We start from the raw sequence: 57,671 nt of genomic DNA on the forward strand, positions 1-57,671 counted from the left end.
CAGGGCAGGAACCCGGAACAATGTTGAACATACGAGGTTGGTTCTTCTCCCATGCACATGGCGATCATGTATATTTGGTTTATCCTTTTGTAACAAGATATCATGAGGTATTGAAAGTCGAGAGTGTCTTGTTCAATTTCCCTTCTTATCAAACGATGAGATCGGGTTATGATTCAAGTACTTTCCTTATGAAAGAAACTTTTAATAAATATTATCCTGATTGCAAATACGCCAAATTGCACACCGGAGAGGTTTTCTCGCTTCAAGGACTTAAATTCGAAGTTTTGTTTACTCATGAAGATGCTGTTAATACCATGGGAAAGACGACGATCGGAGACTTCAACAGTACTTCAACTTTACTAAAAGTTACGATAGATGGTAAAACATTTATGCTTCTTGGAGATAATACCTCTGAGGCCGCTTCGAATGTGTTGAAAATGTATACATCGGCGGTATTGAAGAGTGATTGCGTACAAACGGGACACCATATGTATAATGATTTGACTAATTTATATAAAGTAATTGCTGCTCCGTTGGCCTTCATTAGTAATTCGGAAGCAAATATGAAAGGAAATGAGGCTAAATTGGCCGGGGTTACCAATGCGGCCGATAATGTGAAAGTGTTGTATTCCGACCCATTTACTTCGAAAATAACGGTGGAGAATGGTGAATTTGTAACGGAAAATATTCCGAGCTATCGTACTTATTTCAAAACCGTTGAACTTCCCGACTTAGATAAAGGTACAACAGTAGGAGGAAATAAAGCGGATATAGACATGGTATTGACTCAAATCTCGTTATTGGATCAGGTAATAGACAAATCTATTACCGGTACAGATGGAAAGAGTACTAATGAACCATGTTCTCGTATTTTAGATGGTTCTACGACAACTAAATATTGTACGGGAAATATTCCTGCAACCGTTGCGTGGACTATGAAGCAACCGGTACTTTTGAAATGGTATGTCATTTATACAGCCAATGATAATGCTACCTATAAAGGTAGGAATCCTAAAAATTGGGTATTGTGTGGATCAAATGATGGAGAATCTTGGGAAACGATTGACTATGTGGAAAATGGCGGATTAAAGGACGAAAATTTCGTTGGAACTGCATTTGCGGTTTCCAATCCGAAACCATATCAATATTATGCATTCAAAACGTTTGAAACAGGAGGTGCGACAACTCTTCAATATTCTGAAATAGGATTGTATGGAGAAGACGACATTCAGGGTATTTCTTTACCTGTGTCAGAGAATGAGTTACCGGTTGTTATAAAAATTGAAGGAAATAATCAGATTTCGATCAATTATGAGGGAGAGATCGATCAGAGTACGCGATTGTCGGTTTATAATGTAACCGGTCAAAAGGTAGTAGATCAATTCATCTCAACATCAAAAACTTTTGTTTCGCTACCTACTGGTGCAAATATATTGAAGGTATTCAATTCGAAAGGCTGTATGACGAAGAAGATAGTATTGAATTAGACTTCGGTTTTAACACAATGAACGTTACTGTTTAATAGGTATATATTAATAATTTATGAGATAGTTGCCGGAACTGCAGCCGGCAACTATCTTTATTTTGAAGCTGTATTTTTGGTTGGAGAAAACAGAGAGGGACAGGACCGGAGAAAAAGACGGTATAAACTTCAGAGGCGTTTTGGCCTTATCTGGAGATTCTATAATTACGTTGGTGGATTATATTGTGTATGAAAAAATATTTTTAAGAATATTGGCGATTATATAGAAAGGGGGAGGATAAGGTTGTGAATGTAGTATGAATTAGAAAATAAAAAAAGGCTTACAGTTAACTGTAAGCCTTTTTTTTATTTTAAAGTGGTCCCACTTGGGCTTGAACCAAGGACCCCCTGATTATGAGTCAGATGCTCTAACCAACTGAGCTATAGGACCGGCTTGAGAATTCTCAAAAGCGATGCAATATTACTGCTTTTTTCCGAATTGACAAAATAAAATTCTATATTTTATACATAAACTCATAGGAGATTTTTTTAAGCAATTGTGATTCAGGCAAAATCTACTTTAGTGTATAGCCGGTTTCTGATAAGGACAATTACCAAATACGAGAGTTGGGGGTAACCTATGGGTAAAGTAATTATTTTGTATTATCTTTGTTAGCCCAATTCTGTAATGAAAAATGATAATCATCGACCATCCGGATATGATCCCGGCTAAATCTCTTGTTGCCGGGATCGGTTTTTTTGACGGAGTACATCTCGGTCATCGTTATCTTATCGATAATATACGTAAAACAGCTCGGGAAAAAGGGCTGTCTTCGGCTGTTATTACATTTCGCCGCCATCCCCGTGAAGTTTTGGATAAGAGCTATTCTCTACAGCTAGTTTCTACTTTTGAAGAAAGGATACGGCATTTGTCTGCTACGGGTGTAGATTATTGTATTGTGCTCGATTTCACTTTGGAAATTTCTCGTTTTTCTGCTCGTAATTTTCTTGAGCTATTGGTGAAACACTATGGTGTTGCCATTTTGTATGTCGGGTATGATCATCGTTTCGGACATAACCGTAGCGAAGATTTTTACGATTATGTGCGCTATGGAAAAGAGCTGGATATAGAAATATTAAGGGCTGATGTTTATTCACCTGACGGAATGCATGTAAGCTCTTCCGAAATACGACGTTTGTTGGCATTGGGAAGGGTCGATGAAGTCGGACGTTTACTTACCTATCATTATACTTTACGAGGCCGTGTCGTAGAAGGCCATCGATTAGGTAGAAAAATAGGGTTTCCTACGGCTAATTTACAAATAGAGGATTCTTGCAAAGTAATTCCGGCCAATGGCGTATATGCTGTATGGGTAGTTACGGACGAAAACAGGCGTTATATGGGTATGTTAAATATTGGAACTCGGCCGACTGTAGATAATAGCAATCAACGGAGTATAGAAGTAAATTTGTTCGATTTCTCGGGAAATCTGTATGGGAGTGGACTCGAAATAGAATTTGTTTCGTTCATCCGGCCAGAAAGACGTATGAGAGGTATTGATGAATTAAAAGATCAATTACAAAAAGATAAGGAGTACACCCGTGGTATACTCCTTAACTGAATAGAATATATTTTCTATTTTAATTTATCTTCTTTTTTCTTGATAGGGATCTCGCGGTTCATGCTTTGTTCGAGAGAGATTAGAGTTTCGGTCGCTACTACGCCGTGAATTTCTTGTATTTTATTGTTTAATAGCTCCATCAGGTGTTCGTTATCACGGGCATAAAGTTTACATAACATAGTGTAGGGACCGGTTGTAAAATGACATTCCACTACTTCGGGTATTTTTTCGAGTTCGGGTACGACATCTTTGTACATCGAACCTTTTTCCAGTTTTACGCCGATGTAAGTGCAGGTGCGGTATCCCAAAGATTTAGGGTTAACATGATAGCCTGAGCCGACAATTACGTTCATATCGATCATGCGTTGTATACGTTGATGTATCGCTGCCCGAGAAACACCGCATTGTACAGCAACGTCTTTAGACGGAATGCGGGCATTACGCATAATTATTTCTAATATTTGTCTGTCGAGATTATCTATTTTTTCCATAATTGTATATCGTGTTGTTAGTCATTTTGCCAACAAAAATAAGAATATTTTTTGAAGAATGCACTTTTATAGAGTGTAATTCGACAAAAAGACACGAAAAGTCGGTTAAAAGCTCAAAAAACAGCAGTTGGAAATACTGTATATTTATACTTTTTATTCTTTATCTTCTCGATTGGGACAGATAACGTCGATAATTTCTATTTCAAATTTCAAAGCCGAATTAGGTCCGATATCACTTCCTGCACCTCTTTCTCCATAAGCCAGTTCGGAAGGAACATATAATATATATTTTCCCCCTTTGCTCATGAGCTGTAGGCCTTCGCTCCAGCCTTTGATTACATCCGTAACCCCAAAAATTGCGGGTTCGTTCCGGCTATATGAACTATCGAATTGTTTCCCACCGGCTAATGACCCGATATAGTTTACTTTTACTTTGCAGTCGGGGGTAATTTTTACACCGTCACCTTCACGTAAAACTTTATATAATAATCCCGATGCGGTTTTATATATGCCGGGCTCTTGCTCTTTTTTAGCCAGAAATCGTTTGCCAGCTTCGAGGTTTTCCTTGGCCTCTTTCATTTTTCGAGCTTCTGCTTTTTGGTTCATCCGCTTTCGTTGTTCTTGGCCGAATTGGTCTATTTTTGTTTCGGCGTCATTTTTCGAAATTAGTGTTTCTTTTCCGAGCAAAGCAGCATATAGAGCGGGTAAAAACATATTTTTGTTTACAACGATACTATCTTTGTCCATTTTTTCGAACTGTTGCTTCATGGCAAAACCCATTTGCAGTCCCAATTCGTAAGAAAAACGGGTAGAATCGGTATAAAAGGTTTTGTCGATTCCTTTTATAAGATCATTAACTTCTATTTTTTTATCTTGCCTTTTTAACATATTGGAGATATCGTGCCCGTTAACAACGCCAAAAGTATAAGCCAGAGAGTCGGCTTCTGTTTTTAATTCTACTTTTTGTATTTTAGGTTGTTTGGCTTTTCTTTTTTTTGCCGTTGCGGGAAGAATTACCAGCAAACAGCAGATTATAGTAATTAGGTGTTTCATTGTTGTTATGTATTAATTAAGTAATTGGTTTTAAATCGGAAATTAAGAAACAGGCGGAGATTAAAAAAATAATCACCGCCTGTAACCGAGACTATATCGGTCTAAGTTTTTCTTTCTGTAAATATTATTTAGAAGGTTCGACTTCGAGCAGGTCGATATCGAATACCAGTACCGAGTTCATTGGAATAGAACCTGCCTGGCGTACACCGTAGCCCAGTTCGGCAGGGATGTAAACAGTATAGCTCGAACCCGGGGTCATCATCATAAGAGCTTCTCTGAATCCGGGAACAACTTGAGCGACATTCATGCTGGTTTTTTTGTTTGCATCGAATTCTTTACCGTCGATCAAAGTACCTTTGTAATTTACTTTAACATTGCTGGTTGCGGTCGGTTTTTCACCTTTTCCTTCTTTATTTACTTTATAAAGTAACCCTGACGCAGTTTTTTTAACTCCTTTTTCTTTTGCTTTTTCGGCTAAAAATTTTTCGCCGTCGGCTTTATTCTTTTTAGCTTCGGGAGTATTAGCCAGTTTTTCCTGTTCGGCTTTCATTTGTTTTTCTTGGAAAGCTTTCATAAAAGTTTGGTAAACTTCCTCTGCTTTTTGTCTCGATAAGAGAGTTGAATCACCTTTGAGAGAAGCAGACAAAGCTTGCATGAAGATTTTTTTATTCATTACCAAATCGCGTTCTGACATGCTTTGGAATTGATTTTTCATGTTGATGCCGATTTGCATTCCCAATTCGTAAGACATTTTGGTCGTGTCTGAGTTTACTGCAGTAGAAATACCGTTGATCAATTGATCTACATCGATTTTTTTAGGATAACTTTTGATACCGGTAGCCATATCCTGACCGTTAAGTACGCCATAAGCGTAACTTACACTGTCGATATCTGTTTTTAAGCTACTACCGCTTTTGCTGTCGCAAGAAGTGAGTCCAAAAACTACTGCACCGGCAGTAAGTACTGAAAATAAGATTGATTTTTTCATTTTAATAAAATGTTGTATAAAGATTATTTTACAATATCCAGTAATTCGACTTCGAATACGAGGGCTGAGTTCGGAGCGATAGCGTCACCGGCACCTCTTTCTCCGTAAGCGAGTTCCGAAGGTATATATAATTTCCATTTAGAGCCTACAGGCATCATTTGTAGAGCTTCTACCCAACCCGGTATAACTTGATTTACTCCGAAAACAGCTGGTTCGCCCCGCTGTACCGAACTGTCGAATACCTGGCCGTTGGTAAGTGTACCGTGGTAATGGCATTTTACTTTATCGGTAGCTTTCGGTTTTTCGCCATTTCCTTCTTTCATGATTTCATATTGCAACCCGCTGGGGAGTGTCACAACGTTTTCACGTTTTTTATTTTCATCGAGAAATTTCTTCCCTTCGGCTGCATTTTTCTCAGTAATTTCTTTTTGCATCTGGGTAAAGAATTCGTTAATTACCTGCTTGGCTTCGTCATAGGTCATTTCCGGTTTTTCGTTTTCATATACGGCTTTAACTCCTTTTGCAAAGTCTGAAACATCGATTTTGGAGATACCCGAACTTTTAAAGTTATTACCCATACTCAGGCCTAATGCATAGCTTAATTTGTCCATAGTAGATTTTAATTTTATAAAAGGTAAATATAAAACTTTACCCGATTGCGATCGTTTGATGCAACTATCGGGCGAAGATAGAGTTTTTATTGTATAGTTCTTTAATTTTCTATTAAAAAAAAACCTAAATTTGTGCTAATCCCTCGTGGGAAAAATCTTTAAGACCAAACGTTTTTGAAGGGTATTTTGTTCTTTTCGCAAAAGATTTTAGAATTTGTTCTGTCGATATAATAACTTAAAATATTTGAAATATGAAAAAACTTGTTGTGCTTACAGGGGCAGGTATGAGTGCCGAAAGCGGACTTTCTACTTTTAGGAGCAGTGACGGGTTATGGGAAAATCATCGGGTAGAGGATGTTGCTACGCCTGAAGGGTGGGAGCGTGATCCTGAAGCTGTTCTCGATTTTTATAATATGTTGCGCCGTAAGCTGATAACGGCTAACCCTAATGAAGGTCATTGTGGTTTGGCTACCCTTGAGAGAGAGTATGAGGTGCGTATTATAACACAGAATGTAGATAATCTTCATGAACGGGCCGGCAGCGGCCATGTTTTACACTTGCATGGTGAATTGATGAAATCCCGTTCTTCAGGTGATGAAAATCTGATTTATGATATTCCGGTTAACAATCCCGATATTAAAATTGGGGATAAGTGTGCTAAAGGGTATCAACTGAGACCTCATATCGTTTGGTTCGGGGAGGCCGTTCCTATGATCGAAAAAGCGATCGACTGGGTTGCTGAAGCCGATATATTTGTTGTAATCGGAACTTCTTTGAATGTATATCCTGCTGCGGGTCTGTTGCATTATGTGCGTCGGGGGGTACCGGTGTATCTTATCGATCCGAACGAGGTGCATGCACCGGGAAATATTACACGGGTCATTCGTAAGGGGGCGACTGAAGGGGTTAAAGAGTTGACCGCATTGCTGAAACAATCTCATTCCTGATTATGTATAATCAAGAATAAAAAAAGGCGCAATAGATAAAAGTTGTATTGCGCCTTTTTTTATCTATATTTGGGGATATGATTAATTTATTTTACGTTTTTCTTTTACCGCTTCGATAACATTGATAATATAATCGCCCAGTTTTTCACATTCCGATATAATATCCATAAAATGAGTTCCCGACTGGTACTCATATTTTTTAGAATTTATATTTTCGATATTGGCTGTGCGTAACTGATTCCTGAAGTTGTTAATTTCCATTTCTTTATTATAGGCTTTGTTGAAATCGGCCTCGGTAACATCGTTACGTGTAAGAATAGAGATCATATTTTCGAGAGCTTCCGATACGAGCCGCATCATAACGTCGATATCGGCAATGATGCCTTCGGTAAATTCGGTTTTTGACTCTTGTTTACGTTGTAAAGTACGCGCCAAGTGGAAACAGGAGTCGCCGATGCTTTCAATTTCCGACGTCATCGTCAGCATGGCGCTTACCTGTAATTTACCGTCGTAACTTAAGCGTCCATCGGCTACATTATTCAGGTATGCGGCGATCTCGAGATCCATCCGGTCGCTTATTTTTTCATATTTCTCGATACGGCTGAATATCTTCGAGTAACTTTCGCTTCCTTCTTTCTCGTGTATCAGATCTCTAACCATTCCAAACATGCGGTTGGTACGTTCGGCAAAAACTCCAATCTCTTTTTTAACTTGTAGAAGCGAAAGTTCGGAGGTCGATAAGAGGCCGCCCGATATAAACTTGAGTTGGAATTCTTCGTCGTCTTGATGTTTTACCTTTATCACTCGTGTGACAATATAAACATAAAAGTTTACAAACCATATCATGATGAGCACGTTGGCGATATTAAATACGGTGTGGAAAAGTGACAATGCATACGATACCGTTACCTGCATTCCCTGGTACTGGCTTCTTAAAGCAGCTTCGGCCCCGGTAAGGTGGGCGTTATCGTTCGATATTTTATTAATAACATCCGGTCCCTGTTGTTGTATAAAGTTTATCAAGTCGGAAGGTGAGCCTCCGGTAAGTTCCCCGACCAAATATGCGATAAACCGGGTAAAAGGAAAAAATAATAATAATACCCAGCATACGCCGAAGATATTGAACATAAAGTGAGCGAAAGCTGCTCTTTTGGCCGAAACGTTTCCAGAGATGGCGGCAAGATTGGCCGTTATGGTCGTACCTATATTTTCTCCTAAAACCATTGCCGCGGCTATATCGAAAGAAATCCAGCCTTTACTGCACATGATCAGGGTAATGGCCATGGTAGCACTCGAGGATTGTACGATAATTGTAATTATCGACCCAATGAGCAGGAACAGCAATACAGAAAGAAATCCCATATTGGTATATTCCGATAAGAAGGCGAGTATTTCGGGATTACTTTGCAGATCGGGAACCGAATTCTTTAAAAAGTCGAGACCCATGAATAGAAATGCAAAACCGATTATAAATTCTCCCCATGAGCGTCGGCGGCTGTTGCCTGAAAAAATGAACGGAATGGCTAATCCGATAAGCGGGATAGCGAAAAGACTTATGTTTACTTTAAATCCGAAAATCGAAATAATCCATGCGGTAACGGTAGTTCCTACATTGGCGCCCATAATAACCGATATGGATTGTACGAGAGAGAGAAGTCCGGCGTTTACGAAACTCACCACCATGACAGTGGTAGCCGATGAGGATTGAATGAGTGCGGTAATCAGTACTCCGGTAAGTACCCCGGTAAATCGGTTGGTGGTCATTGCCGTGAGAATGCTTCTTAACCGGTCTCCCGCTACTTTTTGTAGCCCTTCGCTCATGACTTTCATACCGTATAAGAATAAACCCAGAGAGCCGATGAGGGTCAAAAAGTCGAAAAAAGTGTACTCCATTACATTTAGTTTATTGGTTTTGTTGTTTTATATGAGACTTCTTGGTATATTAGCGTAAAATCTGTTACCGAACTAATTTTGATGCAAAAATATAAAAAAATGAAACATGCGCAATGTTACAACGATATGAAAATATATTCGGTAATGATATTAAGAATGCTTATAGTTTAGTTTATAAATGGAGACAAGAAAAGATATAGATAAAAATATAGAAATAATAAGTCAGGACCTCGGTCATCGGGTTAAGGTAAAAGAGGGAAGCTCTTTAAAGGAGATATATCAACAGTTGGGGATACGGCTATCTTACCCAATATTATGTGCCCGGGTTAATAACAAAACGGAAGAACTCGACTACAGAGTATATAATCCTAAGCAAATAGAATTTATAGATATTACGCACCCTTCGGGCATGAGAGCTTATGTGCGTTCGCTTTGTTTTGTGCTATACAAAGCAATAGAGGATATAATGCCCGGCACACGGCTGCGTATCGAACATTCGGTGTCGAAGGGATATTATTGCGGCTTGGGGGATCGTATCGAGATTACACCCGAAATGGTTTCAGCCATTAAAAAAAGGATGTCGGAAATTGTAGATGCCGATTATGCTTTTGAGCGAATCGAATGTCCTACTGCAGATGCTCTAAAGCTCTTCAAAGAACATAATATGCCCGATAAGGTGGCGCTTCTGGAATCTTCTCGTACGCTATACACGATATATTATAAACTCGATAATCTTATCGATTATTATTATAGCTGTTTGGTACCGTCTACCGGATATCTGAAAGTATTCGATCTGATTAAATACAATGGTGGTTTGTTGTTGTTACCACCTTCCGAAACCGATCCTTCTCGAGTGGCGGAAGTGGTGAGGCAGGAGAAAATGCTCGAGGCTTTTAAGGAATATGTAAATTTCAACCATATCGTCGGATTGAGTAATGTGGGAAATCTAAATCAGGCGATTAAACTGCGTAAAGCGACCGATTTGATAAAAGTTTCCGAAGCGTTGCATGAGAAAAAAATTGCAGGTATTGCCGATGAGATATATGAGCGTAATAAGAACGGAGGGGCAAGAGTGATTCTTATTTCAGGGCCCTCTTCTTCGGGTAAAACAACATTCTCTAAGAGACTTTCGATACAGTTAATGACCAATTTACTTGTACCGGTTACGATTTCTCTCGATAATTATTTTGTTAATCGGGATCAGACCCCTCTCGATGATGATGGAGAATATGATTATGAGTCGTTATATGCCCTCGATCTGAAACAGTTTAATCACGATATAGAACGTTTACTTGCCGGAGAGGAGGTAGATTTACCTACTTATAATTTTGAAACCGGTCGTCGCATGTATCGGGGAAACAAATTACAGTTGAAATCTTCTAATGTACTTATTCTTGAAGGGATACATGCGTTGAATCCTGAGTTGACCCCACAGATTGACGATATGTATAAGTATAAGATATATGTTTCTGCGTTGACTTCTATTTCGATCGATGACCACAATTGGGTACCAACGGGTGATAATCGGCTCTTAAGACGTATTATAAGGGATTATAAATACAGGGGATATACTGCTCAAAATAGTATTGCTCGCTGGCCGAGTGTGAGGCGAGGGGAAGAAAAGTGGATATTTCCTTATCAGGAAAATGCCGATGCGATGTTTAATTCATCTTTATTATTTGAATTATCTGTATTGAAACGACATGCTGTACCATTGTTAAATGCGGTTCCGAGAGATTGTTCAGAATACGGAGAAGCCAACCGGTTATTAAAATTTCTCGATTTCTTTTTACCGCTTACCGAACATGAAATTCCTCCGACATCATTGCTCAGGGAGTTTTTGGGAGGAAGTAGTTTCAAATACTGATTGTAATATCTTTAAAACATACGAAATTATGAAAATAAAACAATTGCTCTTTGATTTCGGAGAGGTATTGGTAAATCTGAGCCGAGAGAAATCGGTTAATGCGTTTCAGGCTTTGGGAGCGGAAATCGCGGATGACATAGTTCCTGCGTCCTGGTCGTTCGGAGGGGTATTCGGTGATCTGGAGACAGGTCGTATCGACGAACGTAAATTTTATGACGAATTAAACCGGTGCTTGAGAATAAATGCGTCCGACGAGCAGCTTCGTGATGCTTGGAATGCTTTGTTACAGGATATTCCGCTTTATAAATTGCAATTGTTGAGGGAACTGAGGAAAGATTTTCGGGTATATATGGCTAGCAATACGAATCGTTTACATATCGATTATACCCGCGATCGTCTTTTCAGAGATGAAGGCGGTACAATCGATGATTATTTTGATAAGTTATATCTTTCATATGAAATGGGAGTTTCCAAGCCCGAAGCTGCTTTTTTCGAATATATTATAAAAGATGCCGGGATAAAACCCGAAGAAACTTTGTATTTCGATGACAGTCCGGCTAATATAGAGGCTGCTTGGCGTATGGGTTTCAGAGTATGTCCTGTTTCTCCACTCGATGATCTCGATAAATTGGTAGAGACTTGTCTGCATACCAATCGTAAGTAATACTTTATAGATAATGTTTAAAAGTCCCGATCTTTTTCTTCTGAAAAGTCTATCGGGGCTTTTATTCTTAAGGGTGAGGCGGAGATGACTAAAAAGATCAGTCGTTTTTTTTGATATATAGGGGAGATTCTAAAAATAGATAAGCAGAAAGGTGATATCCTATTTAAAGGGGGTAAAATACAGATATAAAAAAAAGCGTCAACCACTTGACGCTTTTTATCCAGTTGCGGGAGCCAGACTCGAACTGACGACCTTTGGGTTATGAGCCCAACGAGCTACCACTGCTCCATCCCGCGATGTTTGTGGATGCAAAAGTACAACAAATTATTGTGTTTGCAAGAGATATAATGTTAAATATGTAAAATCTTAGATGCTATTCAAAGTAGAACGATAAAACGACCATCTGAGAAGATATTTTATTATAGGCTTGCGTATATTTGTAATCGAGAGGATCTTGCAAGTCTTTTCGGTTGCGTTGCAGTACATTGCTTAATCCGAAACAAAATTTCAGCTCGGGAATAAGTTTGAAAAAAGGAAGATAAATATCACAACCCAATCCGATCTCGAGATAGGTATCGTAGGTTTTTAGTTGTAATAGTTCGTTTTTCTTTTTGGCCAGATCGAGAGTCGGACTTACTCCGGCAGTAATATAGGGTCTGTAATTATTTAACCGTTTCGAACTGAATTTAATATGCACGGGAAAGGCGAGATAATTGGATTTTATGTCATTATTTACTGTTTCTCCGGTATTGTTGTTCCGTATTTCTACTGTTTTATTCCCGAAATACATAGTAGGAGTGAATCTCATGCTCAAATATGGGTTTATGTATAAATCTGAAACGAGACCTACATTGAATCCCGGAGAGAAAGAGGGTATTTCGCTATAGAAACTATCCCCGTCGACAGTTACATTACCCGAATGGGAAAACCGAAGATCTTGTACATGAGTACCTACCGAAAAACCGAAATGCAGCCTCCGCTGATCGATGAACGGGGTAGTCTGCACTTTATTTTTTTGTGCAGATAACGGAGTTATCGTCAGTAGTAAAAAGAAAAATATACAGAGGTGTCTTAGCATATGTCTTTTTTCAGAATGTATTTAGATAAACGGTAAATCGGGTGGCTTATTGTTTGTAAAGATAATATTTTGAATGGCATTTTCCGGTATGTTTGATTTTTATCGATGCTTTTAAGCGCAATAACGTTTCGGAAAAAAAACATCTCTTTTTTTGATAGGAATGATAAAACTATTATTTTTGCAGAACACATAATTAGTACTAATTCTTAAATTAAACTTTAAAACAATGGCTTACGTAATTAGTGATGATTGTATTGCTTGTGGAACTTGTATCAGCGAGTGTCCGGTAGAAGCTATCTCTGAAGGAGATAAATACAGTATCGATCCTGATACTTGTGTTGATTGTGGTACCTGTGCTGGTGTTTGCCCGACAGAAGCAATTCACCCGGCTTGATCCAGAGCATACGATCTGCAAAAATAAGAAACCCGCTTATAGTTTTACTGTAAGCGGGTTTCTTGTTTTATCGAACCATAGATTTATAAATTATCGATTGTATACGTGGTCTTATATTGAGAGTCATAAGTGCAGAATTCCACCGGTGTGCATAAACACGGTTACTTAAGAAAATATATAACAGGTCATTCTCCGGATCTACCCAAAACGCGGTTCCGGTAAATCCGGTGTGCCCATATACCGATGCTGGGGCCTCTTCACATGTAGGACTTGAATTGGGTTTATCGATATCAGGTTTATCAAATCCTAATCCACGACGGCTCCGGTTGCTATTGGTTTTGGTAAAGACTTCTACTGTATGTTCCGATACGTATTGTTCGTTGCCATATTCTCCTTTATTCAACCACATTTGTAGCAATTTGGCCAGGTCGTTTGCATTGGAGAATAAACCGGCGTTACCGCTTACTCCTCCTGTAAAGGCTGCTAACTCATCATGCGGATACCCGATGAGAATTTGATGTCGAAGGAACTCGTCATTTTCGGTCGGGGCGATATCGTTCTTAGAGACGGACTCGAGCGGATGGTACATTGTATGGTAGGCGCCCAAAGGCCGGTATACATTCTTTTCAAGAAATTTATCGATGGGTTGACCCGTTATATTTTCAACTGCTTTTTGTAATAAAATAAAATTAAGACAGCTATATTTATAATTTCTATTTTCTGATGGCACGATATGGGTTATTCTATTGAAAATTGTATCGGGTAATGAGGATACCGTATAAAGATGTTCGGCAATTTTAAGTGAAAAAGTATTGGAAAGTGTGTCGGAAAACAAGTCTTTCCGTAATTTGGCATTTTTATTAGCGTAAAATCGGTTATCGATTTGTATACGATAATTTGCATCTCGTTTCCCTTTAAATAAAGGTCCGGTAAAGGTAGCACTATCTATAACAATAGGATATATGGGTATTATAGGAGGCAATCCTGTCTCATGAAAAAGAGCATCTTTTACCGTGATTTGTTTCATTTCTTTATTTTTGTTGAGCTGGGGTATATAACGGGACAATTTTTGATTAAGTCCTATTTTATGGTCATTATATAATTCCATTACAGCCGGTATGGTCGCTGCCGCTTTGGTAAGAGATGCAATGTCGTATAGATCGGTGTTGGTTACAGGATGAGTGCCTGCATAGTCGAAAGCTCCGAAAGAGCGATTGTAGATTACTTTGCCCTTATGTGCCACTAATATCTGGCATCCGGGGAAAGCCTTGTTCTCGATACCTTCTTTTACAATGGCGTCTATTTGCGAAAGGGTACGACTATTCATTCCGACTTCTTCAGGAATGGTATAACCGAGACGTGACGGTTGTTTTTTTATACCGTTTCCAGCAGTATAAAGATTCTTTACCGTGACCGGTATTTTGCCTCGTGCTCCGTAACCTCCGAAAAGTACTTGTGCGGCGTATTCCTGTGTCAGATCGTTATTTTCATAAGCCAGCACTACGGCACTGGCGTTTTTTATAAGTCGACTGTACGTTTTCATCTGATATGGAGAGATGAAAAATACCAAAATAGGTTTTTTGCCTTTACATAGATTTTCTGCAATTTGGGCATCTGCGACTTTGTTCGAAAAAATTCCGACGATAAGGGTATTGCAATCGGCTAATTGGTTCGAATTTCCTTGTTGTTTACTTTTGGAGGTGGAAAACACTGTCGTTTTTGCAGAAATCTCGGTATAATTGCCGATCATGTTCTGCCAACTTTCGGCTTTTTGCTGACCGACGGAAATTATACCGATTTTTCGTTGATCTAGTTTTTTCAAGGGCAGCATATTGGTCGAGTCGCTCAAAACTGTAATCGACGATTCTATTAACTGACGTTTTAGTCGTTCGGTTTGAGGAGTATTCAAATCCTGTTCCAGATTGGTCAGTGAAATGTATTGCGGTTTGTTCAGACCTAATATATATTTATATCTTAATATCTTCAAGCATTTTTCTTCGATGAGTTTGTGAGGAATTTTTTCGTCGGAAATGGCTTTTAGTAACTCTTTGAATTTAGTTTCTGGAGCAAGAGGTTTTACAAACATATCGTTTCCTGCCAGTAACGCTTTAGTAATGAGTCCGGGAATATCCGATGCTCCTTTCATCTCTAATCCGTCTGTGAATACGAGTCCCTTGAATTTCATTTTTTGCTGAAGCAATGTGTCGGTAATAGAGGGGGATAATGAAGCCGGTAGGTTGGTGTAGGGATCGAGAGCTGGAACATGTAAATGACCGATCATCATACCTGATAAGCCGGCGTTGATGTAACGGCGGAAAGGAAGTAATTCGAATTTTTCGAGATGTTCAAGACTATGATTTACGGTAGGTAATGTTTTATGAGAATCTTCTGATGTATCACCGTGACCCGGAAAATGCTTTGCTACCGAAAGAACCCCTTCACTCTCTATTCCTCGTGCATAGGCGATGCCCTTTTGGGCTACGGCTTCGGGCACTTCTCCAAAAGACCGGCGTCCGATGACCGGATTGTTTTCGTTACTATTGACATCCAGTACCGGTGCGAAATTTACATGTATGCCCATACGTCTGCACTGCCTTCCCACCTCTTTCCCATAGGCATAAATAAGGCTATCATTTGTGATAGCCCCTAATGTCATGTTAATCGGAAATCGAGGTGCGTCGGTAAGCCGCATCGAAAGTCCCCATTCTCCGTCGAGTGTGATCATTAAAGGAATCGAAGCTAAAGATTGACTGTAATTGGTAAGTTCGACCTGGTTTTTTACCGTACCTTTAGTAAAAAGTATACCGCCTATTTTGAGATCTTGTACGTATTTGCGGATCAGTTCTTTATTTCTTGCCGAAAGATTTACATCCACACCTAATACGAATAATTGGCCTACGCGTTCATTGAAAGACATCGAATCGAAAACCGAATCGACCCATTGATTCATCTTTTCCCGATCTATTTGGGAGAACATATTCGGTTCTTTAGTCTGAGGTAGTGTAAAACTGCATAAAAGTAGGTAAATAAATATTATGTGAATATATTTGGGCATATTATAGAGTTTCCTTATGTTATTCGATTATAAAACGATTATCGAGGGTGGCGTTCAAAACTTTCCCCTCTTTTTGCAGTTCTTTAACGTATGACAGCATTACATCTCGGAGCCGTATGTGTGAATCGATGCGTTCTACTGCATTTTTGAAAGCATCCATTCCGTCATTCCCATTTGCCAGGTAATCGATCGTACCTACCGTATAAATGCGATCTTCTTCTATCGGTTTTCCACCTATCCTCAGACTTTTTATCTGGTAATCGGGCGTAACGACTAACGCTACCTCTTTGCTGATTCCTTCCCCTTTGCGGGAAGCGATCGATTCGAAGAGCGTTTTTACGTCTTTTCCTTTGATTTTTAACAGACTCAGTGAATTATCAAAAGGGAAAATACTGAAAATTTCTCCTACTGTGATATCTCCTTTACTAAGTGAAGTGCGTATTCCTCCCATATTCATAATGGCGAAGTCGCAGCTGGTATGATTTAGTTCCCCGACTTTTCTTTTTAGTAAGTCGGCTGTGAAATTAGAAAGTCGACTTTGAGGACGTTTAATGTCCATAAATACGGCCGATTTTCCAATTACTTGTCCGGTGATACTATCTACTTTTTGCTTGTAGAGATTTACTTCGTTAATAAAACTTGTGTCTGTCGTTTCTCTTTGAGAGATATCCATCGGGACGGTATAACCCTCTTCACTGACAATTTCGTAATGAGGCTGTCGGCACGAGAATAGAGCGAAGAACAGTAGAGAAATATATAAATAAGGGTGCATTTTCATAATTGTTGGATATTTATTTTTTTAAGATCAGTTTCATAATTCCGATGTTTAATCCGCTTTTTCCGGTTTGTCCGATAAGAACGTCTTTCCCATTTTTATTTTTTATTTTTATGGCTTCAGGAAGGAGAGTATGGCTATGTCCTCCCACAATTACGTCTATATCGGTACTGGATGCTGCAAGTATTTTGTCTCCGGGATTGTCTTCGAGCCCCAAATGAGAGAGAATTACGACGATATCTACCCCTTTTTCTTTCAGTTCCTTGGCTAAATGATTAGCTGTTTCGATGGGATCGTGATAAACGGCTCCTTTATAATTTCTTTCGTCAATGAGACCTTTAGGGTCGGTCAAAAGTCCGATAAAACCTATTTCTATTCCATCTATTTCTTTGATAATATAAGGCTTTATTCGGTCTTTTAAAGCTGTGTGGCTGAAATCGTAGTTTGCATTTATAACGTCGAACTGTGCCGGAATCAACATTTCGGCTAATGCATTTATTCCGTTATCGAATTCGTGGTTTCCCAATGTTGCGATTTCATAGCCCATTCGGTTCATTAAATCTATTTCGGCTTTGCCTTTAAAAAAGTTGAAATAGGGAGTTCCCTGCACATAGTCGCCGGCATCTACCAGTATAACGTTTTTTTCTGCGATTCGTACACTGTCGATAAATGCTTTTCGTCTGAGTACTCCTCCCATATCTGCATTTTTAGAAGCCGTTTTAGGAATTGCCTCTATCTGGCTGTGAGTATCGTTCGTATGGATAATGACCAGCGTTTTTTCTTGGGCACCGAGCGAGAAACCGGAAATCAGTAAAATCAGTAAAAGAAAAAATCGTTTAGTTGTTTTCATAATTGAGATGTGTGTCTGTTATGCGAAAATAACAAAACTTTATCGGAAAGACTTGTACCGGCATATTATTAACTTTTATTTACCGAGAATAGAATCGGTGTAAAGTATGCCGGCATGAATAAAAATAAAAATAAAGTTATTTTCTGTTTGGTTTTCTGATAAATAAGTTGTTACTTTGTGCCGCTTTTCGTAATCTCTGGCAGGATTTTGTAACCTGTTACATTACGTTTCATTATAAACATTTTAAATAGCTATTAAAAATGGATTTTATTAAGATTGCAGAAGAAGCATTCGCTACCGGTAAGCAGCATCCCAGCTTTAAAAGCGGCGATACGATTACAGTAGCATACCGTATTAAGGAGGGTAACAAAGAGCGTATTCAGCAGTATCGCGGTGTTGTGATCCGTATCTCCGGTCACGGTGACAAAAAGCGTTTTACAGTTCGTAAGATGTCTGATAACGTAGGTGTAGAAAGAATTTTCCCGATCGAATCTCCGTTTATCGACAGCATTACTGTAAATAAAATCGGTAAAGTACGTCGTGCAAAATTGTATTATTTACGCGGACTTACCGGTAAGAAAGCCAGAATCAAAGAAAAAAGAATATAATATTCTTTTCAAAGGCTATATAAGAACCGCTGCAAATATTTTTGCAGCGGTTTTTATATAATATAATCGAATTATTTTTTTTGTATATCTTCTCGATTTCCTTCTTTTTTTACCGAAATAGGATTGCCGTAATATTCGATGTCTCCACTACCCGAAATACGGGCTTTTAGTTGGTCTTGCGCATAGCAAGAAATATCTCCCGATCCTAATATGACAGCTTCGGTTTTGCCCGAAATAAGCTGTTTGGCATTTATATCTCCCGACCCTTTTACCTGTAAAAATGCAGTAGCCGCTTTGCCCTCCAGGCTGATATTTCCCGATCCTGATAATGAAGCGGTCATCTGGCGGCAATTTACATTTTTAAGTTCGATGTCTCCACTTCCTTTTAAAAATGCGTTTACAATATCGCATTGTACCGATTTTCCTTCGATGTCCCCTGAGCCGGAAAGTTCAAGATCGAGGGTTTGTGCTCTGAAAATTGTTTTCAAAACGATTTTAGCACTCCCTTTGAGCCTGGCTGTACTCAAAGCCGGGCTTGAAACAATGACTTTCAGCCGGTTCTCTCCTCGTATAACGAGATCATTCTCTTTATATTTAACACGAAGTATTTTATTGTCTACAGATATAGCTACTAAATCGATCATATTGTCCGACCCGAAAATCGAGATGCGGGTTTTTCCGTCGGTGCTTTGAGTATACTCGATATCGGGACCGCCAATCGACTCTATTGCATCGAATACTTTTGGGTTGTTTACCGTATACGTTACGTATTTTTTATTGGGAACGATTGTCCGGGCATTTAATAACGTGCTTACTGATATAAGAAACACGATAAAAAGAAGCGTTTTCGATGTCTTCATTTGGTTTTATTTTTTGAGTATTACTAAGATAATCAATATAATTTATATTCGGTAATAATTTAAAGATATTGATGAATATATTTTTACTCTATCGATTAGAATGGTATAAAACTTCGTTTTTTTTGTACCTTTGCATGCGGTAAACAATACAGATTGTAAATTTTTAAAATTATACATAATGAACAAGAAAGCATTTCTGTTGATTCTCGACGGTTGGGGTCTGGGCGACCACAAAAAAGACGATGTAATTTTTAATACTCCTACCCCTTATTGGGATTATTTGTTGGAAACTTATCCTCATTCTCAGTTGCAGGCTTCGGGTGAAAATGTTGGGTTGCCTGATGGCCAAATGGGTAATTCGGAAGTAGGACACTTGAATATTGGAGCCGGTCGGGTAGTGTATCAAGATTTGGTAAAAATTAATCGTGCGTGTGCCGATGATTCTGTTCTGAAAAATCCCGAGATTGTAGATGCTTTTACCTATGCGAAAGAGAGTGGTAAAAAGGTACATTTTATGGGGCTTGTATCAGACGGTGGTGTTCACAGTTCTCTCGATCATTTGTTTAAACTTTGCGATATATCGAAAGCATACGGGATAGATAAGACTTATGTTCACTGTTTTATGGATGGTCGTGATACCGATCCTAAAAGCGGTAAAGGTTTTATCGAAGCTTTAGAAAAACATATGGATGTTTCAACCGGTAAAATAGCTTCTATTATCGGACGCTATTATGCGATGGATCGTGATAAACGGTGGGAACGTGTAAAAGAAGCGTATGATTTGCTGGTAAAAGGAGTAGGAACTCCTGCAACCGATATGGTAAAAGCAATGCAGGATTCTTATGATGCCGGAATAACCGATGAATTTGTAAAACCCATTGTACATGTTGATGCCGATGGTAAACCGGTTGCAGTTATCGAGGAAGGCGATGTCGTAATTTTCTTTAATTACCGTAACGACCGAGCTAAAGAACTCACGATCGTACTTACCCAACAGGATATGCCCGAACAGGGAATGCATACGATTCCCTTGCATTATTATTGTATGACTCCTTACGATGCTAAATTTAAAGGATTGCATATATTGTTCGATAAAGAAAATGTCGTAAATACCTTAGGCGAAGTAGTTGCTAATGCCGGATTGAACCAACTTCGTATCGCTGAAACCGAAAAATATGCTCATGTTACTTTTTTCTTCTCGGGAGGACGGGAAGCGGAATTCGAAAATGAAGAACGTATTCTTATTCCTTCACCGAAGGTGGCGACTTACGACTTGAAACCTGAAATGAGTGTTTATGAAGTGAAAGATGCCTTAGTGAAAGCGATAGGAGAACAAAAATATGATTTTATCGCTTGTAATTTTGCTAACGGTGATATGGTAGGTCATACCGGTGTTATGGAAGCGATACAGAAAGCCGTTGTCGCAGTCGATGCGTCGGTAGAAGCGGTTGTTGAAGCTGCAAAGGTCAATGGTTATGAGGTAATTATTATTGCAGATCACGGAAATGCCGACCATGCGCTCAACGAAGATGGTACGCCAAATACGGCACATTCACTGAATCCGGTTCCTTTTATTTATGTAACGGATAATAAAGAGGCAAAAGTAGAAAACGGTATATTAGCCGATGTCGCTCCTTCTGTATGTCATATACTGGGAATAGCGACTCCGGCGGAAATGACCGGTCACAGCCTTATTAAATAAGAAATTTAAATAATCTTCAGGATATACGGGCAATAAGCAACGATGTATGATCGTTGCTTCCTGTCCGTTTCCTGTCTTTATATGGAATCTGTAATGTTAGAGATCGGTGATACGCTTATCAGCCTCGATGTCCTTGAGAAGGAATTTATTTGCAATCTCGATGCTTGCAAAGGGGCATGCTGTATAGAAGGTGATGCGGGTGCTCCCCTCGAGGAAAGCGAACGTCTTAAAATAAAGGAGATACTTCCTGAAATATGGGATGATCTCTCGCCGGCAGCCCGAGAAATTATCGAAGATCAGGGGGTTGCTTATATCGATGAAGAAGGTGATATCGTAACGTCTATCGTGAACGGGAAAGATTGCGTATTTACCTGTTATGAGAAAGACGGGATGTGTAAATGTGCTTTTGAAAAAGCCTACAAAGAAGGTCGTATCGATTTTTATAAGCCCATTTCATGTCATCTTTATCCGGTTCGCGTTAAACAATATGACCGTTTTAAAGCGGTAAATTATAACCGGTGGAAAATTTGTAAAGCGGCCGAAGTGTTGGGCCGAAAAGAGGGAGTTAAAGTATATCAATTCCTAAAGGAACCATTGATACGTAAATTCGGTATATCTTGGTATAACGAGTTATGTAAGGTGGCTGATGTATATTTAAGAGAAAAGGAAAACAGGTAATGATCTTTTGTGGATTATAGAAAAAGACCGGCTGAATAAATATTTTGAATATATTCAGCCGGTCTTTTTATTTGTTTTCGTTAGTCTATAACGTCGAATCCGGTATAAGGCACTAAGGCCTTCGGAATACGTATTCCTTCAGGAGTTTGATTATTTTCGAGTAAAGCAGCCATGATTCTGGGTAATGCGAGTGCGCTACCGTTAAGGGTATGTACAAGGCGAGTTTTTTTATCGGCACCTTTGAAGCGGCATTTCAGCCGGTTTGCCTGATAGCTCTCGAAATTCGACACAGAACTTACTTCAAGCCATCTTTTTTGAGCGGCAGAGTATACTTCAAAATCGAATGTAATGGCAGAAGTAAAACTCATATCCCCTCCGCATAAACGAAGAATATGCCAGGGAAGCTCGAGTTTTTCTACCAGTGTTTGTACATAGTTTATCATCTCCTTGAGCGCCTCATAAGAATGATCGGGATGTTGTATCTGCACGATTTCTACTTTATCGAATTGGTGTAACCGGTTTAATCCCCGAACATCTTTTCCATAAGACCCGGCTTCCCGTCTAAAACAGGCCGAATATGCGGTATTTTTTATTGGTAGATCCGACTCATTGAGTATCACATCACGGTATAGATTCGTTACCGGGACTTCAGCAGTAGGAATGAGATACAAATCGTCCTCATTGCAATGATACATTTGTCCTTCTTTATCGGGTAGCTGTCCCGTACCATAACCCGATGCTGCATTTACTACATAGGGCGGTTGTATTTCGAGATAACCGGCTTCCCGTGCGTTATCGAGAAAAAAGCTGATAAGTGCGCGTTGTAACCGAGCTCCCTTCCCTTTATATACGGGGAATCCCGCTCCTGTAATTTTTACGCCCAGTTCAAAATCTATAAGGTCATATTTTTTTGCCAGTTCCCAATGCGGAAGGGCGTTATCAGAGAGAGCCGGGATTATCCCTCCGGTACGTTCTATAATATTATCTTCTGCGGTACGTCCTTCGGGAACCATATCGCAAGGAGTATTAGGGATATTCAGTAAGATGTCGACAATGTTATCTTCGGCATCCGACATGGCTTTTTCAAGAGATTTGTTCCCTTCCTTCAGTTCTGCAACTTGTTGTTTTATCTTTTCGGCTTCCTCTTTTTTCCCTTCTTTCATGTATTTACCTGTCTGAGCCGACAGGTTTTTAAGTTCAGCCAGCCGTTTATCGAGTTCGACTTGAGAAGCCCTTCGTATTTTATCGAGTTCGAGTACTTTGTTTATGAGTTCTTTGGCATCGAAATGCTTTTTGGCTAATTTCCTGACAATTTCTTCAGGATTCTCTTTAATCGCAGCCAGTGTTAACATGTCTCTTTGTTGTTTATGATTTACAATATAGTCTGCCTGTCGAGGAAAATTTTATCCCAACAGTTCTTTTACTTTTGCCGAAATCGCTTTCCCCTCGGCAAGACCTGCCAGTTTTTTACTGGCTACTCCCATTACTTTTCCCATATCTTTTGCCGAAGTGGCTCCTGTTTCGGCAATTATTTCTTTTACTTTTTCGGTAAGTTCTGCTTCGGAAAGCTGTTTGGGTAGGTATTCCTCGATAATTTTGGCTTCTCCCAGCTCTCCTTCTGCCAGTTCGGGCCGGTTTTGGTCGATATAAATCTGGGCACTATCTTTGCGTTGTTTTACCATCTTAACGAGTATCTTCATCGCAGATTCATCCGACAGTTCACCGTCTGAACCTTTGGCGGTTTTAGCTTCTAAAAACTCTTTTTTGATACCTCTCAGTGTTTCGAGTCTGAGTTTGTCTTTAGCCAGCATGGCATTTTTTATGTCGTTGCTGATTTGATCAAATAAGTTCATTTTAATTTATCTTTAATTCATAAAATATGGTACTCTTTTAAAAACGTATGGTCCCGTCATTATTGCTTGGTGCCGGAGATACTGGTGAGGCTTGAGCCTGTGGGGTTTCCGCTTTTGCTGTTTCCGCTTTGGAATCGATTGCTATGCGAGTAACAAATCCCGAATCCCGATTATAAGTCGGTGATTTATCGATAAGTTCCAAGAGACTGTCATCGTCCATTTGTTCCGGTTTTAGAATAATGAACGAAGCTTTTACACGATTACGTTCTATCTCTTTTACGGCATCTGAACCGTACATCTCTTCAATCGATTCTTTTGTTTCTTCATTCTCGGGCATTTTTTCGAAAAACGAGTCGATTTCTGGACGTTGAGTGACGGGGCTATCTTTGAATCCCGTTGCTAATATAATAATCTTAACCGTATCATCGAGGGAATCATCGATTGCAGCCCCCCAAATAACTTCGATGTTTTTGCCGAATTTGGCCATAAACGCATTTACTTCGTTTATTTCTTCCATCTTTATCTGTTTGTCGCTGCTGAAATAGAAGTTGAAAAGTATCTTTTTGGCATCGTAGATATCCCTGTCGTTGAGTAACGGCGAATTAAGAGCGTCTTGTATAGCTTTTGAAACCCGTTTTTCTCCTTGTCCGTATCCCGAGCTCATTATCGCTTTACCTCCGTTTTTCAGAATCGAATTTACATCGGCGAAATCGAGGTTGATATGTCCTTCTATCGTAATAATTTCGGCAATACTTTTGGCTGCGATCGTTAAGGTATCATCCGCTTTTCCGAATGCATTTAAAAAATCGAGATCGGGGTAAATTTTACGCAAGTTCTCGTTGTTTATTACCAGCAGGGCATCTACATATTGTTCCATTTCCTTTACTCCCTCGAGAGCCTGCATAATTTTGCGTTCTCCTTCGAAGAGGAATGGAATCGTGACAATCCCTACTGTAAGTATATCGAGTTCTTTAGCGATACGGGCAATTACAGGACCGGCTCCTGTACCGGTTCCGCCTCCCATTCCGGCAGTGATAAATACCATTTTGGTTCCATCGTTAAAAAGCTCTTTAATTTCGTCGATACTTTCTTCTGCGGCCAGACGGGCTCTTTCGGGACGGTTTCCGGCACCGAGACCTTCGGTCGTCGTTTTGCCCAATTGTACTTTACGAGGTACATCCGAGCGTAACAGGGCCTGGTTATCGGTATTACACAAAACAAAAGAGACATCCTGTATCCCTTCTTTGTACATGTGGTTAACGGCATTTCCACCGCCTCCTCCTACACCGATTACTTTTATGATCGAAGGAGTGCTTTGTGGCCCGGGAAATTCCCAAGGTATATTATCTGCTGACGCTTCCATGATGTTATCTGATTAAATTCTTTATTACCATTAGTGATTTTTTTATAACCGCATCGTTTATTTCAACTCGGCGTCGTTATCGTCAAAGAGTTGTTCCGCTCTTTTTTTCAATTTATCGATAAACGAAGGTTTAGGAGGCTTCTGCGGTTTAGGGGCCTCTTGTTTATGTCCTGTAGCGGTTTCTTTTTTTACGTTTTTTTGTGTCTCGGAAATTGTTTCGGGTTCTACTTTACGTACACAATTTTCTGTTCCCAGTAATAATAGACCGATAGCTTGCGCATAGGCGGGATTACCGGCTTCAGCCCGGTTTACGAATTGTATGTTTTTAGGAAGCGTACCGCGTTTAACTTCCATTCCCGTTTTTTGTCTCAGCAGTTCGGGCAACTCCCGTAACTGAGAGGCTCCTCCTGTAATGATGATTCCAGCCGATAATTGATCTCCGTATCCCGAAGCATCTATCTGGTCGATAACATTTTCTACGATTTCTTCAATTCGGGCTTCGATGACATGGCAAAGGTCCTGATATTTAATTTTTGAAGAATCCAGACCTTCGATACCGAGTTGTTTGATCCCTTTTTCGGTAATCGGATTGTTAATTGCACTGCCAAAAGCAATTTTCAGTTTCTCGGCATCTCCTTCGAGCACATTCAGGGAGCAAATGTCTCGGGTTATATTTTTCCCTCCAAAGGGGATTGTAATCATATAACGCAAGAAATCATCCTTATAGATCGATAAGGTCGTAGTCCCTCCTCCGAAATCGATCAGAGCACATCCGAGATTTCTTTCTTCACTGGTAAGCAGGGCAGAAGCCGTTGCTTTTGCCGATATGATATAACCTGCTACAGGCATTTTCAATCGTTCGGTTAAACACCGTATAATATTTTTTTTGATCGACGGACGTCCGATAATGAGTTTCAGATTGGCTTGTATTTCCGAGCAGAATGCTCCTACCGGTTTGGCTTCGATGTGATTATCTACCATATATTCGTTGGGGACTACGTCCATGATTTCGGAATTGAATATGGGATAGCTACGGCTTTCGGAGTGTAATGCGTTTATCAGTGTTTCGGTAACTTGTGTATCTTCCGGTAGTTGACGACGTACCGAATGATCGATTGTACGAACCGACTGTCCTCCGATCCCGACATATACTTTATCTATTTTATCGGGAATAATCCTGTTCTCGAGCTTAGCTATTATTTTCTTTACCCGGGCGGCTGCTTCTTCTACATTCTGAATACATCCGCGTTTAATGCACCCGGCAGAATCTTCTTTGTCGATAGCGAGTACACTGAGTACCCCGTTTTCGTTCTTATGTCCGATAACCCCTACTATTTTAGAGGTACCGAGTTCTATAGCAACAATATAATTATCTGGTTCCATAATTAGTTATTTTTATCTCTACGGGTGCAAATTACCTGGTTTTCATATTTTAGGCTGATGGTATCGTATTTATTCCATCCCACCTTTGGAAGAGCCTGGTCGTATAAGTAACGCAAGTTCTCGAGTTTCCGTTCAAAGTTATCAATTTTTCCCATAAGTATCAAATTATCACCTATACGAGGAATAATTTCGATTTCTTTATCGGGCGTAACGTATATCTGTTCGATCTGTGAATTCCAGAATTCGTTGTTTTTCAGGAAAAGTGCCAGTGAATATAGCTTATCTTTTGCATAATCCCGGCTGATAAATCCTGTCGCAAGAGGCAGATATGCCGTAAAATTTTGTGTTGTCGGCATTATTTTCCCGTTACTGTCGATGTAATAAGTTTCACCGTTAGCGATAATACGTATCACCGGTACCCGCTGAGAGATGTCAATTTTTATAGTTCCCGACGGAGTTTTATAACACTCGGCAGTAGCGATAAGTTGATTTTTTTTCAATACCTGTTCCATTTTTTCGGTATTTATTTCAGAATAGAGTTTTCCTACGGGATCGATTCCTTTTTCGGTTATCTCTTTTTTGATTTCGTTTACCGATGTGAAATGTGTTTCGGTACTATCAGCCAGATGCACTTCTATACGCTTGCATTTTACATTTCCTTCTGCAGGAGCATAATAAATGAGCGCGGCAATCAGATAAGCCGGTAGTATACAGATAAGCAGGTATTTAAAAATCTTCTTCATCGGTTCTCGAGACACGCTTTAATATCGGGTAACAGTCGGTCTATATCACCGGCTCCCAATGTAATCAGGACTTCAAAGTTACGGGTTTTCAACGTTTCAAACAAAGTTTCTTTAGTGCAAAGTATCTTGTTAGATGTTGTTATTTCATTGAATATTAGCTGAGATGTTATTCCCGGTATCGGTTTTTCCCGGGCCGGATAAATATCGAGCAATATTACTTCATCGAGCATCGAAAGGGCTTTTGCAAACTGCTTATAAAAATCTCGTGTACGGGAGAAAAGATGAGGTTGAAAGATGCCCGTGATTTTTCTGCCGGGATATAAAGCTTTTACCGACAAAATACTGGCTTTTAGTTCATCCGGGTGGTGAGCATAATCGTCTATCATGACCTTATCATCTGTTTTCAGCCAAAAATCGAATCTACGTTTAGCCCCCTCAAAAGATGCCATTGCCCGGCGTAGGCCGGTTGATGATACTCCGCACAGCCACGCTACAGCCATAGCGGCAACACTGTTTTCGATATTTATTTTTACCGGTACTCCCAATTCGATATCGGTAATGACACCTTCGGGGGTAACAAAATCAAAAACGATCGTACCGTTTCCTATGCGTATGTTTTTGGCATGGAAATCACCGTTGTTTTCGCCTGAATAGTGATATATTTTTACCCCATTTTGTACCTCGGGATTTAATTTCAGTCCGTTTTTTATGATCAATGCACCTCCGGGGCGTATCAACGTCGTAAAATGGCGAAAACTTTCGAGGTATGCTTCTTCTGTACCATAAATATCGAGGTGGTCGGGATCGGTTGCTGTTATTACTGCTATCCAAGGATTCAGTTGATGAAAAGACCGGTCGTATTCGTCGGCTTCAATGACCGAATATTCGCTTGTATCCGATAGAATCAAGTTGCTGTTATAATTTTTGAGAATACCGCCCAAAAAGGCGTTGCATCCAATCGGAGATTGAGCGAGTATATGAGCAGCCATGCTTGAGGTCGTCGTTTTACCATGAGTCCCGGCAAAACAAAGGCCTTTGCTCGAGCGAGTGATCATTCCCAACAACTGGGCCCGTTTTACGACTGTAAATCCCTTGTCCCGAAAAAAACATAAACCTTCGTGCGATTCGGGAACAGCCGGAGTATAAACAATCAGGGTATTGCTTTTATCCCGAAATACTTCGGGGATCGACGAAGCCTTTTCTTCATAGAATATTTCTGCACCTTCCTGAGATAGTGCATGTGTAATGTCCGACGGAGTACGGTCATAGCCGCCTATCCGGTATCCTTTCGCAAGAAAATACCGGGCAAGATTACTCATACCTATACCGCCGATTCCTATAAAATATAATGATTTGAAGTTTTCCATTAAGTTACTTCTTTCTTTTTTCGATCAGTTCTATTATGATGTTCGCTATGCGTGTTGCCGAATCTTTTTCGGCCAGTTTGTATATATTTTCACCCATATCTTCTAACTGCTTGTCGTTTTTGACGAGCGAGAGAGCTTCAGGTACTAATTTTTCCTGCGCTTGGTTATCGGGTATAAGTATTGCGGCGCCGACACCTTCGAGTGCCTGTGCGTTTTTAGTTTGGTGATCTTCTGCGACATTCGGAGAGGGAATGAGTATCACCGGTTTTTTTAACAGGCATAATTCCGAGATAGAGCTTGCACCAGCCCGGGATATCACTAAATCGGCTGATTTATAAGCCATATCCATTCGTGCGATAAAAGGCATCTGTACGATATTGGTGTTGGAGATACGGGTGAGAATTTCCTTTGCCCGATCGTCGTATCCTTTGCCGGTTTGCCAGATCAGTTGTACGTCTTCCTGAGTAAATTTATCGAGTGATCCGGCAATACTTTCGTTGATTGTACGAGCACCAAGACTACCTCCGACAACCAATATTGTTTTTTTATTGGGATCGAGTCCGAAAAAACGTACGGCTTCTTCCTGGGTGAGGTTCTCATCGAATAATTCTTGTCGTACGGGATTACCGGTAAGTATGATTTTATCTTTCGGGAAAAAACGTTCCATATTGTGGTAAGCTACGCAAATCGCGAGAGCCTTAGATGATAGTAATTTATTGGTGACACCGGCATAGGAATTTTGTTCTTGTATAACGGTAGGGATACCCATTTGGGCAGCTGCCCATAAGGTAGGTCCGCTCGCATATCCACCAACTCCTACAGCAATGTCGGGCCCGAATTCTTTTACGGTTTTACGTGCTTGCCGTATACTCTTGAATAGTTGATTGAATACTTTTAAATTACGGAATACATTCTTTCGGTCGAATCCGCTGACGGGTAATCCGACGATTTTATAACCGGCTGCCGGAACCTTTTCCATTTCCATTCGGTTTTCTGCTCCGACAAACAAGATTTCCGCTTCCGGAACTTGTGCCTTAATTGCGTTTGCTATCGATATAGCCGGAAATATGTGGCCGCCTGTTCCGCCACCGCTTACTAAAACTTTTATATTTTTCCCCATGATCAAGAGTATTACTTTTACATATTCGGATTTGGTGCCGCTAAATCTTCTGGAACTTCGGTGACTGATCCCGTAAGTTTTTTTTCTTCTTCCATTCCTTCAAGTGTCGCGTATCGGCTTATGCTTAACATGATTCCGAAATAAAAGCAGGTTACGATTGTTGATGTACCACCGCGGCTTATTAATGGTAACGGTTGGCCTGTTACCGGAATCAGGCCTACGGCAACAGACATGTTTATCATGGCCTGGAATACGATCATCAAAGCGATACCGAGAATCAGGAAAGCGGGGAAAGCCCGTGTACATTTTTTTGCGATCATTCCCGCTCGTATCAGTAAAGAAAGATAGAGTAACATGACCACTATCCCTCCAACGAGACCAGTTTCTTCGATGATAATGGCATAAATGAAGTCGGAGTAAGCTTGTGGTAGAAAATCTCTTTCGCGGCTATTCCCGATAAATTTTCCGAATACCCCTCCGTTGGCGATTGCCATGCGGGCATGATGTACCTGATAGTTTTTATCTCCGGTTTTGATTTCGTATTCGGGAATATCTCCGCTGTTAAAATTTATCAACCGGTTTTCCCAAGTTTGCATACGTTTGAAAATACCTACATCTTCAGGTAAATATTTCGAAATAAAAAGTCCGCTTAGCCCTACCAGTACAATGATTGCGATAGAACCGAACCATTTTTTCAGCTCTATTCTTCCGATAAGCATCATGCAGTAAACGACGGCAGCGAGTAAAACTGCTGTCGAAAAATTTTCAGGAAAAATAAGCATGAAAAATACTCCTAAAACGCAGAAAATTATTGTAAAGGTATTTTTCTCTACTCCATTGGATGTTTGCTTGTTTGCCAAAATGAATGCTGTAAAAATTACCATACCGAGCTTGGCGAATTCGGAAGGTTGTAAAGATATGCCGCCGAGACTGATCCAGCGTTGTGTGTCGTTGAGTTCTTTCCCGAATGCTAAAGCGTAAATTAGTAAAAAAAAGGCGACGACCAACAATAAAAGGCCAATGCCTTTAAACCATTTATAATGAATATTCTGCATGACCAGTACACCCATTGTTCCACAGAAAAGGAATAAAGCATGGCGAATGGTAGGCGCAAAATAATCTTGAATTTTAAAGGTAAGGGTACTTGAAGCACTGTACATCTCTACAATAGAGATGATGCAAAGTACGAAATAAATTCCCCAAATGTATTTGTCGCCTTTCGGTATCGATCTTATTCCTTCCATAAAACGGCATTTTATAAATTACGCACACATTCTTTAAATTGATCTCCTCGATCTTCATAACTTTTGAAGAGGTCGAAACTGGCACAACAAGGAGAGAGCAAAACGGTATCGCCCGGTTGTGATAATTCGTAGGCTTTATTTACCGCTTCTTTCATTGAGGAGGCATCTGTTATAGTAGGTATCTTCCCGTCGAAAAAAGTATGTAATTTACGGTTATCCACACCCAGACAGATGATCGCTTTTACTTTATTTTTTACGAGTCTTTCTATTTCTGTGTAATCGTTACCCTTATCTTTGCCTCCGAGAATAAGTACTACCGGTGTACGCATGCTTTCGAGTGCATACCAGCAAGAGTTCACGTTTGTTGCTTTCGAGTCGTTTATATATTGTACACCCCGAATCCGGGCCACTTTTTCGAGCCGATGTTCCACTCCCTGAAAATCGCTTAAAGCGGCTCTTATATCTTCTTTTTTTATGTCGAGGACTTTGGCCGAAATACTGGCTGCCATCGAGTTGAACAGATTATGTCTGCCCGGTAGAGATAAATCGTCTTCGGTGATTGTAAAAGACTCGTCCGGAGCATCGATAATGATATTATGATTTTCTTTATAGGCTTTTACGCCATCTTCTTTTTCTTCAGCAAAAGGGAATAATCGGGCTTTTAGTGGATGTTGTTTTAATTCTTTATTGATAATCGGATCATCGTTCCAGTAGATGAATACATCGTCGTGTGTTTGGTTACGGGTAATGCGAAATTTCGCATCGATGTAATTCTGCATATTGTATTCGTACCGGTCAAGATGGTCGGGAGTTATGTTCAGCAGAATAGCGATATTGGCTTTAAAATCGTACATATTGTCGAGTTGAAAGCTACTGAGTTCTATAACGTAATAATCGTAATTCTCTGTCGCTACTTGTAAAGCCAGGCTTTTCCCTACATTTCCTGCAAGTCCTACATTCAGTCCTGCGTTTTTTAGGATATGGTAGGTGAGCAGTGTCGTTGTTGTTTTCCCGTTACTTCCTGTAATACAAACCATTTTTGCTTTTGTATAACGTCCTGCGAATTCTATTTCTGAAATGATCGGGATATTTTTTTCTCGTAGAGCCTGAATAATAGGAGCTTTCTCGGGAATGCCGGGACTTTTAACAACTTCATCGGCGTTGAGAATAAGTTCGGGGGTATGTTTTCCTTCTTCCCATTCGATATTGTACCGATTGAGAATTTCTTTATAATGGTCTTTGATAAGCGACATGTCCGAGACGAACACATCGAAACCTTTTACCTTTGCCAGAACAGCAGCGCCGGTTCCGCTTTCACCGGCTCCTAATATTATTATTCGTTTATTCATCATAATGTATATAAAACATGCGTAAATTTTTTGTTTAGCGCATTTTCAGTGTTACTATCGTAATTACAGCAAGTATGATCCCGACGATCCAAAAACGTACCACGATTTTCGATTCGGGCACCGGTTTAAAGGGGCGTTGTATCATGGCTTCGATTCCTGCATTTCCCGCTTTTTGAAAATGGTGGTGCAAAGGTGCCATTTTAAATACTCGTTTACCTTCTCCGTATTTTTTTTTGGTTATTTTAAAATAAGCCATTTGTATCATTACCGAAAGATCTTCAACCAGAAAGATAGCGCACAAAACAGGTATAAGCAATTCTTTATGTATGATAATCGCAAAAACGGCGATGATACCCCCCAATGTTAAACTTCCCGTATCGCCCATGAATACTTGAGCCGGAAAGGCATTATACCATAGAAACCCTATTGTGGCACCTATAAAAGCGCTGGCGAAAACAACCAATTCTTCGGTCCCGGGGATATACATAATATTCAGATACGAAGCGTATGCTATATGCCCGGAAAGGTAAGCGAGTATTCCCAGTGTGACGCCGATAATTGCCGAACTACCGGTTGCGAGACCGTCGAGACCGTCTGTGAGATTAGCCCCGTTCGATACGGCAGTGACAATGAAAATCGTTATCAGTATAAAAATAATCCAACCGGCGGTTTGTGCATTATCTCCCAAAAACGAGACCAAGTCTGCATAATCGAAATTATTGTTTTTCAGGAAAGGAATTGTAGTTTGGGTCGATTTTATATTTTCGGGCATGTATTTGACTATTTGTTCATTGTTTATATCGGTCGTATATACATTTTCCCGGATAACGACATTGGGGCTGAGGTAAAGAGTGAGGCCTACGATAAGTCCTAATCCTACCTGTCCGATGATTTTAAAACGACCATGCAATCCTTCTTTATCTTTTTTAAATACCTTTATATAGTCATCGAGGAAGCCGATCGCGCCCATCCAAAGTGTTGTAATCAGCATGAGAATCATATAAATATTCTCAAGGCGCCCGAATAGTAAGCAGGGGACGATAATGGCGATGATAATGATAATTCCTCCCATCGTAGGAGTCCCTTTTTTACTCATCTGGCCTTCCAGTCCCAAGTCTCTCACAATTTCGCCAATCTGCATATATTGTAATTTCTCAATGATTTTTTTCCCGATAATCGTTGCAATAAACAAGGACAAAATTAATGCCAGGCCGGACCGGAAAGAAATGTATTTGAACATACCGGCACCCGGAAAATCGCACTGATCGAGATAATGGAACAAATAATATAACATGTGTATATGGGTATTATGAGTTTGCCTTTATTTAAATAAAACCGTTGAATATTTTTTCTACTTCTTCTTTGTCTTCGAAATGATGTTTTACTCCCTTAATTTCCTGATAATTCTCATGGCCTTTTCCGGCGATGAGGACAACATCTCCTTCGCATGCCAACAGTAAAGCTGTTCGGATGGCTTCTCTGCGGTCGGGAATTGTCAGTACCTTTTTTCGTTGTACCGGTTCGAGACCAGTAAGCATATCGTTAATGATATCGGTCGGTTCTTCATTACGGGGATTGTCCGATGTGAGAATTACCCTGTCGCTTGAACTTACCGCCTCGCGTGCCATTAGAGGTCGTTTCCCTTTGTCTCTATTTCCGCCAGCTCCTACAACGGTTATTATTTTGCCTTTTCCTTCTAATACTCCGTGTATAGCTCCCAATACATTATTCAGAGCATCGGGAGTATGAGCGTAATCGATGATAACTGTGAATTTGTCCGGAGAATGCAAGGTTTGAAAGCGTCCTGCAACAGGAACCAGTAAACTCATTTTTACGAGGACTTCTTCCGGTGAGCGACCAAGCAAGCAAGCAGCTCCGTAAACTGCAAGCAGATTATAAGCATTAAACTTGCCTACAAAACGTACTTCGACTTCACGGCCGTTTATTTCCATCGTCGTCCCGTCGAGACGGCTTTCTATAATACGTCCTTTAAAATTGGCCAGTGACCGTAAAGAGTAGGTATATTTTTTAGCCCGGGTGTTTTGTAACATAACCATTCCGGCCTTGTCGTCGATATTTGTTAATGCGAAAGATCCTGCCTTCAGTCCGTCGAAGAACATTTTTTTTGCTTTCAGATATTCATCTACCGTTTTGTGATAGTCGAGGTGATCGCGGGTAAGATTAGTAAAAATTCCACCGTTAAAATCGAGACCGGCAATTCTCTTCTGATGTGCCGAGTGCGAACTTACTTCCATAAATGCGTATGTACAACCTGCATCGACCATGTCACGCAAAAGCTTGTTCAGCATAAGAGGATCCGGGGTTGTGTGGGTAGCCGGAATAGCGACTGTATCTATATAATTGCAAACGGTAGAAAGCAAACCGGTTTTTTCACCGAAAAGGCGGAAAAGTTCGTATAACAGGGTTGCGGTGGTTGTTTTCCCGTTAGTTCCTGTAACTCCGGTAAGTATTAATTTTTCAGAAGGATAGCCATACCATGCCGAGGCTAATTCGCCTAAAGCTTGTGCACTATCCTCCACCTGTATATAAGTTATGCCGGTTGCGAAATTATCGGGTAGCTCTTGGCATACTATGGCTGTGGCTCCTTGCTCTATCGCTTTGTCGATGTATTGGTGACCGTCGGTTTCAGTACCTTTAACGGCGATAAAGAGAAATTTTTCTTTAATCTTGCGGGAATCCGATTCGATCCCTATAACCCATTTCTCGAGTTCTCCGACGATCTTTCGGGTAGATATGCGTTGTATTAATGTTTCTAATTTCATATTCCACCTATATTTTTATTACATACTTCATTCTTATCTTTTATAGCGTTTTATTTTAAAACGATACCGATTGTCGCTCCTTTAACGGCTCGACTGCCCGGCGGCAATGTCTGTCCGACTACTTTTCCTTTTCCCGAAACCGAGACTTTTAATCCTTTTTCTTCCAGCAAGAAAACGGCATCTCGTGCCCCCATCCCTTTTACATCGGGAATCAGGTTATCAGAAACTTTCAATCCTTTTAGCTGTATCGAATTATTATTCGATGATGTTTTTGTCCATTGTTCATCTTTTACATGGTCTTCGTATCTCAGTTTCAAGAATTCACAAGCCGAAGCTGTTTGTTTGAAATTTCCGTTCTTGATGTAAGGCAGCAAGTTATAAATCGTATCCGGTTCTTCGGGCATGATAGAGGGTTGTATCCCTTGTGCATATATTTGTTCTGCGATATTTCTGACTACACCTCCCGACATGGTGCCTCCCGAAGGATAACCGATGCGAGGATTGGTAATAACGACTATTGCGGAATAGCGAGGGCTGTCGGCTGGGAAATATCCGCAGAACGAGACTCGATGTTTTACACCATTGCCTTTATATCCGGCTTGTCCTTGTGCAATTTGTGCGGTTCCGGTTTTTCCGGCTATTTTTACATAATCGGATAATACCGCTTTGGCCGTACCTTTTGTCACGACGTCTTTCAGCATTTGGTGTATGATTTCGAGTGTCTTTGGTTTGCAGATATGAGGGTTAATGATTTCTGTTTTCATTGTTTGTATGGTAACACCGTCTTTCCGAATTTCTTTTACAAAAATGGGTTTTATCATTTTCCCGTCATTTGCGATTGCGTTATAAAACATTAGGGTGTATATCGGAGGTATCTGTGTTTCATATCCGAAAGACATCCATGGTAATGAGGTCTTCCACCATATATCCCGGTTCTTAATGGGATGTTTAATCACCGGATGCCCCTGTCCGGGAATTTTAAGATCCACCGCTTTATTCAATCCGATAGCATATAGTTTATCCACGAATTCCTGAGGACGGTTTCCATAGCCTTTCAGAATCAGTTTTGCAATTCCTATATTAGAGGAATACCAGATTGCCTGAGCAGCACTGATACGATGATAGCCTCCGTGGTTAGCATTGTGGTCGGTCATGCGCCTGTTAGCATACATAAAGATACCGTTGCCCACATCGACAGTATCATTTGGAGATACTTTTCCGTCATCGAGGGCAACCATCATCGAAGCGACCTTGAAAGTCGAGCCCGGTTCGAGTTGGTCGGCCACTGCGTGATTACGCGTTTCGGCGTATATGCCGGCATAATTTTTCTCGATGTTGGTGATCGATTTTACTTCACCGGTTTTTACATCCATCACAACGGCAGTTCCCGATTCGGCATCGGTTTTAGTCAACATATCGACAAGCGCCTTTTCTGTGATGTCTTGTATATTTATATCGATGGTTGTGTATATATCCATGCCGTTTACCGGTTCTACATTTGCAATATTTACCCAACGTCCTCTTACTTTTTGTTTAGTGCAGGTTCCGGGAATTCCTCGTAATAACGAGTCGTAGGCCAGTTCTATTCCGTTTTTCCCTCCTTTTTCATATTCTCCGTAAATGTCTCCGATTGTTCTCGAGGCTAGCGATTTAAATGGTTTTATGCGTCTTACCATTCGTTTGGTATAAAATCCGCTTTTGTTTGGACCCATCGAAAGAAAGGGGAATTTACGTATTTCTTTCATGTCGGTGTACGACACTCTTTTTCCGTATATAGGGTATTGACGGCTTTTTTTACGGTATCCTTTCAGTAAATGGGCTTCGTATCCGGCCGGTGACCGATCTCCGAATTTTTTGGATAACGCTTTACTAAGAGGCCCTATATATTTCATGAGCGTATCCCGTTTGAGTCCGTCTGCTTTAAAGTCGATATAAAGGTAATATTGTGGAATGCTGCTGGCCATAAGTCGCCCGTCAGTAGCGAAAATATTTCCACGGTTCGGTAATAAAATCACGTCTTCGATTTTCAGGGAATCGGCTTTCTTTTGCCAGTGTTCGCCTTCTACGAAATATGTACGGCCGGCCCTGTAAACGATAGCAACGCATATACACAGTATAATAACGATGATGATAGAATACCTGAATAATATGTTTCCTTTATCTGCTGTCATTTTTCAGATTTTTTCATCAGTTTGTAGGGCGGTTGTTTTGCCTCTTCAAGAGGGATCCCCTTTGTTTCGATTAATTTTTTTACTTGAGATTGCCGGCTGCTTCCCATTAATTCAGAAGATAGTGTCAGGGCTTCATATCGGATATCTGTCAATTGTTTCTGTAAACTACCGATTTCTGCAATTTTTTGTTGACAGGTGTACCTGTTGCTGATATATACGAGGATGAGAAAAACGATAAGTAATATATTTTTCCATTGCCTGATGAGGAAATCATTTGAAATGAACCGGCCCTGGAACAAGCTTTTTATTCTGAATTTTTCCCTGATTTCGGGTTCGGGTGTTTCTTGCTTTTGTTCTTTAGTCGACATTCTCGTATTATCCTTTATGAGTTGTGAATTTTAGTTTATAATTTTTCCGCAATACGTAATTTTGCACTCCGTGAGCGGGGGTTACGTTCTATTTCTTCATTCGAAGGCACGATTACTTTTGTATTTACTGCCCGCAGGGGGGTAGCGATGTGCCCGTAAAGGTCGGTTTCGCTTTTACCTTCGAAATTTCCTGTTTTTATATAGTTCTTAACCATTCGGTCCTCCAAAGAATGATAGGTAAGTATCACCAGACGGCCTCCTGGTTTCAATAATTCGGTTGCTTGTACGAGTAATCGTCGCAAGGCCTCCATTTCATGATTTACCTCGATACGCAGAGCCTGAAACAGTTGTGCGAGTTCTTTTTTTTCTTGCTTACGATTAATGTAAGGTTTAATGATGTCGAGCAGTTCTCCTGTTTCGTTGATTTTTTTATTACAGCGGGCTTTTACGATAGCCGAGGCAATACGCCGGGATGATTTCAACTCGCCATACAAATAAAAAATATCTGCCAGTTTTTCTTCATTGTACTCGTTGATAATGTCGGCAGCAGATTTTCCCGATCGATTATTCATGCGCATATCGAGTCGTCCTTCGAAACGGAAAGAAAACCCTCTTTCCGAATCATCGAAATGGTGAAAGGATACGCCTAAATCAGCTAAAAGACCATCGATTTGATCTACATCGTGATAACGCATAAAATTTTTCAGAAATCTGAAATTGCTGCGTATAAAAGTAAAACGTGTATCTTCGATAATATTCTTTTCGGCATCTTCATCCTGATCGAATGCATATAGACTACCGTTTTTTTCGAGCTTCGATAAAATCGCACGGGAATGGCCTCCACCTCCGAACGTAACATCCACATACATGCCGCCTGGGTTTATATTGAGGCCATTTATACATTCGTTCAATAAAGCAGGTATATGATATACAGGGTGTTGTATCATTATAAAGCCGATAAATTCGTTCCTATTTTTAGCAGGTAAAGTTATGAATAATTATTTTATTCATATTAAAGAATATGCGTATTTTTTACCGAAAAGTTATTAACAATCTATATATGGTGTATATCGTTGGTATTTATGTATTTATGAGATATTATCTTATCTTTTTGTGAAAGTTTTCTGAAAATGAAGAAAACGCCGAAATGACAAGATTAAAAGAAATTTGGAACATATTTTTATTGATGCGGCGAATAATAGAAAAAATTGATGTAATTTTGTACGCTTATTTTTTTAGAAAAATAGATGAAGTCTGAACCTTTACAGATAGATATTGAAAAAGTAATCCGGCAGAAAGCCCCCGGTGTGAGTCGGCGTATTCCTGGATTTGTATACCGGTTTCTTGAAAAGACCATTTGTCAGGACCGTATGAACTACATTCTGCGTAAATATAATGGCCAGGAAGGTGTAGATTTTGCTTCTGCATTGTTGGATGAATTAAATGTGAAGATTGAAATCGTAGGCGAAGAGAATATTCCGGCGGAGGGCCGTTTTACGTTTGCTTCGAATCATCCTTTGGGGGGGCTCGACGGCATTGCCCTTGTTTCGGTTTTTGGTAAGAGATACCATTCTGGAATAAAATTTGTCGTTAACGATTTGCTGATGAACGTTGCACCGCTTGCTTCGGTGTTTATTCCGATAAACAAACATGGAGGTCAGGCTAAGGATGCCGCTAATATTCTTCAGGATGCTTATTTATCCGAAGACCAAATATTTGTATTTCCGGCCGGTCTTGTTTCACGTTTGCAGCCCGGAGGGATCTGTGATCTTGAATGGAAAAAGAATTTTATTGCCAAAACGATTCAATATCAGCGTGATGTAATTCCGTTATATTTTGAAGGTCGCAATTCTGCATTTTTTTATCGGTTAGCAAAAATAAGAAAGAGTTTAGGAATAAAATTCAATATAGAAATGATATATTTGCCTAGCGAAATGTTTAAAAGTGAAAATAAGACATTTAGAATACACATTGGGAAACCTATACCCTGGCAAACTTTCGATAAGTCGAAGACTTTAGGACAGTGGGCTTCAGAAGTGAAAGATATAGTGTATGCGTTAAAATGATAGGTAAATCCGTAGTGTTATGGAAAATATAATCGCGCCGATAGACAAAGAACTGATCATTTCCGAACTTACTCCGGAGCGTTTTTTGCGTTCTACCCGAAAGGCCAATAACGAAATTTATATACTCGATTGTTATAATGCGCCTAATACCTTGCAGGAAATAGGGCGTTTACGTGAGATTGCATTCCGCGCAGCTGGTGGTGGAACAGGAGCCTCGGTCGATATCGATGAATTCGATACGATGGATGTCCCATGTCAGCAATTAATCGTTTGGAATCCCGAAATGAAGGAGATCATCGGTGGTTACCGGTTTATTTTAGGAGAAAATGTACGGTATGACGAACAGGGAAGGCCTATTATCGCAACTTCTCATATGTTCGATTTTTCGCAACGTTTTATCGACGAATATATGCCTTATACCCTCGAGTTAGGAAGGTCTTTTGTGACACTCGAATATCAGTCGACACGTGCTGGATCGAAAGGGTTATTTGCTTTGGATAATCTTTGGGATGGTCTTGGAGCGCTTACGGTCGATTATCCTCAATTAAAATATTTTTTCGGTAAGGTGACGATGTATCCGAGTTATTCGATCGAAGGTCGTAATATGATTCTTTATTTTCTGAATAAGCACTTCCCGGATCGCGATCATCTTGTATGGCCGCGCATTCCGTTAAAAACAAATATGGATGTGGAGGAAATGTCGAAAATATTCTGTAATGAAGATTTTCAGGAAGACTATAAAATTCTTAATCAGCAGGTGAGGGCGTTGGGATATAATATACCCCCTTTAGTAAATGCTTATATGGGATTATCTCCTATGATGAAAATGTTCGGAACTGCGATTAATGATGAATTCGGAAATGTCGAGGAATCGGGAATCTTGATTGCGGTAAACGAGATACTCGAAGAAAAGCGTAATCGTCACATCGAGACTTATGATAAAGACGAAACTATAAAGTTAGTGTGATTAGTAAGAATAGATAAAAAGCGGTGAATAGATACATTTTATTCACCGCTTTTTTATTAAGGAAACGATAAAATCATATCTTTGTGTCGAGGTGGTTTTAAAGGTGTAATCGGATGTCGTATATAAGGCTCCCCTTTAATTCTAAGTGAAAGGGTTGAAATTATGAATTTACTTAAATCTTTTTTGTTTTTAGCAGTTTGTATCTTTTTTATTTCTTGTGGATCGAAACAGACTGGTCGTGTCGATAACTTCTCGGAAGTACCTGTATGGTCGGAAGATACATGTAATTATATTACTTCCGGAGATGACGAGTTGTTTCGGGGTAATTTTCAAGAAGCTTCTTTGATAAGGGAGGATCTTGCCCTGGTAAGAACAGGAGTACATGAAAAATTATACGGATTTATTGGAAATGACGGCTCGTTTGTGATTCCTGCCGTATATAAAAGTGCTACTACCTTTAGCGAAGGTTTTGCTTGGGTTGTTAAAAGAGGGGAAGCGCCTTGTGCCATAAATCGGAAAGGTGAACTTAAAATGACATTAAGAGAAGCATATGAGGTGCGTATTTTTAGAGAAGGTTTGGCTGCGTATTCGATTAAAGATCGTCAGAACGGCCGATTATGGGGATTTGTAAATAGTAAAGGAGAGACGGTAATAAATACACAATTTTCGGCTGTAAAAAATTTTTCAAACGGTAAAGCAGCGGTAAAAAACCGGAAAGGAAAATGGGGATATATCGATGTAAATGGAGATACAGTTGTCGATTTTAAATATAACGATGCTTTTTCTTTTCGGAATAAAAGAGCGATTATTTGTGAAAACGGGAAATATGGGGTGATTGACGAAAATGGGAAAATTGTAATAGAGCCTGAATTCTCGAATATGAGGTGCGATGATGAATGGTATGCTGTTGAACAAAATGGGAGATGGGGTTGGTGTGATAGCCGGGGAAAAATAAAGATAGAGCCGATATATGAAAAAACAATGAATTTCTTCGGGCATAACCGGGCTCCGGTTCTGATTAGTGGGAAATGGGGATATGTAGATAAAAACGGAAAAGTACGTATAAAAAGGCAGTTTTCTGCTGCATTACCTTTTACTGGAGATCGGGCGGCGGTTTTTGTTGGCAAACAGGTCGGATTTATAAATGAAAAAGGCCGTTTTACAATCAATCCGCAGTATGAAAGAGTAAGTAACGATTATCAGTCGAATGCTGTAACTGGAACTCCTTATTATTTCAGAGTAATTAGTGATCATTCAAGTGTAAAATAACAGGAGTGCGGTGTAATCGTATGTATAAAAATAAATTGGTTATTCTGTGTTTTGGCATTTTCTTATTTTCTTGTAAAAAGAGAGAAGGGAATAAAATTATATCCTGTACAGAAAAGAAAGCATTGGCAATATGTAGATGTTAACGGTAATGTTTATTTACTCCGCTTTATACATCGGCGTTACGGATTTATCAATGCTGAAAGCCAATTTGTCGTTTCTTCGGTGTATACAGCGTAAGCGATGATCTACACGGGATTTTCTATGAATATTCTTTTCTTTTATATGTACAGAACGGACGTTTGGCGGTAATGAAACCCGAAATAAAAATTCTGAACGATCATCATTGTGAGTAATTCCCTCCGTATTAATGTATCCGGTTAACATCTCTTTCTTCAAACAGAGAAATTTTCGATCTCCATTCATTCGATATTTCTTTTGCTTCTGAAGTTTTAGGATCGAATCCTACCATAATCGTCGTACATTCCGATTTTATATCTCCCTTATCGGTATCTATGATCTGTTGTACCATACGCAGGCTTTTATTCCCTATTTCAGCGACAGCTGTACGTACGGCGATTTTGTTGTGCATAAATATCGGAGCCAGAAAATCGGCGTGTACATTAGCTATAACAATGTCTGTCGCTCTCCAGTCGATAGGGCCTTTTTCTACAGCTTCGAAATAGGATGATTTGCCGAGGTCGTAAAATGAAAAATAAACCGAGTTATTGACATGCCCCAAGGCATCGATATCGTTGAATCTTATTTGTAATGGAAGAATATGTTTAAAATCAAATGTTTGCATCGTCTAATTTTTATTTGAAAATTATATTTGTAATAACCTCGCAGCCGACATGATTGTTCAGTCTTTCGATGAGGATATTACGACTCATAGAAAGCTCGTTTCGTAAGACTGACGAAGAAAGTTTTACATATAGTATCTTATTTTTGATCGAAAGACCAGTTGTGTAACTGGCTACCGTGTTCCCGAAAATCGATCCCCATGCTTTGATAACTCTTGTCTCATTTATTTTTGTTTCGAGGTTTTGGTCTTTTAATAATTTTGCGATGATTTCACCGATCGGTTCTGCGTCTTTTCGTTCCATAATCAGACCTCCTCTAATTTGGTAATTTCTCCTTCACAGACCGAGAAAAGGTGATAATCATTTCCCGTATGGCGAATAATTTCGTCGAGATATTTTCGGTTGGTGTCAGTGATAAAAATTTGTCCGAAACGTTCTCCCGAAACCAGTTGAATAATGCGTTCGACTCTCTTTGAATCGAGTTTATCGAAAATATCGTCCAGTAAAAGGATGGGAGTAGTTGTTCCATTTCTACTTAAAAAATCGAATTGAGCCAGTTTGAGTGCGACCAAAAAGGTTTTATTTTGCCCTTGTGAACCGATTCGTTTCATTGGGTATTCACCGAGACTCATTTCAAGGTCGTCTCGGTGTACTCCCCTTGTCGAATAACCTAAAATGAGATCTCTATTTCGCACCGAGGAAAGTTGATCCATGAGGTTGCCTCGTTCTATATCTGAATTATACCGTAGTTCAACCGATTCATTATCTGAAGATATGTAGGAATAAAATTCCTGAAAGACAGGAATAAATTGTTCCAGAAAAGCCTTTCTGCATCGGTAAATGGAACTTCCGTATTGCATCATTTGCTCTTCCCAGATTTCATATAAAGAGTTTTCGGTAATTTCTTGTTTCAGTAATGCATTGCGTTGAGCTAAAGCTTTATTGTAACGGATAAGTAGGTTGAGATATTCTTTATTGAACTGAGATATAACGAGATCGAGAAATTTACGTCTTTCTTCACTCCCTCCCCTGATTAGTTCCGAATCGGCCGGAGAAACCATAACCAACGGAATGAATCCTATATGGTCGGATAGTCTTTCGTATTCTTTTTTATTTCGTTTAAATTGTTTTTTCTGTTTTCTTTTTTGCCCGCAATAGATTTCTTCCGGAACATTGTCTCTGTCATAATTACCTTGCAGCATGAAAAAATCCTCATTATGACGGATATTTTGTGAATCGATGACATTGGTATTGCTTTTGCAAAACGAAAGATAATAAACTGCGTCAAGCAGGTTTGTCTTTCCCATACCATTATTGCCCAAAAAACAATTGATGCCTGCAGACAGATGTAGTTCTGCCTGAGCGATGTTTTTGAAGTTAACAATAGATAGGCGATTCAGGATCATATCAGACTCGTTTTGGGATACAAACGTACATAAAGTTTTTTATTTTTCGTCGACGTATTTTGTAAAAACAGGCTAAAAACAAGATATTAAGGCGGTAGAGTAAAAAAAAATGTTGGAAATTTTATTTATATAGAGAAATAAATTACTTTTGTCAACCGATTTATCACGGACCCGAAGAGGAAATGAAATAAAAAAACAAATAAATATGTCACAAGAAAAGAAAGAAATTGACGAATTAGACAAAGTGAATGCCGCTCTTTCGAATTCCGAGCAATTTATCCAAAAGTATCAGAAACCTATTTTATTGGTTGTATTAGCAATCGTGATTGTCGTTTCGGCAGCTATTGCTATACATCATTTTTATGCTTTGCCCCGAGAAGAAAAAGCAGAGGCAGAAATGTTCAAAGGCGTATTCTATTTCGAAAAAGATTCGTTTCAGTTAGCTATCGATGGTAACGGATCTGATTTTGTCGGTTTCAAAGCGATTGCCGATGATTATAGTTCTTCAAATGCAGGTAATCTTGCCGCAGCATATACAGGGATAAGTTTATATAATCTCGGTAAATATGATGAAGCTATCGATTACCTGAAAAAATTCGATGCCGATGAAGAGTATATTGCTCCATCTATTATCGGTACTATTGGTGACTGTTATGTAAATATGGATAAGTTGGACGATGCGATCGGCTATTTTGAAAAAGCGGCAAAGAAAGCCGATAATGAAGTTCTTAGTCCGATTTATTTGAAAAAAGCTGCGACTGTATTCGAAAAGCAAAATAAATATGACAAAGCTTTAAAAGCTTATCAGACTATTAAAGAGAAATATCCGAAATCTGTAATGGCTCGCGATATCGATAAATATATCGATCGTGCCGAGGCCAAAACTAAATAAGATATAACAGATTTTCGTATCTGTGATAAAAAGGCTACCTTTGTACAATAGGGCAGCCTTTTTTTATGCCTTATCGATTTAATTATAATATAAATTCTGTAATTATTTATGGCAACTGCTTATCAGAACTTATCGTCTTATGATCCTGAAAAAGTACCCGATGCATCGAAAATGCGTGTAGCTATCGTTTGTGCCGAATGGAATTCGGATGTTACTGAAAAATTGCTGGAAGGCGCTTGCGACGCATTGGAAAAACATGGAGTTAAAAGTGAGAATATATTACTTGCCCGGGTTCCTGGCACGTTCGAACTTACTTTTGGAGCTCAACAAATGGCCGAAACTTATGCTCCAGATGCAGTTATCGTACTGGGATGTGTGGTAAGAGGAGATACGCCTCATTTCGATTATGTATGTCAGGGTGTAACGACCGGTATCACGAAGTTGAATACTTTATTTGGTATGCCTTTTATTTTCGGTGTTTTAACAACCGATAATATGCAACAAGCCTTGGATAGGGCCGGAGGAAAATATGGGAATAAGGGAGTTGAAGCAGCCATTACGGCAATAAAAATGCATGATTTTGTTTGTAAGTTAAAATAAATTTCCTACCTTTGCTCCGCAATTGGAAAAAGGGCGAATACCAGAGTGGCCAAATGGGGCAGACTGTAAATCTGCTGTCTTACGACTTCGGTGGTTCGAATCCATCTTCGCCCACAAAAAAAGAGAAAACTCTTTATTATTGCGGGAATAGCTCAGTTGATAGAGCATTAGCCTTCCAAGCTGAGGGTCGCGGGTTTGAGTCCCGTTTCCCGCTCTCTTAAAGTCCTTACAATAGAAGGTTGTAAGGACTTTTTATTTGTTAGAAAAATCTTACGAGTTAAGGTATGCATTTAATTTGTTTTAGATAATGAATTATGAAATAAAAATATCATAATCTTGTGAAATTAATGGCTTTAGTGTGAAATTTCCCGGATAAAAATGTTAGCTTTGTTTTAATTTATTAATCGAATAATGTGTAGTCGATGCCGGTAAAAACGATTATATTTTTAGTATTTTGTTTTTCTTCTACATTTGCCTCTGAGGTTAGGGATACTATTTGTAACGTCTCCGATACAATAGATATAGAAAAATGCCCCTCCTGTTATGGAGGTTATTTTAATTTATGGGGAAAAACGGTTTCGAATTACTTTGCGGTAGTTGATAGCCTTTCTTACGATAAAACGCATATAGCGGTTTTATCTCCGGTTGCAATGACTCCCGAACGGGATAAAGATGAAACTACATTACATTCCGACAGATTATTGCTTATCTTGCATAACGGTATGGAGTATGTTTTTGACGATGTGATTTCCAATGACGATTTTTCTGCGGTAACCGGATGGGAGTATTTGGAGAAAACCGATAATGGCTTCGCTTTATCGCGAGAGCAGGGAAACGGATATAAGTTTTATTACAGTATTTATATCGAGTTTGTAAATAATACCCCTTATATTATGCGAATCGAACTTTCGGAACATAATAGTGCGCTAACTTTTCAACGGAATACGATATATAATTATCCGCTCTCTCAGGATCCTTTTCTTTTGAGTGATTATAAGCGGGGGATTATCGATCGGTTGCGATAGAATAATTTATATATACTTCCGGTTCGTGTTATATCCTTCTTTAAAAGCGTTTCTTCTTTTTTAGGGGAAGTTTAGGAAACAGTTTCCTGAACCGAATCAGATAAGTGGTAATATTGCCGCCGGCTATAATAAGGGTAACGGCCAAGATAATCAACAATATTCCGCAGCATATTCTGGGTGTTAAAGTTTCTCCGAATAAAGTAACGCCGAAAAAAACGGCGGTGACCGGTTCTAAAGCTCCGAGAATCGCTGTTGGAGTAGAACCGATATATTGAATGGCACTTGTCGTACACAGAAAGGAGATGGCAGTAGGAAAAATCGCCAGAGCAAGGAGGTTTCCCCATAAATACCATTTATCGACGATATATAGGCTTTTCCCGAAATCGACCCTCACCAAAAATAAACTGAGCCCGAAAAGCAATACGTAAAATGTGAGTTTTAGGGTTGCGACATTTTTTAGGGTCGACTGATTTACTCCAACAATATAAATCGCGTAGGACAACGCCGAGACCAATACCAGTATTGTCCCGATAAGGCTAAGAGTAGAGCCGTCACTGCTTTTGTAAAGAAGGGCGATACCTCCTAATGCCAATAAAATACATAAAAAAGTTTGTAGTGTTAATTTTTCTTTAAATCCGAAAGCCATAATCAGAGCAACGATGATCGGATAAACAAAAAGTAACGTAGAAGCGATACCGGCATCCATGTAATTATAGCTCTGAAAAAGAGTGAGGGAGGAGAGAGCAATGAGTAACCCCATGATGATAAGCGGTACGATTTCTTTCTGTTTGAGTTTGAAGTTACGGCCCCTTGCCTTAATCATAATACCTAATATGGGGATGGCAAAAAGATATCTGAAAAATAGTACCGAATCGGGATCCATGCCAGTTTTGTATAAAGGAAGGGCAAACAGCGGATTCATTCCGTATGTCGCTGCGGCAATCGCTCCCAAAGTATATCCTTTTACTTTTGTATTCATTGAATAAAATTTTCGGCAAATATAGTATTTATTCTATAGGTTGCATCGGTTTTTAATAATTCAGTTTTATTTTACGGTAACTGCCGTAAGGAGTTATTTATCCGAATGCCAGAGTTATCTCTATGGTGGGGAACCTATTTTAGATGAGAGAAATGTATTTAGTGAATCTATTTCTGTATTTATCACTTGTAAAAATAAATGTCCCTTAGTTTATTTTTTTTCGTACTTTTGTTTTTAAAGATAATAAAGAAAAATGGATAGCAGTAATACTCCATGTGAACGTAAAGTATTAGTCGGGATGAGTGGCGGAATCGATAGTTCTGCTGTTTGTATGCTTTTACAGGAAAAAGGATATCATGTAATCGGGATGACGTTGCGTATGCATGACTTACCGGGCCATTTTTCTACGCCGGGGCAAACCGACCCGAACCATGTTCTCGAAGCTCGAGCCCTTGCCCGAAAGCTGGGAATTCCGCATTATACTTATGATGTACGGGAAGATTTTAGAAGTACTGTTATCCAGAATTTTATGGATGAATATTTACAAGGACGCACCCCTAATCCCTGTGTTATGTGCAATCTGCATTTTAAGTGGCGTTATCTAATGCAGGCTGCTGACGAATATGGTTGTGATAAAATCGCTACGGGGCATTATGCACGCATTGAAAAGGGCGCAAATGGTTATCTGCTCAAATGCGGGTTAGATGTTCTCAAAGATCAGTCGTATTTTCTTTGGCGTTTGGGGCAAAAAGAGCTGGGTCGTACTTTATTTCCTTTAGGAGGTATTACCAAAGAGCAGATAAAAGAATATGTGCTGAAACGGGGATTTAAAGAAAAGGTAGAGAAGAAAGAAAGTATGGAAATTTGTTTTATCGAAAAAGATTATCGGGATTTTCTTTTGCAAGAAATTCCCGATTTATCCACTCGATTAAACGGTGGTTATTTTGTGGATGAAGTCGGACGAAAGATCGGACAGCATAAGGGATTCCCTTTTTATACGGTCGGACAGCGTAAAGGACTTGAGATTGCACTAGGATATCCGGCTTATGTTATCAAAATTAATGCCCATAAAAATACGATACGGTTGGGTAAAAAAGAAGAACTCGATGTTTCTCGTATGCTTGTAGACGATGTTATTTTAAATGCCGGTATCCAAGAGGGAGAAAGGGTAGATGTTCGTATTCGATATCGTAGTGCGCCGATTCCGGCATCTTTATTTAAAGTAGATGGAGATAAATGTGTTGTGAAGTTTGCAACTCTGGCTTCTGCTATCACCCCGGGGCAGTCGGCTGTTTTTTATAAAGGTGATACGGTTGTCGGTGGCGGAATTATTACAGATAACCGTTTTCTTAAGAAATACCGGATATCTGAATAGTAAGAGAACGATAATTCCCAAAATAATATATGGAACGGAACGAATTATCTTTATTTGAGTTAAATATACTTTTGAAAAGAGCGGTTAACGATTCTTTTCCCGAAAGATATTGGATAAGAGCTGAAATAAGTGAGCTGCATGAAAATAAGATGTCGGGACATTGCTATCTCGAATTTATTGAAAAATCTCCTGGAACAGGGCAGCTAATTGCTAAAGCCAGAGGGATGATTTGGGCTTCTACTTATTCGTTATTGAAGTCCTTTTTCGAGCAAGAGTGTGGTATGCAGTTTGTTCCGGGAATAAAGGTATTGGTAGAAGTCAGTCTCGATATACATGAACTTTACGGATACAGTTTGACTGTACATGATATAGATCCTTCTTATACTTTAGGAGATATGGCCCGGCACAGGGCCGAAATATTGCAAAAGCTTACCGACGAAGGGGTCATCGACATGAATAAAGACCTCGAATGGCCGGTATTGCCGCAGCGGATAGCGGTTATCAGTTCGGGTACGGCTGCCGGTTATGGCGATTTTATGCATCAGTTACAGTATAACTCTTATAAATATTGTTTTTATCCGGTATTGTTTCAAGCCACTATGCAGGGAGAACAAGCTCAGAATTCTGTAATTTCAGCTCTTGAGCGGATTTATACCCGGATTGATGATTTCGATGGGGTTGCAATTTTAAGAGGAGGAGGGGCTACTTCAGAGCTAAGTTGTTTCGATAGTTATTTGCTTGCGTTGCATGTAGCACAGTTTCCGTTGCCGGTAATTACCGGTATCGGTCATGACAGGGATACGACCGTACTCGATTCAGTTGCTAATGTTAGTGTAAAAACACCTACGGCAGCAGCTGAGTGGCTGATTTCGAAAGCTGAGGATGCCGATCGGAAAAGAATACGGTTACAAGAAATTTTGGTTCAAGACATAAGGAGTAAGATTATATCAGAAAAACAAAAGCTCGAGAGAATGAGTCGCTTTGTTCCGGTGTCTGTACAGCAACGCTTGATACAGGAAAAGGTACGCTGCCAGCGTTTGCAAACTGATACCGTACGCTTTTCGGAAGTTTTGTTGTCGGGAACCAAAGTGCGGTTACAACATATGTCTCATATTTTTCTTCAGGCTGTAAAGGACAGAATAGGTGATGAGAATTCTCGTTTATTTTTGTTTCGTGAGCGGCTGCGGTCAGAGATACCCTTTTTTCTCGATAAAGAAAAAAAACGGCTTGAAATGATATCAGGGACGATCGAATATTCATCTCCTTTGAGATTACTTGAAAAAGGTTATACACTGACTTTAAAAGAGGGGAAGATTGTACGGCGGGTTTCGGATCTTACTGTTGGAGATTCGATTATTACGCTTTTTCCTGACGGTGAAATACAGTCGGATATATCTGATATAAAACAAAGTAAAATAAAATAATTATGGCAGAGAAAAAAAAACAAACCTATACTGAGGCGATCGCTGAACTAGAGGGAATCGTTGCGCGCATTCAAAATGAAGAATGCAGTATCGACGATCTTAAAGAATATACTTCGAGATCTTTGGCGTTGTTGCGTTTTTGTAAAGAAAAATTATTTGAGACCGACGAAGAATTAAAAAAGATACTGGGAGAATTGGATGCCTGATATTCGGTAGATTACTCTTTTTATAATATAAGGTAGAAAATCAAAAAAAAGAGTTAATTTTGTCGTGTTTTCAAAGAACTAAAAAAATTATGTCAGAAAGAAGAGTGAGGGTACGTTTCGCACCGAGTCCAACCGGAGCATTGCATATCGGTGGAGTAAGAACAGCATTATATAATTATCTGTTTGCTAAGCAGCATGGGGGTGATATGGTATTACGTATCGAAGATACCGATTCGCACCGTTTTGTTCCGGGAGCTGAAGCTTATATAATTGAGGCGCTCGAATGGTTGGGCATACATTTCGATGAAGGAGTAAGTTACGGAGGCAAGTATGCTCCGTATCGACAGTCGGAAAGAAAGGATCTTTATCGTAAATATGTCGATCGGTTGCTTGAAGCAGGAAAGGCGTATATTGCATTCGATACCCCGGAAGAACTGGAAGCCAAGCGAAAGGAAATTCCTAATTTTCAATACGACGCTTCAACTCGTTTGCAAATGCGTAATTCTCTTACGTTGGGTGATGAAGAAACAAAACGGCTTATCGGAGAAGGAGAACAATACGTCGTACGCATAAAGATCGAGCCGGGAGAGGATATCTTGGTAAATGATCTTATACGGGGAGAAGTTGTCATAAACTCGACAATCCTTGACGATAAGGTATTGTATAAGTCTGCAGATAATCTTCCTACATATCATCTGGCTAATATTGTAGATGATCATCTGATGGAGATTACACATGTAATACGGGGAGAAGAATGGTTGCCATCAGCGCCCTTGCATGTTTTATTGTATCGAAGTCTCGGATGGGAAGATACGATGCCGAGATTTGCTCATTTGCCCCTGTTGTTGAAACCCGATGGTAACGGGAAGTTAAGTAAGCGGGATGGCGATCGTTTAGGCTTCCCGGTATTTCCGTTGGAATGGAAAGATCCTAAAACCGGAGATATTTCTTCGGGGTATAGAGAATCGGGATACTTGCCGGAAGCTGTCGTGAATTTTTTGGCTTTATTGGGTTGGAATCCGGGAAACGATCAGGAAATCATGTCGATGGATGAATTAGTTAAATTGTTTTCTTTGGATCGTTGTAGTCGTAGCGGTGCTAAATTTGATTATGAAAAAGGAAAATGGTTCAATCATAAATATATACAACTTAAAAGTAATGAAGAACTGGCCGACCTTTTTATTCCTGAGCTGAAAGCTAAAGGAATAGATACAGATCGTGAGAAGGTCGTAAAAGTAGTGGCCGTGATGAAATCACGTATAAATTTTGTAAAGGAATTATGGGATCAATCCTACTTCTTTTTTGTTGCCCCTACAAGTTATGATGAAAAGACAGTAAAAAAGCGTTGGAAAGAAGATAGTGCTCTTTTACTGACCGAACTTACCGGTATATTGAATGAAATTGAAGATTTCGAAAATGCAGAAACTGCCGAAATAATCGTAAAAGAATGGATTGAAAATAAAGGATATCATTTGGGCAATATAATGAATGCTTTCCGCCTTGCATTGGTCGGTGAATCAAAAGGACCTCAAATGTTTGATATTACGTCGATACTGGGTAAGGAAGAAACGCTGAAAAGGCTTTCAAAAGCAATAGAAACGTTAGGATGAGACGGTATATATATATAACGGTCTTTTTGTTAACTCTCCCATTCGGGAAGATAGGAGCCCAGGATCTACTTTGGAATGTCGATTTTACGGGGTTTTTTGATAATCGGGAATATAAATTTTCGAAACAATTGTCTCAAACCTTTTTTGGTACCCGCCTTTCTCCTGAGATCGGTATTGGGGTATTGAATAATAAGCATCGTATTATGGCCGGAGCCAGTTGGATTCAACCCTTTGGAGCGAACAAAAGAGAATCTTCGGTTGATTTTACGGCATATTATCGATACCAACAGCCCGATTTTTGTATGTCTTTCGGGGCTTTTCCGCGCACTCAGCTGATCGAATCGTTACCGGAAGTATTGCAATATGATTCGTTGACTTATTTTCGGCCCAATATAATGGGGGCGTTATTTCAATATATAGGCAAAAAAGGCTTTGCTGAACTTTATATCGACTGGCGACAAATGCAAACCGAAAACCGCCGGGAAGCATTTATAATCGTAGGAAGCGGACGTTGGCAACCTGGTCTGTTCTTTTTGGGCGGACATGCTGTTATGAATCATTTAGCAAGGTCGAAGAATGCGGGTCCGGACCAATCTGTAATGGATGATATGGTTCTATACCCTTATGTGGGAGTTGATTTTGCGAGGTTGACACCTCTATCCGAATTATCGTTAAAAGCCGGTTATCTTTTAAGTTTGGAGAGGCATCGGGGAATTGGTGTTTGGCATCATCCTCAGGGATTTATTTCTGAGCTAAAAGTGCAATGGCGCTTTATTGGTGTAAAAAATACTTTATATGCAGGAGGGGAACAGATGCCTTTCTATGATAGTTTCGGAAGTCAGTTAAATCAAGGAGATCCGTTTTATCGGTCTAAATTTTACAATCGCACCGATATTTATTGCTATATATTCCATAACAGATATGTCAATTGCAAAGCTTCTTTCAATTTGCATGCCACGTCTGAAAATATAAGTAGCCAGCAACAGCTTACTGTTCGTTTTTACCTCGATAGTTTTTCGTGGAAAAGTCGGAATGATGTAGTAAAGAACAAAGAGAAATTAAAAGATATATTATGAAACGTCCGGTAATCGGTCCGGCATACATGAGCTAAGAACCGTAATGAAAGCTTTATATAATTTCGGTATATTTATTTATAAGACCTTGGTAACGGTGGTTTCCGTAAAAAATAAAAAAGCGCGGAAGTTGTGTGCCGGGCACAAGCGAATATTTTCTTATTTGGAGGCAAATGCAGTTCCTGAAGGAGGATATATATGGATACATGCATCATCGTTGGGAGAGTTCGAGCAAGGTCGCCCTATTATCGAGGCTCTCAAGAACAATTTCCCGGAACGAAAAATTTTAGTGACTTTTTTTTCTCCTTCAGGCTATGAAGTTAGAAAAGACTATGCTGAAGCCGATCTTATTTGTTATTTGCCATTCGATCTTCCAGGAAATGTTCGTCGTTTTCTTGATATTGTGAAGCCCTCTCAAGCTATATTTATTAAATATGAGTTTTGGGCAAACTATTTGAATGAGCTCAAAAAACGTGAAATACCTACATATATAGTATCGGCTATATTCCGTCCTTCTCAGATATTTTTTCGTCCTTATGGAGGATATTTTAGAAAAGTTCTCCGAAATTTTACCCGCTTATATGTGCAGGATGAACCCTCTCGAGAATTACTTTCACAAATCGGGGTAGATCGTGTAACGGTAGTAGGTGATACTCGGTTCGATCGTGTGGCAGATATTCGCAGTCGTTCTAAGTCATTACCATTGGTAGAGATGTTTTCTGAAGGAAAGACTACCCTTATTGCCGGAAGTTCGTGGCCAAAAGATGAAGATATTTTTATACCTTATCTGAATGCTCATTCCGAATTGAAGTTAGTAATTGCACCGCATGAGATACATCCGGGACATCTCGATTACATAAAAGAAAAGCTGAAGCGCAGGTATGTATTGTATTCTGAGGCAGATGAAAATTCGGTCAGGGAAGCCGATTGTTTGATTATCGATTGTTTCGGCTTACTGTCTTCGATATATAAGTATGGGGATGTCGCTTATGTGGGAGGCGGATTCGGCGCCGGTATACATAATGTTCCCGAGGCGGCTGTATATGGGATACCTGTTATTTTCGGGCCCAATTATAAGAAGTTTAAAGAAGCAAAAGAATTGCTTGCCTGTGGCGGTTCCTTTACTATTAAAAGTAATGAAGAGTTCGATTGTATTATGGATCGTTTTCTTACCGATACATCTGTTATGTCGAAGGCAGGAGAAATCGCGGGATCTTATATATACGGTAATATTGGAGCTTCGGCCCGTATTATAAAAGATTTATATGGGATTGATATGAAAAACGGGGAAGACCGTTAAATCCCAACAAAGACCGGAACGTAAACATATCACACTTTCGTGATTATACGTTCTGGACTATATTTTTTTTTCAGTCTTACCCCGAATAAGAATTTATACCTTTCGTTTTTTATCCATTATATGTTTTCTCTAAAAAAGAGTATCGGCGGATAAATTGAAGAATAAGTGTTATTTTTTTGATTCTTCGATAGAAACGGCACGGAATTCTTTTAATAATGCGGCGATATTAAGAGATGTTTTGCGGGCTCTTTGTCCGGCTGATTTATTCCCTTTAGTTACCAATGCATCCGCATCTTTTGCAAATGCATCCCATTCACTGTAAATTTTTTCCAATAATTCTTTCATAACAGATGTTGTTTAATTGTGATTATATTCCCGGATTTCCGGTTTTTCTGCTACAAATTTATAAAATTGGAGAATTAGTTTTTTATGATGTCCTAAAAACAAGCTTTATGATCAATTAAAAAAATATTTTATAACATATTGATTAATAGTATTTTGTGTATTATTTTACAATTTGACTAAAAAAATATACGATTTGAAGACCTTCGGAGTGGTTTATTTCTCTGATTTTATATTTTCTATATATTTACGAGGAGAAGTCCCGGTTTGTGTTGTAAATGCACGATTAAATGTCGATAATGAGGCAAATCCGGCGTCGGATGCCACATTTTTTAAAGAAATATTTTCTAAGTTACTTAATCGTGATAATACATCTTCGATACGTAGTTGATTAATCCATTGATTGAAATTTTTGCCAGTACAATTATTAATACTTCGTGAAATATATGACCGATTTGTACAAAGTTCGAGACTCAGATCATCGATCGTATAAGAGGGTATTCTGAATAATTCTTTTTCTTTAACGATCTTCTCGATGCGTTTAAAAAGTATTTCTTCATTGCTTATTTCGTTTTCTTTTGAAGTAAGAATATTCGTTTTCGGAGATGGTATTTTTTTTGTTTCATGGGAAATCCCCGATTTTGATACTTTTTGGTGTATATAAGGTATTATAATGAAAAAACTTAATAAAATCAATAGGAGAATGATAGAATGCAGAATATCTTTTTGACTCCCTTCTTTTTCCGGATTGTTTTTGTCGTTGTTTCTCGCCAAAAGTTTTCCGTATTCATAAATCAGAGAGTCTTGCGTATTACATATTTCTTTTATATATCGGTTTGCTTTTTTTAAATCGCCTGTCTCTTCGAATATTTTAGCCTTGTATAACAGGAGTGGAATGTTGCCTGGAGTATAACGTAGCACTTCGTCGATGGTATTTAGTGCTTTAGGTATATCTCCCTTATTGTAATAGTATCTTATAAGAGTTTCTTCATAAGCAAGGTGATAATGATAGGGTAGGTTAGCTTCGACTTCTTTCAAAGCTCTCCAGGCCTTCGGGAATTTTTTTTTCGAAATGTAAATATTCGCATATAATAAACCTGAAAAATAGAGAAAATATTCTTTATCGTAGGTTTCAGGAGCTGCTCTGAATTTTTTCATTATTTCATTACACCGTGATAAAGCATTGTCTAATTGCTGTTTCATGGTCATGCAATATACTATTCTTAATTTTTTATGAGTATTTTCGGGAAAGTCGGTGCTGTCGCCGGGAAGATATATAGAAGTATATAGCTCTATTGGGTCGTCTGTTATTCCATATCGGAAAGTTTCGGTGCCTATCGAGTCGAGGTACAAAAAAGAAATATAGCCATCGGGATATTTAAAATGTTTTATATCGGCCGACGGTGCACATGATAGTTTTACGGGCATAAATAAACCGGTAAAAAAAATGATAACAAAAATCAATTGAAATCGTATAATGCACCTCATATATTAACGGACATGCTTTAAGCAGGTTAACCGATACAAATTTATATAAATAATTTATTCTGTATATAATTAGATTTCAATATTTTGTAGATTTTACTATCCTTGATGTGTTAAAAGTGTCTTACTTCGGATAAAATACTGAGATATTTTTTAATCTATGTCTAATTGAAGATTTTTAAAAATAAAAAATCGCAATTATAAATATATATAATTTGATATGTCGGGATTGAAATATTTATTTAAAATTGCTATCTCTATATGGCATTTTATTTGTAATTTTGTCTCGAAATAAAAAGAATAATGTTAAATATTTAAAATATTCCCAGGTCATTATGGAATTGATAAACCAACTTATCGAGCGCGCTAAAGCAAATAAACAGCGCATTGTGCTCCCCGAAGGAACTGAAGAAAGAACGTTAAAGGCAGCGGACAGAATTGTCGCGGATGGGGTTGCTGATGTAATATTAATCGGCGATCCGGTTGAAATTATGGCATTATCCGAAAAATTCGGATTATCGAATATCGGGAGAACGACTATTATCGATCCTGAGAAACATGGGAAAAAACAAGAATATGCGGAGCTTTTATACGAACTCCGTAAGAAAAAGGGCATGACAGTAGAAGAGGCCGGTAAATTAGTTACCGATCCTTTGTTTCTTGCCGGCTTGATGATAAAGAGCGGTGATGCCGACGGAGAAGTGGCTGGGGCCAGACATACTACCGGAGATGTTTTACGGGCGGCATTCCAAATTGTAAAAACGGCTCCGGGAGTGAGCGTTGTTTCAGGTGCGTTTTTGATGTTTTTGCCTAAAAATGAGTACGGTGAAAATGGGTTGCTGGTATTTGCCGATTGTGCGGTTTTGCCCGATCCTACAGCTGCTGAATTGGCGCAAATTGCTGTATCTACCGGGCATACGACGCGTACGATTTGTGGGTTTGAACCTCGTATCGCTATGTTGAGTTTTTCTACTAAAGGTAGTGCGAAACATGAAAAGGTAGATAAAGTGGTAGAAGCTACTCGAATCGCCCGTGAAATGGATCCGACTTTAATGATCGACGGCGAATTGCAAGCTGATGCTGCTATCGTTGCTTCGGTTGCTGCGCTTAAAGATCCTCAAAGTGATATTGCCGGTAAAGCAAACGTGTTGGTATTCCCTTCTCTCGAAACCGGCAATATTACCTATAAACTGGTGCAAAGATTAGCTGGTGCTCAGGCTGTAGGTCCTATTTTACAAGGTATTGCCGCACCGGTTAACGATTTATCCCGGGGATGTTCTGTAGATGATATCTATAAGATGGTAGCAATTACGGCAAATCAGGCTATCGGATTAAAAAAATAATCCGGTAGGGGAATTAATAACGAACTAAAAGCACACGATTTATGAAAGTTTTAGTATTGAATTGCGGATCGTCTTCGATAAAGTATAAATTATTCGATACCGATACAAAAGAAGTATTGGCGCAAGGTGGCGTTGAAAAGATCGGATTGCCCGGATCTTTTTTGAAA

The 57,671-nt window shown here is 39.4% G+C and carries 53 protein-coding genes and 4 tRNA genes (2 of these 57 only partly in view); 25 read left to right on the plus strand and 32 right to left on the minus strand.

From position 1 onward, the window contains the following. Positions 1-1,487 carry the 3' portion of a hypothetical protein gene (locus NMU02_RS01245; RefSeq protein WP_255025283.1) on the plus strand. The gene continues 1,828 nt to the left of window position 1, outside the view, so only the last 1,487 of its 3,315 coding nucleotides appear in the window; the start codon falls outside the window, past its left edge; the stop codon is at positions 1,485-1,487. A gap of 352 nt (positions 1,488-1,839) precedes the next feature. On the opposite strand, the gene NMU02_RS01250 is transcribed toward NMU02_RS01245, so the two are convergent. Then, positions 1,840-1,913 (minus strand) — tRNA-Ile (locus NMU02_RS01250). A gap of 244 nt (positions 1,914-2,157) precedes the next feature. Here NMU02_RS01250 and ribF point away from each other — a divergent pair. Beyond that, positions 2,158-3,084, plus strand: a complete 927-nt coding sequence (gene ribF / locus NMU02_RS01255) for a riboflavin biosynthesis protein RibF (RefSeq protein ID WP_255025284.1) — start codon at positions 2,158-2,160, stop codon at positions 3,082-3,084. A 14-nt stretch (positions 3,085-3,098) separates the two neighbouring features. On the opposite strand, the gene NMU02_RS01260 is transcribed toward ribF, so the two are convergent. The 4 genes from NMU02_RS01260 to bamJ (NMU02_RS01275) form a co-directional block, all read right to left on the minus strand. Beyond that, positions 3,099-3,575: an Lrp/AsnC family transcriptional regulator gene (locus tag NMU02_RS01260; protein WP_255025286.1), complete on the minus strand. Its 477-nt coding sequence runs from the start codon at positions 3,573-3,575 to the stop codon at positions 3,099-3,101. Between the two features lie 153 nt (positions 3,576-3,728). Beyond that, a complete protein-coding gene (locus NMU02_RS01265; RefSeq protein WP_255025287.1) occupies positions 3,729-4,628 on the minus strand; it encodes an FKBP-type peptidyl-prolyl cis-trans isomerase in 900 nt (299 codons plus the stop codon). A gap of 124 nt (positions 4,629-4,752) precedes the next feature. After that, entirely contained in the window at positions 4,753-5,616 is an 864-nt protein-coding gene (bamJ, locus tag NMU02_RS01270; RefSeq protein WP_255025288.1) for a BamJ family beta-barrel-assembly machinery protein, read from the minus strand. 23 nt (positions 5,617-5,639) lie between these two features. Further along, positions 5,640-6,227: a BamJ family beta-barrel-assembly machinery protein gene (bamJ, locus tag NMU02_RS01275; protein WP_255025289.1), complete on the minus strand. Its 588-nt coding sequence runs from the start codon at positions 6,225-6,227 to the stop codon at positions 5,640-5,642. Between the two features lie 251 nt (positions 6,228-6,478). Between bamJ (NMU02_RS01275) and NMU02_RS01280 the strand changes: the two genes are divergently transcribed. Continuing rightward, complete coding sequence (locus NMU02_RS01280) at positions 6,479-7,174, plus strand: SIR2 family NAD-dependent protein deacylase (RefSeq protein ID WP_255025290.1); 696 nt, start codon at positions 6,479-6,481, stop codon at positions 7,172-7,174. A gap of 81 nt (positions 7,175-7,255) precedes the next feature. Here the strand turns inward: NMU02_RS01280 and NMU02_RS01285 are convergent, their stop codons facing one another. Beyond that, a complete protein-coding gene (locus NMU02_RS01285; protein ID WP_255025291.1) occupies positions 7,256-9,067 on the minus strand; it encodes a Na/Pi cotransporter family protein in 1,812 nt (603 codons plus the stop codon). Between the two features lie 178 nt (positions 9,068-9,245). Here NMU02_RS01285 and NMU02_RS01290 point away from each other — a divergent pair, with 178 nt between their 5' ends. Continuing rightward, positions 9,246-10,934 (plus strand): nucleoside kinase, encoded by a 1,689-nt coding sequence (locus tag NMU02_RS01290; protein WP_255025293.1) that lies wholly within the window; start codon positions 9,246-9,248, stop codon positions 10,932-10,934. 28 nt (positions 10,935-10,962) lie between these two features. Beyond that, positions 10,963-11,598, plus strand: a complete 636-nt coding sequence (locus tag NMU02_RS01295; RefSeq protein ID WP_255025294.1) for an HAD family hydrolase — start codon at positions 10,963-10,965, stop codon at positions 11,596-11,598. Between the two features lie 224 nt (positions 11,599-11,822). Here NMU02_RS01295 and NMU02_RS01300 read toward each other — a convergent pair. Further along, positions 11,823-11,894, minus strand: a tRNA-Met gene (locus tag NMU02_RS01300). A 77-nt stretch (positions 11,895-11,971) separates the two neighbouring features. Then, a complete protein-coding gene (porT, locus tag NMU02_RS01305) occupies positions 11,972-12,676 on the minus strand; it encodes a type IX secretion/gliding motility protein PorT/SprT (RefSeq protein WP_255025296.1) in 705 nt (234 codons plus the stop codon). A gap of 226 nt (positions 12,677-12,902) precedes the next feature. Here porT and fdxA point away from each other — a divergent pair, with 226 nt between their 5' ends. Further along, positions 12,903-13,070, plus strand: a complete 168-nt coding sequence (fdxA, locus tag NMU02_RS01310) for a 4Fe-4S ferredoxin (protein ID WP_255025299.1) — start codon at positions 12,903-12,905, stop codon at positions 13,068-13,070. A 67-nt stretch (positions 13,071-13,137) separates the two neighbouring features. Here the strand turns inward: fdxA and NMU02_RS01315 are convergent, their stop codons facing one another. The 3 genes from NMU02_RS01315 to NMU02_RS01325 are packed head-to-tail and all read right to left on the minus strand — an operon-like array spanning position 13,138 to position 17,750. After that, the gene (locus NMU02_RS01315) at positions 13,138-16,125 is read right to left on the minus strand and encodes a serine hydrolase domain-containing protein (protein ID WP_255025301.1); all 2,988 of its coding nucleotides are present in this window, start codon (positions 16,123-16,125) and stop codon (positions 13,138-13,140) included. A gap of 19 nt (positions 16,126-16,144) precedes the next feature. Then, complete coding sequence (locus NMU02_RS01320) at positions 16,145-16,903, minus strand: 5'-nucleotidase C-terminal domain-containing protein (RefSeq protein ID WP_255025302.1); 759 nt, start codon at positions 16,901-16,903, stop codon at positions 16,145-16,147. Positions 16,904-16,916: 13 nt separating this feature from the next. Continuing rightward, positions 16,917-17,750 carry a bifunctional metallophosphatase/5'-nucleotidase gene (locus tag NMU02_RS01325; RefSeq protein WP_255025303.1) on the minus strand — a complete coding sequence of 278 codons (834 nt, stop codon included), beginning with the start codon at positions 17,748-17,750 and terminating at the stop codon, positions 16,917-16,919. Between the two features lie 260 nt (positions 17,751-18,010). Here NMU02_RS01325 and rplS point away from each other — a divergent pair, with 260 nt between their 5' ends. Further along, entirely contained in the window at positions 18,011-18,358 is a 348-nt protein-coding gene (gene rplS / locus NMU02_RS01330; protein ID WP_255025305.1) for a 50S ribosomal protein L19, read from the plus strand. A 71-nt stretch (positions 18,359-18,429) separates the two neighbouring features. On the opposite strand, the gene NMU02_RS01335 is transcribed toward rplS, so the two are convergent. Further along, complete coding sequence (locus tag NMU02_RS01335; RefSeq protein WP_255025306.1) at positions 18,430-19,218, minus strand: head GIN domain-containing protein; 789 nt, start codon at positions 19,216-19,218, stop codon at positions 18,430-18,432. Between the two features lie 178 nt (positions 19,219-19,396). Between NMU02_RS01335 and gpmI the strand changes: the two genes are divergently transcribed. Continuing rightward, entirely contained in the window at positions 19,397-20,920 is a 1,524-nt protein-coding gene (gpmI, locus tag NMU02_RS01340; protein WP_255025308.1) for a 2,3-bisphosphoglycerate-independent phosphoglycerate mutase, read from the plus strand. Between the two features lie 93 nt (positions 20,921-21,013). Continuing rightward, positions 21,014-21,598, plus strand: coding sequence for a DUF3109 family protein (locus tag NMU02_RS01345; RefSeq protein ID WP_255025309.1), 585 nt, complete (start codon positions 21,014-21,016; stop codon positions 21,596-21,598). 80 nt (positions 21,599-21,678) lie between these two features. Here the strand turns inward: NMU02_RS01345 and serS are convergent, their stop codons facing one another. From serS to rsmH, 14 genes are read right to left on the minus strand one after another with little or no spacing between them, the layout of a single operon-like run. After that, positions 21,679-22,950: a serine--tRNA ligase gene (gene serS / locus NMU02_RS01350; RefSeq protein ID WP_255025311.1), complete on the minus strand. Its 1,272-nt coding sequence runs from the start codon at positions 22,948-22,950 to the stop codon at positions 21,679-21,681. A 51-nt stretch (positions 22,951-23,001) separates the two neighbouring features. Then, complete coding sequence (locus NMU02_RS01355; protein WP_255025312.1) at positions 23,002-23,451, minus strand: GatB/YqeY domain-containing protein; 450 nt, start codon at positions 23,449-23,451, stop codon at positions 23,002-23,004. Positions 23,452-23,488: 37 nt separating this feature from the next. Then, on the minus strand, positions 23,489-24,814 hold the full coding sequence (gene ftsZ / locus NMU02_RS01360) for a cell division protein FtsZ (RefSeq protein WP_255025314.1): 1,326 nt from the start codon (positions 24,812-24,814) through the stop codon (positions 23,489-23,491). A 57-nt stretch (positions 24,815-24,871) separates the two neighbouring features. Further along, positions 24,872-26,197 carry a cell division protein FtsA gene (gene ftsA / locus NMU02_RS01365; protein ID WP_255025315.1) on the minus strand — a complete coding sequence of 442 codons (1,326 nt, stop codon included), beginning with the start codon at positions 26,195-26,197 and terminating at the stop codon, positions 24,872-24,874. A 2-nt stretch (positions 26,198-26,199) separates the two neighbouring features. Then, positions 26,200-26,940 carry a cell division protein FtsQ/DivIB gene (locus NMU02_RS01370; RefSeq protein ID WP_255025317.1) on the minus strand — a complete coding sequence of 247 codons (741 nt, stop codon included), beginning with the start codon at positions 26,938-26,940 and terminating at the stop codon, positions 26,200-26,202. Continuing rightward, positions 26,937-28,307, minus strand: a complete 1,371-nt coding sequence (gene murC / locus NMU02_RS01375; protein ID WP_255025318.1) for a UDP-N-acetylmuramate--L-alanine ligase — start codon at positions 28,305-28,307, stop codon at positions 26,937-26,939. Before murC ends, NMU02_RS01370 begins: the two co-directional genes overlap by 4 nt. Positions 28,308-28,311: 4 nt before the next feature. Beyond that, the gene (gene murG / locus NMU02_RS01380) at positions 28,312-29,427 is read right to left on the minus strand and encodes an undecaprenyldiphospho-muramoylpentapeptide beta-N-acetylglucosaminyltransferase (protein ID WP_255025320.1); all 1,116 of its coding nucleotides are present in this window, start codon (positions 29,425-29,427) and stop codon (positions 28,312-28,314) included. A 17-nt stretch (positions 29,428-29,444) separates the two neighbouring features. Continuing rightward, positions 29,445-30,671, minus strand: a complete 1,227-nt coding sequence (locus NMU02_RS01385; RefSeq protein WP_255025321.1) for an FtsW/RodA/SpoVE family cell cycle protein — start codon at positions 30,669-30,671, stop codon at positions 29,445-29,447. 11 nt (positions 30,672-30,682) lie between these two features. After that, on the minus strand, positions 30,683-32,020 hold the full coding sequence (gene murD, locus NMU02_RS01390; protein WP_255025449.1) for a UDP-N-acetylmuramoyl-L-alanine--D-glutamate ligase: 1,338 nt from the start codon (positions 32,018-32,020) through the stop codon (positions 30,683-30,685). Positions 32,021-32,054: 34 nt separating this feature from the next. Continuing rightward, a complete protein-coding gene (mraY, locus tag NMU02_RS01395) occupies positions 32,055-33,314 on the minus strand; it encodes a phospho-N-acetylmuramoyl-pentapeptide-transferase (RefSeq protein ID WP_255025323.1) in 1,260 nt (419 codons plus the stop codon). 31 nt (positions 33,315-33,345) lie between these two features. After that, positions 33,346-34,803 (minus strand): UDP-N-acetylmuramoyl-L-alanyl-D-glutamate--2,6-diaminopimelate ligase, encoded by a 1,458-nt coding sequence (locus tag NMU02_RS01400; protein ID WP_255025324.1) that lies wholly within the window; start codon positions 34,801-34,803, stop codon positions 33,346-33,348. 50 nt (positions 34,804-34,853) lie between these two features. Continuing rightward, positions 34,854-36,974 (minus strand): penicillin-binding protein, encoded by a 2,121-nt coding sequence (locus tag NMU02_RS01405; protein ID WP_255025325.1) that lies wholly within the window; start codon positions 36,972-36,974, stop codon positions 34,854-34,856. Further along, positions 36,971-37,342: an FtsL-like putative cell division protein gene (locus NMU02_RS01410; RefSeq protein WP_255025327.1), complete on the minus strand. Its 372-nt coding sequence runs from the start codon at positions 37,340-37,342 to the stop codon at positions 36,971-36,973. The genes NMU02_RS01405 and NMU02_RS01410 overlap by 4 nt, the downstream gene beginning before the upstream one ends. A 35-nt stretch (positions 37,343-37,377) precedes the next feature. Next, complete coding sequence (rsmH, locus tag NMU02_RS01415) at positions 37,378-38,289, minus strand: 16S rRNA (cytosine(1402)-N(4))-methyltransferase RsmH (protein ID WP_255025329.1); 912 nt, start codon at positions 38,287-38,289, stop codon at positions 37,378-37,380. A 300-nt stretch (positions 38,290-38,589) separates the two neighbouring features. On the opposite strand from rsmH, the gene glsA reads away from it, so the two are divergent. The 3 genes from glsA (at position 38,590) to NMU02_RS01430 (ending at position 41,644) form a co-directional block, all read left to right on the plus strand. Continuing rightward, the gene (glsA, locus tag NMU02_RS01420; RefSeq protein WP_255025330.1) at positions 38,590-39,408 is read left to right on the plus strand and encodes a lyso-glycine lipid O-acyltransferase GlsA; all 819 of its coding nucleotides are present in this window, start codon (positions 38,590-38,592) and stop codon (positions 39,406-39,408) included. A gap of 19 nt (positions 39,409-39,427) precedes the next feature. Next, positions 39,428-40,375: a glycine N(alpha)-acyltransferase GlsB gene (gene glsB / locus NMU02_RS01425; RefSeq protein WP_255025331.1), complete on the plus strand. Its 948-nt coding sequence runs from the start codon at positions 39,428-39,430 to the stop codon at positions 40,373-40,375. A 162-nt stretch (positions 40,376-40,537) separates the two neighbouring features. Next, on the plus strand, positions 40,538-41,644 hold the full coding sequence (locus NMU02_RS01430; RefSeq protein WP_255025332.1) for a WG repeat-containing protein: 1,107 nt from the start codon (positions 40,538-40,540) through the stop codon (positions 41,642-41,644). Between the two features lie 364 nt (positions 41,645-42,008). Here NMU02_RS01430 and NMU02_RS01435 read toward each other — a convergent pair whose 3' ends face one another. The 3 genes from NMU02_RS01435 to recF are packed head-to-tail and all read right to left on the minus strand — an operon-like array spanning position 42,009 to position 43,850. Next, positions 42,009-42,446 (minus strand): acyl-CoA thioesterase, encoded by a 438-nt coding sequence (locus NMU02_RS01435; RefSeq protein ID WP_255025333.1) that lies wholly within the window; start codon positions 42,444-42,446, stop codon positions 42,009-42,011. 10 nt (positions 42,447-42,456) lie between these two features. Next, positions 42,457-42,747, minus strand: a complete 291-nt coding sequence (locus NMU02_RS01440; RefSeq protein ID WP_255025335.1) for a DciA family protein — start codon at positions 42,745-42,747, stop codon at positions 42,457-42,459. A gap of 2 nt (positions 42,748-42,749) precedes the next feature. Then, complete coding sequence (gene recF, locus NMU02_RS01445; protein WP_255025336.1) at positions 42,750-43,850, minus strand: DNA replication/repair protein RecF; 1,101 nt, start codon at positions 43,848-43,850, stop codon at positions 42,750-42,752. A 205-nt stretch (positions 43,851-44,055) separates the two neighbouring features. On the opposite strand from recF, the gene NMU02_RS01450 reads away from it, so the two are divergent. The 5 genes from NMU02_RS01450 (at position 44,056) to NMU02_RS01470 (ending at position 46,367) form a co-directional block, all read left to right on the plus strand. Continuing rightward, positions 44,056-44,742 carry a tetratricopeptide repeat protein gene (locus NMU02_RS01450; protein ID WP_255025337.1) on the plus strand — a complete coding sequence of 229 codons (687 nt, stop codon included), beginning with the start codon at positions 44,056-44,058 and terminating at the stop codon, positions 44,740-44,742. Positions 44,743-44,850: 108 nt separating this feature from the next. Then, complete coding sequence (gene ribH / locus NMU02_RS01455; RefSeq protein WP_255025340.1) at positions 44,851-45,342, plus strand: 6,7-dimethyl-8-ribityllumazine synthase; 492 nt, start codon at positions 44,851-44,853, stop codon at positions 45,340-45,342. Between the two features lie 31 nt (positions 45,343-45,373). After that, positions 45,374-45,456: transfer RNA gene (locus NMU02_RS01460), tRNA-Tyr, on the plus strand. Between the two features lie 27 nt (positions 45,457-45,483). Next, positions 45,484-45,556: transfer RNA gene (locus tag NMU02_RS01465), tRNA-Gly, on the plus strand. 208 nt (positions 45,557-45,764) lie between these two features. After that, on the plus strand, positions 45,765-46,367 hold the full coding sequence (locus NMU02_RS01470) for a hypothetical protein (protein WP_255025342.1): 603 nt from the start codon (positions 45,765-45,767) through the stop codon (positions 46,365-46,367). Positions 46,368-46,407: 40 nt separating this feature from the next. On the opposite strand, the gene NMU02_RS01475 is transcribed toward NMU02_RS01470, so the two are convergent. Further along, a complete protein-coding gene (locus tag NMU02_RS01475) occupies positions 46,408-47,346 on the minus strand; it encodes a DMT family transporter (protein ID WP_255025343.1) in 939 nt (312 codons plus the stop codon). 253 nt (positions 47,347-47,599) lie between these two features. Between NMU02_RS01475 and mnmA the strand changes: the two genes are divergently transcribed. The 6 genes from mnmA to NMU02_RS01505 all read left to right on the plus strand — a co-directional run bounded on the left by mnmA (position 47,600) and on the right by NMU02_RS01505 (position 54,334). Beyond that, complete coding sequence (gene mnmA, locus NMU02_RS01480; protein ID WP_255025344.1) at positions 47,600-48,721, plus strand: tRNA 2-thiouridine(34) synthase MnmA; 1,122 nt, start codon at positions 47,600-47,602, stop codon at positions 48,719-48,721. Positions 48,722-48,750: 29 nt separating this feature from the next. After that, positions 48,751-50,145 (plus strand): exodeoxyribonuclease VII large subunit, encoded by a 1,395-nt coding sequence (xseA, locus tag NMU02_RS01485; RefSeq protein ID WP_255025345.1) that lies wholly within the window; start codon positions 48,751-48,753, stop codon positions 50,143-50,145. A gap of 2 nt (positions 50,146-50,147) precedes the next feature. Then, entirely contained in the window at positions 50,148-50,351 is a 204-nt protein-coding gene (gene xseB / locus NMU02_RS01490) for an exodeoxyribonuclease VII small subunit (protein ID WP_255025346.1), read from the plus strand. Between the two features lie 89 nt (positions 50,352-50,440). Beyond that, the gene (gene gltX / locus NMU02_RS01495; RefSeq protein ID WP_255025347.1) at positions 50,441-51,961 is read left to right on the plus strand and encodes a glutamate--tRNA ligase; all 1,521 of its coding nucleotides are present in this window, start codon (positions 50,441-50,443) and stop codon (positions 51,959-51,961) included. Then, complete coding sequence (locus tag NMU02_RS01500) at positions 51,958-53,037, plus strand: lipid A deacylase (RefSeq protein ID WP_255025348.1); 1,080 nt, start codon at positions 51,958-51,960, stop codon at positions 53,035-53,037. The genes gltX and NMU02_RS01500 overlap by 4 nt, the downstream gene beginning before the upstream one ends. Before the next feature lie 43 nt (positions 53,038-53,080). Further along, entirely contained in the window at positions 53,081-54,334 is a 1,254-nt protein-coding gene (locus NMU02_RS01505; protein ID WP_255025349.1) for a 3-deoxy-D-manno-octulosonic acid transferase, read from the plus strand. Between the two features lie 168 nt (positions 54,335-54,502). Here the strand turns inward: NMU02_RS01505 and NMU02_RS01510 are convergent, their stop codons facing one another. Together NMU02_RS01510 and NMU02_RS01515 are read right to left on the minus strand one after the other, a co-directional pair. Further along, on the minus strand, positions 54,503-54,679 hold the full coding sequence (locus NMU02_RS01510) for a BF3379 family histone-like protein (RefSeq protein WP_255025350.1): 177 nt from the start codon (positions 54,677-54,679) through the stop codon (positions 54,503-54,505). A gap of 213 nt (positions 54,680-54,892) precedes the next feature. Beyond that, positions 54,893-56,104 carry an AraC family transcriptional regulator gene (locus tag NMU02_RS01515; protein WP_255025351.1) on the minus strand — a complete coding sequence of 404 codons (1,212 nt, stop codon included), beginning with the start codon at positions 56,102-56,104 and terminating at the stop codon, positions 54,893-54,895. A 392-nt stretch (positions 56,105-56,496) separates the two neighbouring features. Between NMU02_RS01515 and pta the strand changes: the two genes are divergently transcribed. Both pta and NMU02_RS01525 read left to right on the plus strand, forming a co-directional pair. Further along, entirely contained in the window at positions 56,497-57,504 is a 1,008-nt protein-coding gene (gene pta, locus NMU02_RS01520) for a phosphate acetyltransferase (protein ID WP_255025352.1), read from the plus strand. Positions 57,505-57,545: 41 nt separating this feature from the next. Continuing rightward, positions 57,546-57,671: the 5' portion of an acetate kinase gene (locus NMU02_RS01525; protein WP_255025353.1), read on the plus strand. It continues 1,077 nt past the right edge of the window; the window shows 126 of its 1,203 coding nt (coding positions 1-126); it begins with the start codon at positions 57,546-57,548; its stop codon lies off the right edge, out of view.

This window comes from Coprobacter tertius, from assembly GCF_024330105.1.
Lineage (GTDB): Bacteria > Bacteroidota > Bacteroidia > Bacteroidales > Coprobacteraceae > Coprobacter > Coprobacter tertius.

Coding starts and splice junctions, on each gene's coding strand:
- NMU02_RS01500 (WP_255025348.1), top strand. CDS start 51,958: ATGAGACGGTATATATATATAACGGTCTTTTTGTTAACTCTCCCATTC.
- NMU02_RS01320 (WP_255025302.1), bottom strand. CDS start 16,903: ATGAAAATGCACCCTTATTTATATATTTCTCTACTGTTCTTCGCTCTA.
- gltX (WP_255025347.1), top strand. CDS start 50,441: ATGTCAGAAAGAAGAGTGAGGGTACGTTTCGCACCGAGTCCAACCGGA.
- NMU02_RS01505 (WP_255025349.1), top strand. CDS start 53,081: ATGAAAGCTTTATATAATTTCGGTATATTTATTTATAAGACCTTGGTA.
- murG (WP_255025320.1), bottom strand. CDS start 29,427: ATGGGGAAAAATATAAAAGTTTTAGTAAGCGGTGGCGGAACAGGCGGC.
- NMU02_RS01430 (WP_255025332.1), top strand. CDS start 40,538: ATGAATTTACTTAAATCTTTTTTGTTTTTAGCAGTTTGTATCTTTTTT.
- mraY (WP_255025323.1), bottom strand. CDS start 33,314: ATGTTATATTATTTGTTCCATTATCTCGATCAGTGCGATTTTCCGGGT.
- rplS (WP_255025305.1), top strand. CDS start 18,011: ATGGATTTTATTAAGATTGCAGAAGAAGCATTCGCTACCGGTAAGCAG.
- xseB (WP_255025346.1), top strand. CDS start 50,148: ATGGCAGAGAAAAAAAAACAAACCTATACTGAGGCGATCGCTGAACTA.
- glsA (WP_255025330.1), top strand. CDS start 38,590: ATGAAGTCTGAACCTTTACAGATAGATATTGAAAAAGTAATCCGGCAG.
- NMU02_RS01325 (WP_255025303.1), bottom strand. CDS start 17,750: ATGAAAACAACTAAACGATTTTTTCTTTTACTGATTTTACTGATTTCC.
- NMU02_RS01510 (WP_255025350.1), bottom strand. CDS start 54,679: ATGAAAGAATTATTGGAAAAAATTTACAGTGAATGGGATGCATTTGCA.
- NMU02_RS01400 (WP_255025324.1), bottom strand. CDS start 34,803: ATGAAATTAGAAACATTAATACAACGCATATCTACCCGAAAGATCGTC.
- ftsA (WP_255025315.1), bottom strand. CDS start 26,197: ATGGAACCAGATAATTATATTGTTGCTATAGAACTCGGTACCTCTAAA.
- NMU02_RS01450 (WP_255025337.1), top strand. CDS start 44,056: ATGTCACAAGAAAAGAAAGAAATTGACGAATTAGACAAAGTGAATGCC.
- porT (WP_255025296.1), bottom strand. CDS start 12,676: ATGCTAAGACACCTCTGTATATTTTTCTTTTTACTACTGACGATAACT.
- ftsZ (WP_255025314.1), bottom strand. CDS start 24,814: ATGGAAGCGTCAGCAGATAATATACCTTGGGAATTTCCCGGGCCACAA.
- NMU02_RS01355 (WP_255025312.1), bottom strand. CDS start 23,451: ATGAACTTATTTGATCAAATCAGCAACGACATAAAAAATGCCATGCTG.
- NMU02_RS01475 (WP_255025343.1), bottom strand. CDS start 47,346: ATGAATACAAAAGTAAAAGGATATACTTTGGGAGCGATTGCCGCAGCG.
- NMU02_RS01440 (WP_255025335.1), bottom strand. CDS start 42,747: ATGGAACGAAAAGACGCAGAACCGATCGGTGAAATCATCGCAAAATTA.
- NMU02_RS01515 (WP_255025351.1), bottom strand. CDS start 56,104: ATGCCCGTAAAACTATCATGTGCACCGTCGGCCGATATAAAACATTTT.
- mnmA (WP_255025344.1), top strand. CDS start 47,600: ATGGATAGCAGTAATACTCCATGTGAACGTAAAGTATTAGTCGGGATG.
- ribF (WP_255025284.1), top strand. CDS start 2,158: ATGATAATCATCGACCATCCGGATATGATCCCGGCTAAATCTCTTGTT.
- murC (WP_255025318.1), bottom strand. CDS start 28,307: ATGGAAAACTTCAAATCATTATATTTTATAGGAATCGGCGGTATAGGT.
- NMU02_RS01385 (WP_255025321.1), bottom strand. CDS start 30,671: ATGGAAGGAATAAGATCGATACCGAAAGGCGACAAATACATTTGGGGA.
- NMU02_RS01260 (WP_255025286.1), bottom strand. CDS start 3,575: ATGGAAAAAATAGATAATCTCGACAGACAAATATTAGAAATAATTATG.
- pta (WP_255025352.1), top strand. CDS start 56,497: ATGGAATTGATAAACCAACTTATCGAGCGCGCTAAAGCAAATAAACAG.
- gpmI (WP_255025308.1), top strand. CDS start 19,397: ATGAACAAGAAAGCATTTCTGTTGATTCTCGACGGTTGGGGTCTGGGC.
- rsmH (WP_255025329.1), bottom strand. CDS start 38,289: ATGATACAACACCCTGTATATCATATACCTGCTTTATTGAACGAATGT.
- NMU02_RS01345 (WP_255025309.1), top strand. CDS start 21,014: ATGTTAGAGATCGGTGATACGCTTATCAGCCTCGATGTCCTTGAGAAG.
- NMU02_RS01285 (WP_255025291.1), bottom strand. CDS start 9,067: ATGGAGTACACTTTTTTCGACTTTTTGACCCTCATCGGCTCTCTGGGT.
- NMU02_RS01290 (WP_255025293.1), top strand. CDS start 9,246: ATGGAGACAAGAAAAGATATAGATAAAAATATAGAAATAATAAGTCAG.
- NMU02_RS01315 (WP_255025301.1), bottom strand. CDS start 16,125: ATGCCCAAATATATTCACATAATATTTATTTACCTACTTTTATGCAGT.
- NMU02_RS01470 (WP_255025342.1), top strand. CDS start 45,765: ATGCCGGTAAAAACGATTATATTTTTAGTATTTTGTTTTTCTTCTACA.
- NMU02_RS01370 (WP_255025317.1), bottom strand. CDS start 26,940: ATGAAGAAGATTTTTAAATACCTGCTTATCTGTATACTACCGGCTTAT.
- serS (WP_255025311.1), bottom strand. CDS start 22,950: ATGTTAACACTGGCTGCGATTAAAGAGAATCCTGAAGAAATTGTCAGG.
- NMU02_RS01335 (WP_255025306.1), bottom strand. CDS start 19,218: ATGAAGACATCGAAAACGCTTCTTTTTATCGTGTTTCTTATATCAGTA.
- NMU02_RS01280 (WP_255025290.1), top strand. CDS start 6,479: ATGAAAAAACTTGTTGTGCTTACAGGGGCAGGTATGAGTGCCGAAAGC.
- murD (WP_255025449.1), bottom strand. CDS start 32,020: ATGAATAAACGAATAATAATATTAGGAGCCGGTGAAAGCGGAACCGGC.
- NMU02_RS01265 (WP_255025287.1), bottom strand. CDS start 4,628: ATGAAACACCTAATTACTATAATCTGCTGTTTGCTGGTAATTCTTCCC.
- ribH (WP_255025340.1), top strand. CDS start 44,851: ATGGCAACTGCTTATCAGAACTTATCGTCTTATGATCCTGAAAAAGTA.
- NMU02_RS01405 (WP_255025325.1), bottom strand. CDS start 36,974: ATGACAGCAGATAAAGGAAACATATTATTCAGGTATTCTATCATCATC.
- xseA (WP_255025345.1), top strand. CDS start 48,751: ATGGAACGGAACGAATTATCTTTATTTGAGTTAAATATACTTTTGAAA.
- NMU02_RS01410 (WP_255025327.1), bottom strand. CDS start 37,342: ATGTCGACTAAAGAACAAAAGCAAGAAACACCCGAACCCGAAATCAGG.
- NMU02_RS01295 (WP_255025294.1), top strand. CDS start 10,963: ATGAAAATAAAACAATTGCTCTTTGATTTCGGAGAGGTATTGGTAAAT.
- bamJ (WP_255025288.1), bottom strand. CDS start 5,616: ATGAAAAAATCAATCTTATTTTCAGTACTTACTGCCGGTGCAGTAGTT.
- recF (WP_255025336.1), bottom strand. CDS start 43,850: ATGATCCTGAATCGCCTATCTATTGTTAACTTCAAAAACATCGCTCAG.
- glsB (WP_255025331.1), top strand. CDS start 39,428: ATGGAAAATATAATCGCGCCGATAGACAAAGAACTGATCATTTCCGAA.
- bamJ (WP_255025289.1), bottom strand. CDS start 6,227: ATGGACAAATTAAGCTATGCATTAGGCCTGAGTATGGGTAATAACTTT.
- NMU02_RS01435 (WP_255025333.1), bottom strand. CDS start 42,446: ATGCAAACATTTGATTTTAAACATATTCTTCCATTACAAATAAGATTC.
- fdxA (WP_255025299.1), top strand. CDS start 12,903: ATGGCTTACGTAATTAGTGATGATTGTATTGCTTGTGGAACTTGTATC.